The sequence below is a fragment of the Streptomyces racemochromogenes genome (genome assembly GCF_044129415.1).
Taxonomy (GTDB): domain Bacteria; phylum Actinomycetota; class Actinomycetes; order Streptomycetales; family Streptomycetaceae; genus Streptomyces; species Streptomyces racemochromogenes_A.
In genome coordinates this window covers 57,672-114,347 of the sequence record NZ_JBBDHD010000003.1, presented here as the reverse complement: position 1 = coordinate 114,347, position 56,676 = coordinate 57,672, and the positions used below count along the sequence as shown (strand labels likewise).

Annotated in this window: 50 protein-coding genes (2 of these 50 running past the window's edge); 28 read left to right on the top strand and 22 right to left on the bottom strand. The window is 71.1% G+C overall.

What is annotated here, in order from left to right; all coding sequences use genetic code 11:
* The 3 genes in view from cydD to WDV06_RS02225 are tightly spaced (at most 45 nt apart) and all read right to left on the bottom strand, a layout consistent with a single transcriptional unit that may run on beyond the window.
* Positions 1-2,683, bottom strand: the 5' portion of a protein-coding gene (gene cydD, locus WDV06_RS02235) for a thiol reductant ABC exporter subunit CydD (protein ID WP_395507861.1). Its footprint begins 857 nt before the window's first position; 2,683 of the gene's 3,540 nt are visible here — the first part of the coding sequence; the start codon lies at positions 2,681-2,683; the stop codon falls past the left edge of the window.
* A gap of 45 nt (positions 2,684-2,728) precedes the next feature.
* Positions 2,729-3,730, bottom strand: coding sequence for a cytochrome d ubiquinol oxidase subunit II (gene cydB / locus WDV06_RS02230; RefSeq protein WP_395507860.1), 1,002 nt, complete (start codon positions 3,728-3,730; stop codon positions 2,729-2,731).
* Positions 3,731-3,748: 18 nt separating this feature from the next.
* Positions 3,749-5,254 carry a cytochrome ubiquinol oxidase subunit I gene (locus WDV06_RS02225; RefSeq protein WP_395507859.1) on the bottom strand — a complete coding sequence of 502 codons (1,506 nt, stop codon included), beginning with the start codon at positions 5,252-5,254 and terminating at the stop codon, positions 3,749-3,751.
* Positions 5,255-5,469: 215 nt separating this feature from the next.
* Between WDV06_RS02225 and WDV06_RS02220 the strand changes: the two genes are divergently transcribed.
* On the top strand, positions 5,470-5,838 hold the full coding sequence (locus tag WDV06_RS02220; RefSeq protein WP_365144929.1) for a cyclophilin-like fold protein: 369 nt from the start codon (positions 5,470-5,472) through the stop codon (positions 5,836-5,838).
* Between the two features lie 21 nt (positions 5,839-5,859).
* Here the strand turns inward: WDV06_RS02220 and hisC are convergent, their stop codons facing one another.
* On the bottom strand, positions 5,860-6,939 hold the full coding sequence (gene hisC, locus WDV06_RS02215; RefSeq protein WP_395507858.1) for a histidinol-phosphate transaminase: 1,080 nt from the start codon (positions 6,937-6,939) through the stop codon (positions 5,860-5,862).
* A 362-nt stretch (positions 6,940-7,301) separates the two neighbouring features.
* Between hisC and WDV06_RS02210 the strand changes: the two genes are divergently transcribed.
* From WDV06_RS02210 to WDV06_RS02200, 3 genes are all read left to right on the top strand, one after another.
* Positions 7,302-8,417 carry a LacI family DNA-binding transcriptional regulator gene (locus tag WDV06_RS02210; protein WP_395507857.1) on the top strand — a complete coding sequence of 372 codons (1,116 nt, stop codon included), beginning with the start codon at positions 7,302-7,304 and terminating at the stop codon, positions 8,415-8,417.
* Between the two features lie 216 nt (positions 8,418-8,633).
* The gene (locus WDV06_RS02205) at positions 8,634-9,830 is read left to right on the top strand and encodes a metallophosphoesterase (RefSeq protein WP_395507907.1); all 1,197 of its coding nucleotides are present in this window, start codon (positions 8,634-8,636) and stop codon (positions 9,828-9,830) included.
* Positions 9,831-9,979: 149 nt separating this feature from the next.
* The gene (locus tag WDV06_RS02200; protein WP_395507856.1) at positions 9,980-10,813 is read left to right on the top strand and encodes a hypothetical protein; all 834 of its coding nucleotides are present in this window, start codon (positions 9,980-9,982) and stop codon (positions 10,811-10,813) included.
* 39 nt (positions 10,814-10,852) lie between these two features.
* Here the strand turns inward: WDV06_RS02200 and WDV06_RS02195 are convergent, their stop codons facing one another.
* Positions 10,853-11,800, bottom strand: coding sequence for a hypothetical protein (locus tag WDV06_RS02195; protein WP_395507855.1), 948 nt, complete (start codon positions 11,798-11,800; stop codon positions 10,853-10,855).
* A 274-nt stretch (positions 11,801-12,074) separates the two neighbouring features.
* Here WDV06_RS02195 and WDV06_RS02190 point away from each other — a divergent pair, with 274 nt between their 5' ends.
* Entirely contained in the window at positions 12,075-13,229 is a 1,155-nt protein-coding gene (locus WDV06_RS02190) for a glycosyltransferase (protein ID WP_395507854.1), read from the top strand.
* On the opposite strand, the gene WDV06_RS02185 is transcribed toward WDV06_RS02190, so the two are convergent.
* A complete protein-coding gene (locus tag WDV06_RS02185; RefSeq protein ID WP_395507906.1) occupies positions 13,226-14,275 on the bottom strand; it encodes an aldo/keto reductase in 1,050 nt (349 codons plus the stop codon). The two genes, WDV06_RS02190 and WDV06_RS02185, sit on opposite strands and share 4 nt — an antisense overlap.
* A 113-nt stretch (positions 14,276-14,388) precedes the next feature.
* Positions 14,389-16,176: a phosphomethylpyrimidine synthase ThiC gene (thiC, locus tag WDV06_RS02180; protein ID WP_395507853.1), complete on the bottom strand. Its 1,788-nt coding sequence runs from the start codon at positions 16,174-16,176 to the stop codon at positions 14,389-14,391.
* A gap of 178 nt (positions 16,177-16,354) precedes the next feature.
* Here thiC and WDV06_RS02175 point away from each other — a divergent pair, with 178 nt between their 5' ends.
* Positions 16,355-17,797, top strand: a complete 1,443-nt coding sequence (locus tag WDV06_RS02175; protein WP_395507852.1) for a YibE/F family protein — start codon at positions 16,355-16,357, stop codon at positions 17,795-17,797.
* Positions 17,798-17,834: 37 nt separating this feature from the next.
* Here the strand turns inward: WDV06_RS02175 and WDV06_RS02170 are convergent, their stop codons facing one another.
* The 4 genes from WDV06_RS02170 to WDV06_RS02155 all read right to left on the bottom strand — a co-directional run bounded on the left by WDV06_RS02170 (position 17,835) and on the right by WDV06_RS02155 (position 20,036).
* On the bottom strand, positions 17,835-18,287 hold the full coding sequence (locus tag WDV06_RS02170; RefSeq protein ID WP_395507851.1) for an SsgA family sporulation/cell division regulator: 453 nt from the start codon (positions 18,285-18,287) through the stop codon (positions 17,835-17,837).
* A 97-nt stretch (positions 18,288-18,384) separates the two neighbouring features.
* On the bottom strand, positions 18,385-19,155 hold the full coding sequence (locus WDV06_RS02165) for an IclR family transcriptional regulator (protein ID WP_395507850.1): 771 nt from the start codon (positions 19,153-19,155) through the stop codon (positions 18,385-18,387).
* A gap of 177 nt (positions 19,156-19,332) precedes the next feature.
* The gene (locus WDV06_RS02160; RefSeq protein ID WP_395507849.1) at positions 19,333-19,560 is read right to left on the bottom strand and encodes a DUF5326 family protein; all 228 of its coding nucleotides are present in this window, start codon (positions 19,558-19,560) and stop codon (positions 19,333-19,335) included.
* A gap of 158 nt (positions 19,561-19,718) precedes the next feature.
* Positions 19,719-20,036 (bottom strand): cupin domain-containing protein, encoded by a 318-nt coding sequence (locus tag WDV06_RS02155; protein ID WP_042810190.1) that lies wholly within the window; start codon positions 20,034-20,036, stop codon positions 19,719-19,721.
* A gap of 91 nt (positions 20,037-20,127) precedes the next feature.
* On the opposite strand from WDV06_RS02155, the gene WDV06_RS02150 reads away from it, so the two are divergent.
* The 5 genes from WDV06_RS02150 (at position 20,128) to WDV06_RS02130 (ending at position 23,841) form a co-directional block, all read left to right on the top strand.
* Positions 20,128-20,508, top strand: coding sequence for a phage holin family protein (locus tag WDV06_RS02150; RefSeq protein WP_395507848.1), 381 nt, complete (start codon positions 20,128-20,130; stop codon positions 20,506-20,508).
* Positions 20,509-20,517: 9 nt separating this feature from the next.
* Entirely contained in the window at positions 20,518-21,039 is a 522-nt protein-coding gene (locus WDV06_RS02145; RefSeq protein ID WP_395507847.1) for a low molecular weight protein-tyrosine-phosphatase, read from the top strand.
* The gene (locus tag WDV06_RS02140; RefSeq protein ID WP_395507846.1) at positions 21,036-22,214 is read left to right on the top strand and encodes a cystathionine gamma-lyase; all 1,179 of its coding nucleotides are present in this window, start codon (positions 21,036-21,038) and stop codon (positions 22,212-22,214) included. The genes WDV06_RS02145 and WDV06_RS02140 overlap by 4 nt, the downstream gene beginning before the upstream one ends.
* A 177-nt stretch (positions 22,215-22,391) precedes the next feature.
* Entirely contained in the window at positions 22,392-23,300 is a 909-nt protein-coding gene (locus WDV06_RS02135) for a LysR family transcriptional regulator (RefSeq protein WP_395507845.1), read from the top strand.
* A gap of 61 nt (positions 23,301-23,361) precedes the next feature.
* On the top strand, positions 23,362-23,841 hold the full coding sequence (locus tag WDV06_RS02130) for an NUDIX domain-containing protein (RefSeq protein WP_079428669.1): 480 nt from the start codon (positions 23,362-23,364) through the stop codon (positions 23,839-23,841).
* A 33-nt stretch (positions 23,842-23,874) separates the two neighbouring features.
* On the opposite strand, the gene WDV06_RS02125 is transcribed toward WDV06_RS02130, so the two are convergent.
* Entirely contained in the window at positions 23,875-24,927 is a 1,053-nt protein-coding gene (locus WDV06_RS02125; RefSeq protein WP_463668204.1) for a globin domain-containing protein, read from the bottom strand.
* Positions 24,928-25,200: 273 nt separating this feature from the next.
* Positions 25,201-25,851: an HAD family hydrolase gene (locus tag WDV06_RS02120; RefSeq protein WP_395507843.1), complete on the bottom strand. Its 651-nt coding sequence runs from the start codon at positions 25,849-25,851 to the stop codon at positions 25,201-25,203.
* Between the two features lie 181 nt (positions 25,852-26,032).
* On the opposite strand from WDV06_RS02120, the gene WDV06_RS02115 reads away from it, so the two are divergent.
* Genes WDV06_RS02115 through WDV06_RS02105 form a run of 3 tightly spaced genes read left to right on the top strand, consistent with a single transcriptional unit; the run spans position 26,033 to position 28,626 of the window.
* The gene (locus WDV06_RS02115; RefSeq protein ID WP_395507842.1) at positions 26,033-26,917 is read left to right on the top strand and encodes a GNAT family N-acetyltransferase; all 885 of its coding nucleotides are present in this window, start codon (positions 26,033-26,035) and stop codon (positions 26,915-26,917) included.
* A 17-nt stretch (positions 26,918-26,934) separates the two neighbouring features.
* The gene (locus WDV06_RS02110) at positions 26,935-27,396 is read left to right on the top strand and encodes a GNAT family N-acetyltransferase (RefSeq protein ID WP_395507841.1); all 462 of its coding nucleotides are present in this window, start codon (positions 26,935-26,937) and stop codon (positions 27,394-27,396) included.
* Between the two features lie 54 nt (positions 27,397-27,450).
* A complete protein-coding gene (locus WDV06_RS02105; protein ID WP_395507840.1) occupies positions 27,451-28,626 on the top strand; it encodes a winged helix DNA-binding domain-containing protein in 1,176 nt (391 codons plus the stop codon).
* Between the two features lie 15 nt (positions 28,627-28,641).
* On the opposite strand, the gene WDV06_RS02100 is transcribed toward WDV06_RS02105, so the two are convergent.
* Together WDV06_RS02100 and dnaB are read right to left on the bottom strand one after the other, a co-directional pair.
* Positions 28,642-30,027, bottom strand: coding sequence for a serine hydrolase domain-containing protein (locus tag WDV06_RS02100; protein ID WP_395507839.1), 1,386 nt, complete (start codon positions 30,025-30,027; stop codon positions 28,642-28,644).
* A gap of 9 nt (positions 30,028-30,036) precedes the next feature.
* Entirely contained in the window at positions 30,037-31,500 is a 1,464-nt protein-coding gene (gene dnaB, locus WDV06_RS02095; RefSeq protein ID WP_395507905.1) for a replicative DNA helicase, read from the bottom strand.
* 452 nt (positions 31,501-31,952) lie between these two features.
* On the opposite strand from dnaB, the gene WDV06_RS02090 reads away from it, so the two are divergent.
* Complete coding sequence (locus WDV06_RS02090; protein ID WP_395507838.1) at positions 31,953-33,290, top strand: MATE family efflux transporter; 1,338 nt, start codon at positions 31,953-31,955, stop codon at positions 33,288-33,290.
* A 133-nt stretch (positions 33,291-33,423) separates the two neighbouring features.
* On the opposite strand, the gene rplI is transcribed toward WDV06_RS02090, so the two are convergent.
* From rplI to rpsF, 4 genes are all read right to left on the bottom strand, one after another.
* Positions 33,424-33,870 (bottom strand): 50S ribosomal protein L9, encoded by a 447-nt coding sequence (gene rplI, locus WDV06_RS02085; RefSeq protein WP_042810204.1) that lies wholly within the window; start codon positions 33,868-33,870, stop codon positions 33,424-33,426.
* Positions 33,871-33,888: 18 nt separating this feature from the next.
* On the bottom strand, positions 33,889-34,125 hold the full coding sequence (gene rpsR / locus WDV06_RS02080) for a 30S ribosomal protein S18 (protein WP_005315025.1): 237 nt from the start codon (positions 34,123-34,125) through the stop codon (positions 33,889-33,891).
* 43 nt (positions 34,126-34,168) lie between these two features.
* Positions 34,169-34,747: a single-stranded DNA-binding protein gene (locus WDV06_RS02075; protein WP_395507837.1), complete on the bottom strand. Its 579-nt coding sequence runs from the start codon at positions 34,745-34,747 to the stop codon at positions 34,169-34,171.
* Positions 34,748-34,819: 72 nt separating this feature from the next.
* Positions 34,820-35,110 carry a 30S ribosomal protein S6 gene (rpsF, locus tag WDV06_RS02070; protein ID WP_004950685.1) on the bottom strand — a complete coding sequence of 97 codons (291 nt, stop codon included), beginning with the start codon at positions 35,108-35,110 and terminating at the stop codon, positions 34,820-34,822.
* A 252-nt stretch (positions 35,111-35,362) separates the two neighbouring features.
* Between rpsF and WDV06_RS02065 the strand changes: the two genes are divergently transcribed.
* From WDV06_RS02065 to WDV06_RS02055, 3 genes are all read left to right on the top strand, one after another.
* The gene (locus WDV06_RS02065) at positions 35,363-35,674 is read left to right on the top strand and encodes a hypothetical protein (protein WP_395507836.1); all 312 of its coding nucleotides are present in this window, start codon (positions 35,363-35,365) and stop codon (positions 35,672-35,674) included.
* 131 nt (positions 35,675-35,805) lie between these two features.
* Entirely contained in the window at positions 35,806-36,924 is a 1,119-nt protein-coding gene (locus tag WDV06_RS02060) for a lipid II:glycine glycyltransferase FemX (RefSeq protein WP_079428650.1), read from the top strand.
* Positions 36,925-36,997: 73 nt separating this feature from the next.
* Positions 36,998-38,029 (top strand): alanine racemase, encoded by a 1,032-nt coding sequence (locus WDV06_RS02055; RefSeq protein ID WP_395507835.1) that lies wholly within the window; start codon positions 36,998-37,000, stop codon positions 38,027-38,029.
* 5 nt (positions 38,030-38,034) lie between these two features.
* Here the strand turns inward: WDV06_RS02055 and WDV06_RS02050 are convergent, their stop codons facing one another.
* The gene (locus WDV06_RS02050; protein WP_395507834.1) at positions 38,035-39,522 is read right to left on the bottom strand and encodes a glycosyltransferase family 87 protein; all 1,488 of its coding nucleotides are present in this window, start codon (positions 39,520-39,522) and stop codon (positions 38,035-38,037) included.
* 81 nt (positions 39,523-39,603) lie between these two features.
* Positions 39,604-42,162 carry a transglycosylase domain-containing protein gene (locus WDV06_RS02045; protein WP_395507833.1) on the bottom strand — a complete coding sequence of 853 codons (2,559 nt, stop codon included), beginning with the start codon at positions 42,160-42,162 and terminating at the stop codon, positions 39,604-39,606.
* A gap of 273 nt (positions 42,163-42,435) precedes the next feature.
* On the opposite strand from WDV06_RS02045, the gene WDV06_RS02040 reads away from it, so the two are divergent.
* The 3 genes from WDV06_RS02040 (at position 42,436) to WDV06_RS02030 (ending at position 45,569) form a co-directional block, all read left to right on the top strand.
* On the top strand, positions 42,436-43,035 hold the full coding sequence (locus WDV06_RS02040) for a PadR family transcriptional regulator (protein WP_395507832.1): 600 nt from the start codon (positions 42,436-42,438) through the stop codon (positions 43,033-43,035).
* 50 nt (positions 43,036-43,085) lie between these two features.
* Positions 43,086-44,168 carry an inositol-3-phosphate synthase gene (locus tag WDV06_RS02035; protein ID WP_395507831.1) on the top strand — a complete coding sequence of 361 codons (1,083 nt, stop codon included), beginning with the start codon at positions 43,086-43,088 and terminating at the stop codon, positions 44,166-44,168.
* A 117-nt stretch (positions 44,169-44,285) separates the two neighbouring features.
* A complete protein-coding gene (locus WDV06_RS02030; RefSeq protein ID WP_395507830.1) occupies positions 44,286-45,569 on the top strand; it encodes an MFS transporter in 1,284 nt (427 codons plus the stop codon).
* Positions 45,570-45,617: 48 nt separating this feature from the next.
* Here WDV06_RS02030 and WDV06_RS02025 read toward each other — a convergent pair whose 3' ends face one another.
* Entirely contained in the window at positions 45,618-47,069 is a 1,452-nt protein-coding gene (locus WDV06_RS02025; protein ID WP_395507829.1) for a CCA tRNA nucleotidyltransferase, read from the bottom strand.
* Between the two features lie 208 nt (positions 47,070-47,277).
* Between WDV06_RS02025 and WDV06_RS02020 the strand changes: the two genes are divergently transcribed.
* The 7 genes from WDV06_RS02020 to trxA all read left to right on the top strand — a co-directional run.
* Positions 47,278-49,536, top strand: coding sequence for a DUF6049 family protein (locus WDV06_RS02020; RefSeq protein WP_395507828.1), 2,259 nt, complete (start codon positions 47,278-47,280; stop codon positions 49,534-49,536).
* 46 nt (positions 49,537-49,582) lie between these two features.
* Positions 49,583-51,757 (top strand): murein biosynthesis integral membrane protein MurJ, encoded by a 2,175-nt coding sequence (gene murJ, locus WDV06_RS02015; protein WP_395507827.1) that lies wholly within the window; start codon positions 49,583-49,585, stop codon positions 51,755-51,757.
* Between the two features lie 117 nt (positions 51,758-51,874).
* On the top strand, positions 51,875-53,590 hold the full coding sequence (locus WDV06_RS02010) for a protein kinase family protein (RefSeq protein WP_395507826.1): 1,716 nt from the start codon (positions 51,875-51,877) through the stop codon (positions 53,588-53,590).
* A 27-nt stretch (positions 53,591-53,617) separates the two neighbouring features.
* On the top strand, positions 53,618-54,319 hold the full coding sequence (sigM, locus tag WDV06_RS02005) for an RNA polymerase sigma factor SigM (RefSeq protein WP_395507825.1): 702 nt from the start codon (positions 53,618-53,620) through the stop codon (positions 54,317-54,319).
* Positions 54,316-55,275 (top strand): anti-sigma factor family protein, encoded by a 960-nt coding sequence (locus tag WDV06_RS02000; RefSeq protein WP_395507824.1) that lies wholly within the window; start codon positions 54,316-54,318, stop codon positions 55,273-55,275. Before sigM ends, WDV06_RS02000 begins: the two co-directional genes overlap by 4 nt.
* Positions 55,276-55,422: 147 nt before the next feature.
* The gene (gene trxB, locus WDV06_RS01995; protein ID WP_395507823.1) at positions 55,423-56,382 is read left to right on the top strand and encodes a thioredoxin-disulfide reductase; all 960 of its coding nucleotides are present in this window, start codon (positions 55,423-55,425) and stop codon (positions 56,380-56,382) included.
* A 49-nt stretch (positions 56,383-56,431) separates the two neighbouring features.
* On the top strand, positions 56,432-56,676 hold the 5' portion of the coding sequence (gene trxA / locus WDV06_RS01990) for a thioredoxin (protein WP_395507822.1). The gene runs 97 nt beyond the window's last position; 245 of the gene's 342 nt are visible here — the first part of the coding sequence; the start codon lies at positions 56,432-56,434; its stop codon lies beyond the right edge, outside the window.

The following is a 56,676-nucleotide window of genomic DNA, read 5'->3' as shown; positions in this document are numbered from 1 at the left end:
GGTACTGGACCGCCAACGGAAGGCCGGCGACCGCCTCGAACGCGGCGAGCGGGGTCAGCACCACCACCGCCACGGCCACTCCCGACAGCCGCCCGTCGCCGACGGCGCCCACCGCGGCGAACGCGGCGCACACCACGGTGAGCCCGCACACCAGGGCGGACAGCCCACCGCCCAGTCCGGCGGCCGCGGCCCCGCGGGAGGCGATCCGGGTGAGCGCCCCGTCGGCGCCGCGCACCCCGGCCTTCCGGTCGGCGAGGGCGCCCGCGACGGTGAGCTCGGCGGTACCCGTCAGCAGGTCGGCCACCTGTGTGGCGAGCTCACCCCGGGCGGGCGCGAGCCGCCGCTCCGCACTCCGCGCGCAGGCCCCGCTGACCAGGGGAACCCCCACCCCGGCGACGAGCAGCCCCACCGCGAGCGCCGCACCCGCCGCGGGCAGCAGCCAGGCCGTGAACGTCACCGCCCCCGTACCGACGAGCACCGCGGTGCCCACCGGCAGCAGCCAGCGCAGCCAGTAGTCCTGAAGGGCGTCGGCGTCGGCCACCAGCCGGGACAGCAGGTCCCCGCGCCGCTGCGCGCGCAGTCCGGCGGGCGCGATCCGCTCAAGCCTCCGGTACACGGCGACCCGCAGGTCGGCGAGCATCCGCAGCACGGCGTCGTGCGACACCAGGCGCTCGGCGTAGCGGAAGACGGCCCGCCCGAGGCCGAAGGCCCGCGTCGCGGTGACGGCCACCATCAGGTACAGCACCGGTGGCTGCTCGGACGCCCGGGAGATCAGCCATCCGGACACGGCCATCAGTCCCACGCTGCATCCGACGGCCAGTGCCCCGAGCAGCAGCCCGAGCCGGAACCGGCCCCGCCAGGCCGCGGCCACGGCCCGCACCCGGCGCAGCGGGTCTCCACCGCCCGAGTCCGCGCCCCCGCCGCCGGTCCGTTCCCGCGAGGTCCCGAGGATCCACTCCCCGGGGTCGGACATCCCGGGGGCCGTGCGCGGGGAGGCGCCCGCGGCCGCGACCGGTGCCGCCTCCCGCACGGCCGCGTCGTGCTCGCCCTCGCCCACCGCCACCACCCGGTCCGCGACCGCCAGCAGCGCCGGGCGGTGCACCACGAGGAGGACGGTCCGGCCGGCCGCGAGACGCCGCACGGCGTCCACGATCGCCGCCTCGGTCTCCCCGTCCAGTGCGGCCGTCGGCTCGTCCAGCAGCAGCACCGGCCGGTCCGCGAGGAACGCCCGGGCCAGGGCCAGCCGCTGGCGCTGGCCGGCGGACAGGCCCGTGCCGCCCTCGCCGAGCAGGGTCCGCGTGCCGAGCGGCAGGCCGGAGACGAACTCCCATGCCCCCGCGTCGCGCAGCGCCGCCTCCACCGCTTCGTCGCCGGCACCGGGCCGGGCCAGGCGGACGTTCTCGGCGATGGTTCCGGCGAACAGGTGCGGCCGCTGGGGCACCCAGGCGATCCGCTCCCGCCACTGTTCGAGGGAGAGCCCGGTGAGGTTCGTCCCGCCGATGCGGACCTCGCCGGCCGTGGGCGTGACGAACCCGAGCAGCACGTTCAGCAGAGTGGACTTTCCGGCCCCGCTCGGTCCGGTGAGCGCCACGCACTCGCCCGGACCGACCGCGAACGACACCGGCCCGGGGGAGGACACGGCACGCCCTTCGTGGCGGACCTCGACCGCGTCGAACTCGATGACCGGACCGCCGGGCGGCACGGGGGCACCGGCGCCCGGCACGGGGGCCGGGGCCTCCAGGACCGCGAAGATCTCCTCCGCGGCGGCCAGGCCCTCGGCGGCCGCGTGGTACTGGGCACCGACCTGGCGCAGCGGCAGATAGGCCTCCGGCGCGAGGATCAGGATGACGAGGCCCGTGTACAGGTCCAGCTCCCCGTGGACGAGCCGCATGCCGATGGTCACCGCGACGAGCGCCACCGAGAGAGTGGCGAGCAGTTCGAGCGCGAAGGAGGAAAGGAAGGCGATGCGCAGCGTGCGCATGGTGGCCTGGCGGTAGTCGTCGGTGATCTTCCGGATCGACTCGGCCTGCGCCTTGGCCCGCCCGAAGACCTTCAGGGTCGGGAGCCCCGCCACCACGTCCAGGAAGTGCCCCGACAACCGGGACAGCAGCCGCCACTGGCGGTCCATCCGGCTCTGGGTGGCCACGCCGATGAGGATCATGAACAGCGGGATCAGCGGCAGGGTGACGACGATGATGGCCGCCGAGACCCAGTCCTCGGTGACGATCCGGGCGAGGACCGCCACCGGCACCACCACCGCGAGCCCGAGCTGGGGCAGGTAGCGGGAGAAGTAGTCGTCGAGCGCGTCCACGCCGCGGGTGGCCAGCGAGACCAGCGAGCCGGTGCGCTGTCCGGCGAGCCAGCCGGGCCCCAGGTCTGCGGCCCGGTCCAGCAGCCGGCCGCGGAGCTCCGACTTGACCGCCGCGCCGGCACGGTGCGCGGCCAGCTCGGTGAGCCAGGCGACCAGGCCGCGCCCGAGCGCCACCGCCGCGAGCAGCAGCAGTGGCGTCCGGAGCGCCCCCGTGCCGAGTCCCCGCTCGAAGGCTCCGACCACGATCTCGGCGATCAGCATCGCCTGGCCGACGACCAGCCCCGCCCCGGCCAGCCCGAGGGCCACCACCGCCCCCAGGAAGAGGCGGGTGGAACGGGCGTACCGGAGCAGGCGCGGGTCGATCGGTTTCACGTGAAACATCCCCTCGGCAGGGTCGGGCGGGGTGACGCGCGCGGATCAGTGCGCGTCGGCGAGGTGCTGCGTACCGATCCGCTTGCGGAACACCCAGTACGTCCAGCCCTGGTAGAGCATCACGAGCGGAGCGGCCACACCGGCGCACCAGGTCATGATCTTCAGGGTGTACGGGGTGGACGAGGCGTTGGTGACCGTGAGGCTCCACGCCTCGTTCAGCGAGGACGGCATGACGTTCGGGAAGAGCGTCAGGAAGAGCATCGCGACCGCTGCCGCGATGGTGATCCCGGACAGGGCGAACGACCAGCCCTCCCTGCCCGCCAGGTTGCATCCGATGGCGGCGACCAGCGCGGCCACGGCGACGGCGAGGGCGATCAGGCTCCGGCCGTCACCGCGTGAGGCCTGGGTCCAGAGGAGGAAGGCCAGGGCCAGGACGGCCGTCAGCACGCCCAGCCGGGTGGCCAGCGCCCGCGAGCGCTCCCGGATGTCGCCGACGGTCTTGAGCGCGGCGAACACCGCACCGTGGAAGGTGAACAGGGTGAGGGTCACCAGCCCGCCCAGCAGCGAGTACACGTTGAGCAGGTCGAAGAGGCTTCCGACGTACTCCATGTGCTGGTCGATCTTCACTCCGCGCACGATGTTGGCGAAGGCCACGCCCCACAGGAAGGCGGGGATCAGCGAGGTCCAGAAGATGGCGTGTTCCCAGTTGGTCTGCCATCTGTCCTCGGACCGCTTGTGCCGGTACTCGAAGGCGACCCCGCGGACGATCAGGCAGAGCAGGATGAGAAGCAGCGGCAGGTAGAAACCGGAGAAGAGGGTGGCGTACCACTCCGGGAAGGCGGCGAAGGTGGCGCCGCCGGCCGTGAGCAGCCAGACCTCGTTGCCGTCCCAGACGGGACCGATCGTGTTGATCAGCACCCGCTTCTCGGCGCGGTCGCGCGCGAGGAGCTTGGTGAGTACGCCGATGCCGAAGTCGAAGCCCTCCAGGAAGAAGTAGCCGATCCACAGGACGGCGATGAGTACGAACCAGACGTCGTGAAGCTGCATGGTGTGCTCCTTCCTGCCTCAGTACGAGAAGGCCATCGGCCGGTCGGCGTTCGCGTCGTCCCCGCCGACCTTGGTGGGCGGGGTCAGGTCGGCCTCCGTCAGCTCGGGCGGGCCGGCCTTGACGTACTTCACGAGCAGCCTGACCTCGATCACGGCGAGGACGGCGTAGAGCAGCGTGAAGCCGATCATGGAGGTGAGCACCTCGCCCTGCGAGACGTTCGGCGAGACGGCGTCCCGGGTGCGCAGCACTCCGTAGACCACCCAGGGCTGGCGGCCCATCTCGGTGAAGATCCAGCCCCAGGAGTTGGCCAGCAGCGGGAAGCACATGGTCCAGAGCGCGACGAGCCAGTAGAGCTGCGCGAACCGCGGGCTGAGCGCCTTCTTGAAGAGGACGAGATGGGGGACCTCGTCCTCTGCGGTGCGCAGCCCGGGCGGCAGCAGGAAGCGCTTGCGGGTCAGCCACAGCCCCAGCACGCCGATGCCGAGGGAGGCCATGCCGAAGCCGATCATCCAGCGGAAGCCCCAGTAGGCGACGGGGATGTTGGGCCGGTAGTCGCCGGGGCCGAACTTCTCCTGCTCGGCCCTGTTGACGTCGTTGATGCCCGGGACGAAGGAGTCGAAGTCGTTGTTCGCGAGGAACGACAGCACGCCCGGGACCTCTATGGCCACCTTGTTGTGGCCCTTGTCGACGTCGCCGTAGGCGAAGACGGAGAAGGGCGCGGGGGCCTCGCCGTCCCAGAGGGCCTCGGCCGCGGCCATCTTCATCGGCTGCTGCTTGAACATCACCTTGCCGAGCATGTCGCCGCTGAGGGCGGTGCCCATACCGGCGATGATCATGACGACCAGGCCGAGCCGCAGCGAGCTGCGCATCACGGGGACGTGCTTCTTGCGGGCGAGGTGGAAGGCGGAGATGCCGACCATGAAGGCGCCGCCGACCAGGAAGGCCGCGGTGATGGTGTGGAAGAACTGGGTCAGCGCGGTGTCCTGGGTGAGGACGCGCCAGAAGTCGGTGAGCTCGGCCCGGCCCCGCTCCTCGTTCATCCGGTAGCCGACCGGGTGCTGCATCCAGGAGTTCGCCGCGAGGATGAAGTACGCGGACAGGACGGTGCCCAGCGAGACCATCCAGATGCAGGCCAGGTGGATCTTCTTCGGCAGCTTGTCCCAGCCGAAGATCCACAGGCCGATGAAGGTGGACTCGAAGAAGAAGGCGATCAGCGCCTCGAAGGCCAGCGGCGCTCCGAAGATGTCGCCCACGAACCGCGAGTAGTCGGACCAGTTCATACCGAACTGGAACTCCTGGACGATGCCGGTGACGACACCCATCGCGATATTGATCAAGAAAAGCTTGCCCCAGAACTTCGTGGCCCTGAGGTATTTCTCCTTCTCGGTGCGCACCCAGGCGGTCTGCAGGCCGGCGGTCAGCGCGGCGAGCGAGATCGTGAGCGGCACGAAGAGGAAGTGGTAGACGGTGGTGATGCCGAACTGCCAGCGCGCCAATGTCTCAGGCGCCAAAGCTAGGTCCACGTCGTCTGCTCCTTGTCGTCGCCGTGGTCACAGCGGGCAGTCTGCCTGGCGGGTTCCCCCCATAACGGGAGGAAGCAGGACACGCTTGTGAACGCGTTCACATTCACAAGCATTATGTCCTACACCCTCTGGCCGGAAACAGGCGGGGTACCCCTGAGCACGGCTCCCGGCCCGGACCCCTAGCCAAGGAATTCAACAGATTGTTGAATATGGCCATGCAGATTCGAATCTCATGGCCTGCGGGCCTGCTCACCGCGACTCTCGACGACACCCCGACCAGCAAGGCGCTGGCCGCGGCCCTCCCGATCTCCGCCTCCGCGAACACCTGGGGCGAGGAGGTCTACTTCGACACGGGCGTTTCCGTGGACCTGGAACACGACGCCCGGCAGGTCGTGGAGCCCGGCACGGTCGCCTTCTGGACCGAGGGCGACGCGCTCGCGCTGCCCTACGGCCCCACGCCCATCTCGCGCGGAGGCGAGAGCCGCCTGGCGAGCCCCTGCAACGTGCTCGGCTCCTTCGACGGCGACCCCCGCCTCCTGGCCACCGTCCGCGACGGCGACCCCATCCGCGTGGAACTGGTCTGACGACCACCGCTCCCTACGGTTCTACAGCTCCTTGAAGAAGGCCTCCGCCGTGTGCAGGAAGAGGTCGTTCGCCTCGGTCTCACCGATCGTGACCCGCAGGCCCTCGCCCGCGAAGGGCCGGACCACCACACCGGCCTTCTCGCAGGCCGCCGCGAACTCGGCGGTCCGCTCCCCCAGACGCATCCACACGAAGTTGGCCTGCGTGTCCGGGACCGTCCAGCCCTGGGCGAGCAGCGTCTCGTGCACCCGGTTGCGCTCGCACACCAGCGCCCCGACCCGGCCCATCAGCTCGTCCTCGGCACGCAGCGAGGCGACCGCCGCGTCCTGCGCCAGCTGGCTGACACCGAAGGGAACCGCCGTCTTGCGCAGCGCCGCGGCGACGGGCTCGTGCGCCACCGCGAAGCCGACGCGCAGGCCGGCCAGGCCGTAGGCCTTGGAGAAGGTGCGCAGCACGGCGACGTTGGGACGGTCGCGGTAGAGCTCGATGCCGTCCGGCACGTCGGTGTCGCGGACGAACTCCCGGTAGGCCTCGTCCAGCACCACCAGGACGTCCGAGGGCACCCGGTCCAGGAACCGCACCAGCTCCTCGCGGCGGACGGCGGTACCGGTCGGGTTGTTCGGATTGCAAACGAAGATCAGCCGCGTCCGCTCGGTGATCGCGGCGGCCATCGCGTCCAGGTCGTGGACGTCGCCGTCGGTCAGCGGGACCTGCACCGACGTCGCGCCCGAGATCTGCGTGATGATCGGGTAGGCCTCGAAGGAGCGCCAGGCGTAGATGACCTCGTCACCCGGGCCGGCCGTCGACTGGATCAGCGACTGGGCCACGCCCACCGAACCGGTGCCGGTGGCGATGTGCTCGGCCGGGACGCCGAAGCGTTCCGCCAGCTCGTTCACCAGGCCGGTGCAGGCCATGTCCGGGTAGCGGTTGAACCGGCCCGCGGCGGCGACCGCCGTCTCCAGGACGCCCGGCAGCGGCGGATACGGGTTCTCGTTCGAGGACAGCTTGAAAGCGACGGCCCCGCCCTCGGCGGCGGGCTTGCCGGGCTTGTAGGTGGGGATGCCGTCCAGCTCGGCGCGCAGCTTCGGGCTCTTCTCGCTCACCGCAGGTCCTCCTCGACCGTCCCGTCGACGTCCCCGTCGACTCAATACTGCTCACCTTATGAGGATTCCGCCGATCCGAGAATGGCGGGCGCCAGGAACACAGGGGGAGCGCGCGCATATATGCGCGCGCCGGTGGCCCGCGCCGTGGCGCGCGTCCCTCGTGCAGGTGAGTTGCGACCGGCCCAAGGCCGCAGCGTTTTGGCATGCTCGTACCCGCCGACAGGCGCCACCTTTGGCTCGGATTGCCAAACACCTTCAATTCCAAGGTCATTGGGGGTGGCGAACCAAGCAGAATCGTGCCTGTCAACCCGTGCATATGCACCTGAACCACCCACCCCTCCGAGCCCTACTATCGGCTCGCCATGACAGCAGCAGGGAAGCATCACGTGAGCCGGGCCGAGACCACCCGGCGGGTCGGCGGCCGACAGGGGCGCGCCGGCATCAGGGACGTGGCCGCCGCGGCGGGCGTGTCCATCACCACCGTCTCCGACGCGCTCAATGGCAAGGGGCGGCTGCCGGACGCCACCCGCCGCCACGTCCGCGAGGTGGCCGACCGGCTGGGCTACCGCCCCTCCGCCGCCGCCCGCACCCTCCGTACGGGAAAGTCGGGCCTCATCGGCCTGACCGTGACGACGTACGGGGATGAACCTTTCACCTTCACCGAATTCGCCTACTTCGCCGAGATGGCACGGGCCGCCACCTCCGCCGCGCTCGCCCGCGGCTACGCCCTCGTCATCCTCCCGGCCACCTCACGGCACGACGTCTGGTCCAACGTGGCCCTCGACGGCACCGTCGTCATCGATCCCTCCGACCACGACCCCGTCGTCACCGAGCTCGTCCGCCAGGGCCTGCCCGTGGTCTCCGACGGCCGCCCCGCGGGCACCCTCCCGGTCACCGCCTGGGTCGACAACGACCACGAAGCCGCCGTGCTGGGCCTGCTCGACCATCTCGCCGCCGCCGGTGCCCGCCGTATCGGGCTGCTGACCGGCACCACCACCGACACCTACACCCGGCTCTCCACGACCGCCTACCTCCGCTGGTGCGAGCGCGTCGGCCAGGACCCCGTCTACGAGTCCTACCCCGCCCACGACCCCTGCGCGGGGGCCGTCGCCGCCGACCGCCTCCTCGCCCGGCCCGACCGCCCCGACGCCGTCTACGGGCTCTTCGACCCGAACGGCACCGACCTCCTCGCCGCCGCCCGGCGTTACGGACTGCGGGTCCCCGAGGACCTGCTCCTCGTGTGCTGCAGCGAGTCCACCGTCTACGCGAACACCGAACCGCCGATCACCACGCTCTCCCTCAAGCCGCGGCGCATCGGAACGGCCGTCGTACAGCTGCTGATCGACGCGATCGAGGGGGTGGACACCGGCCGACCGGTCGAACAGGTGGTCCCGACCGAGCTGATCATCCGTACGTCCTCGCAGCGCAGAACCCCCCGGACCACCGTCAGCCCACCGCGCTCGCCGTCCCAGGACTGACCTCCGGAACGCCGTATCGGCGGGGCCGAGGGCCCCGCCGAGGATTTCAACATCCCCCATATCGGGGCAAAACGGCAGGAAGGTTTGGTTCCGCCCCGGATTCACCACCCCTGGTGCGTCACAGAGCGCGAGCCGCATTCCTATGATGGGCGCACGACATCACGGACCCTCCCCCCCCGAGGTGAGCAGGGTCCGCAGGTGTACGGCAGCGCGAGGGTGGTGGAGGGGTCGATGACTCAGGGGGCCGGTCAGGGACCCGCGATGCGGACGGACACGCTGCGGGACTTCCGGGTCCCGGCGGACGAACCCGCGCCGTACGCCGCGTCCGCCGGTGTGCCCGGCGAGGCGCCCGTCTACGGCGAGTACCCCGCGTACTACGCACCGGAGACCGTCCCGCAGCAGCGCACGGCCGCCGACCGGGCGGAGTTCCCGGCCGCCGCGGACTTCCCCGCCGCCGGAGCCGAGGACGACCTCGACGGCTACACCCCCACCCAGCGCGACCTCCCCGTCATCGGGCGCGGCGCGACGGGCGGGCCCGGAGACACCGTCCAGGTCCACTACGTCCCCCAGGAGGCCCCGGCCGCCGGCCCCGGCCCGCTCTACGTGGTGGGCGACGTGCACGGATACCTCGACGAGCTCGTCCGCGAGCTCCAGGCGCAGAACCTCATCGACGCCGACTGCCACTGGTCCGCCGGCAACGCGCGCATCTGGTTCCTCGGCGACTTCACCGACCGCGGCCCCGACGGCATCGGCGTCATCGACCTCGTCATGCGCCTGTCCGCCGAGGCCGCCGCCGCCGGCGGCTACTGCAAGGCCCTGATGGGCAATCACGAGCTGCTGCTCATCGGCGCGAAGCGGTTCGGGGACACCCCCGTCAACTCCGGGGCCGGCACGGCCACCTTCCAGGCCGCCTGGCTGCTCAACGGCGGCCAGCGCACGGACATGGAGCGCCTCGAAGACGTCCACCTCCAGTGGATGTCCCGGCTGGACGCGGCCACCCTCGCCGACGGGCACCTGCTGCTGCACTCCGACACCACGGCGTACCTGGACTACGGCGACTCCATCGAGGACGTCAACGACACGATCCACGAGCTGCTCAACCGCAATGACGCGGACACCACCTGGGACCTGTTCCGCAAGTTCACCAAGCGGTTCGCCTTCCGCGACGAGGAGACGGGCCCGCAGGCGGTCCGGCAGCTGCTGACCACGTACGGCGGCAGCCGCATCGTCCACGGCCACAGCCCCATCCCGTACCTGCTCGGCGAGGTGGGCACCGAGGACGGCGACGAGGCGCACGGGCCGGAGGCCGTCGACGGACCGCACGTGTACGCGGACGGGCTGGCCATCGCGATGGACGGCGGCGTGACGATGGCGGGCAAACTGCTGGTCCAACAACTGCCGCTGAGCGACTGAGCGTTCACCGAGCGGGGTATTTCCCGAAAGTCCCTGTCACCCCATGGCCGGGGCGCTCTACCATCGCCCTGTCCGTAGCAGGCTCTCCTCCGTTTTCGGCCGGCGCCCGGTTCTACGCGGGCAAACCGGCTCGTACGGAGCATCGGGGGATGCACATGACCAGCGGTCCGCACCTGCTCACCGAAGACCGACCCGAGTTCGACCGCCTCCTGGACGAGGCGCTGCGCACGGCGGACGAACGGCCGGAGCTCGCCGCCCTCGGCGAACGGCTGAACGCCGAACAACTGCGCACCATGGCACTGGGCGCCGCGGCGCTGCTGACCGCCGCGGCGTCCGCGGAGTACGCCCACTACGTGAAGGTCCGGGAGGACCTGCGCGACGCGGCCCTGTCGGGCCGCAGGAGCGCCGACGACGACTCGGCCGAGGACGGCGGGGACGGCAGCGACGACGGGGGCGGCGCGGGCGTGAGCGCCGTGGTGGCCGTTCTGGCGCCCGTGCTGGCGGGCACCGCCATGCTGATCTTCCTGCTGGTGGGCTACTGCCTGAAGGCCATCGACCCCGAACCGGCCTTCGCCCGGACGATGTTGACGGCCGGCTGGCTCTTCGGCGGGCTCACCGTGGTGGCGCTGGTCTTCGCGGTGGTCTCGCTGCTGGTGGCGGCGCTGCGCAACAGCTCCACCGAGGTGGCCGCGGAGGAGAGCGTGCCGGTGCCCGACGAGCTCGCGCGGGCCCGGGAGGCCTGGCGCAACGCGCTGCTGGAGCGGGGCATCATGCCGTTCCTGCGCGACGCGCTGGCCGATCCGACCGCCGGGACGGGCTACCCGGTGCCCCGGACGCCGGGGGCCGGGCGCATCCCCAGTCTGGGATACACCCGGCCCGATTTCAGCAGCCCGTCCGAGGGCACGCCCGGCCCGCGGCCCGGCTACTCCAGCCCGGACTTCACGAGCCCGGACTTCGGCGGCCCGGAACACAGGCCGGACTGACGTCCGGCGGCGCGGGCCGTCTCGGCCCGGGTCGTGACCCTACGGGTTGACCAGGTGACCCGGCTCGGCCCGGAGGATCGGCTTGTCCTCGAACTGCCGTTGGACCAGCGTCGGGGGGAACGGGGTGATCTGCGTCCACGTGGTGCCGCAGGTCAGGCTGCGGTTGCCCGCGGTGTTGACCCGGCTGCACAGGATTTCCCACAGCTGGTTGCCGGTCGTCAGGACCTCGACCGAGACGGAGTTCGCCGAGTTCGAGTGGTCCGCGACGGAGATGGCACAGGCGCCGGCGGGGAAGTTGGTGGTGGTGCTGGTCAGGTTCACCCAGAAGAAACTGCTCACGGTGGGGGTGAGCCGGCGGATGCCCACGTACGCGGAGCCGCCGGTCAAGACCGCCTTCACCTCTTCGGCGCTGCTCGGGTTGTAGGCGTCGACGTCACTGCACGGACCGGTGGCGCCCGTCGCACCGGTCGGGCCCGTCGGGCCGGTCGGGCCCGTCGGACCCGTGGGGCCGGTCGCGCCCGTCGCACCCGTCGGACCCGTCGGACCCGTGGGGCCGCTCGCGCCCGTCGCACCCGTCGGACCCGTGGGGCCGGTCGCGCCCGTCGCACCCGTCGCACCCGTGGGGCCGGTCGGGCCGGTGTCGCCCTTCGGGCCCTTCGGGCCGCGGGGGCCGCGGGGGCCGCGGGGGCCACGGCAGTCGTCGTCGTCCCGGTCACCGCCGCCGAGGGACCGGACGGACGCCCGCGCCTCCGGCCGGTCGTCGTCATCGTCCCCGTGGTGGTGCGATTTCTGCTTGCAGTGGTCCCCGCCGACCGGGCCGACCGCGGCCGGCACCGGCACCGGCGCGGCCTGCTGCGCCGCCGCGACGGGACTGACGACACCCGCCAGCACGAGGGAGAGCGAGGCCAGGCTGCTTCCCATCAGCCAGACCCGGCCCCGTGGAAGGGGGCCGAGGGGGGCGGCCTTGGCCCGGTGCTCACGACTCATAGAGCGCTCCTTCAGCGAAGTGACTCGAACCGGAGGCAGCGGCCTCCGGTCGCGCGTCGAGCGTCTCCCTCCCGAGGGCGGATGGCCGCACGACGCCCCTGAAGTCACTCCTGCTATCAGCACCTCGGCTGACTATATGCCGCCAATCGGGCCAACTCCTGCCTTACCGGCGTGCCACCTCCCGGCGCCCCCCGCCCGCTCCCTAAAGTCCCCGACGATCCATCCGACCCGGCCGGCTACCGGAACGCACGGCCCACACCAGCGGACGGGACCCGTGAGACCACACGTCTGTCTGAACATGATCGTCAAGGACGAGGCCCCGACCATCCGGAGGTGCCTCGACTCCGTACGGCCCCTGATCGACACATGGGTGATCGTGGACACCGGCTCGACGGACGGCACCCAGGACGTCATCCGGGACTGCTTCGGGGACCTCCCCGGCACCCTCCACGAACGTCCCTGGAAAGGGTTCGACGGCAGTCGGACGGAGGCGATCGAGCTCGCCCGCTCCGAGGCCGACTACCTGCTGTTCATCGACGCGGACGACGCGATGGAGGTGGAGCCCGGTTTCCGGATGCCGGAGCTCACCCTCGACGCCTACCAAATCGCCCTGCACGACGGGCCGATCGTCCACTACCGGGCGGCGCTCGTCTCCACCCGGCTGCCCTGGCGGTACGTCGGCGTGCTCCACGAGTACATCGACTGCGGCGGGGACTACAGCCTGGGGACGCTCGAAGGCGCCCATATCCTCAGCATCGGCGGAGGCGCACGCCTGCGAGAGGGCGGCCAGCGGCAGAAATACCTGCGCGACGCGGCGATCCTCGAACAGGGCCTGGCCAAGGAACCGGAGAACGCCCGCTACATGTTCTACCTCGGGCAGAGCTGGCGCGACGCGGGCGAGCAGGAGAAATCCCTCGCCGCCTACGACCACCGGGCGGTCATGGCCGGCTTCCACGAGGAGACGTACCTGGCCCGGGTCTACGCCGCACGGGCCGCCGCGAGCCTGGGCCGCCCGACGGCCGAGGTGGTGGACCGCTACCTCCGCGCCTTCGAGAGCCGGCCCTCCCGCGCCGAAGCGATCGGGGACCTCGCGGGCCTCTGCCGCGTGGAGGAGCGCTGGCCGCTGGCCTACATGTTCGCCAAGGAGGCGGTCCGCATCCCCTACCCGAAGGACATCCTGTTCGTGGAATACGCCTGGCACGAGTGGCGCGCGCTCGACGAACTCTCCATCGCCGCCTACTGGGTGGGCGAGTACCGCGAGTCGCTGGAATGCTGCGAACGGCTGCTGAGCGAGGGCAAGCTGCCCGGCGAGCACCGTGACCGCGTCTCCGCCAATCTGGACTTCGCGCGGAGCAAGCTGGGCACCGGGATGTTTCACGTGAAACGGCCGCCCGTTTCACGTGAAACATCCCGCCCGGCAGCGGTCTAGCCCGCGGCCCTGTCGCCCGGCGGACGCCGCCGCTGCGCGGCGTCGGTGAGCGCCGGCGGGAGCCAGACGCCGTCCGGATGGTAGAGGTTCGTGCCCGGCGGGACGATCTCGTCGATCCGGTCGAGCACCTCGTCGTCGAGGACCAGCCCGGCCCCCTTCACCAGGGATTCGAACTGCTCCATCGTGCGCGGACCGATGATCACCGAGGTGACCGCCGGATGCGCGACCGGGAAGGCCACGGCCAGTTCCGGCAGCGTGCAGCCCAGGTCGTCGGCGATCCCGATGAGCTTCTCGACGGCCTCCAGCTTGGCGACGTTGCCCGGGATGGCCGGGTCGAAGCGGGCCGGGTGCAGCTTCGCCCGCCCCGTGGTCAGGTCGACGGGGCTGCCGAGCCGGTGCTTCCCGCTCAGGAAGCCCGAGGCGAGGGGGCTCCAGGTCAGCACGCCCATCCCGTACCGCCGGGCGACCGGCAGCACATCGGCCTCGATGCCGCGCGCGAGGATCGAGTAGGGCGGCTGCTCGGTCCGGAACCGGGGGAGAGCCCGGCGTTCGGCGACGTGGTGCGCCTCGACCAGCTCCTCGGCGGGGAAGGTCGAGCAGCCGAAGGTCCGGATCTTCCCGGCCCTGACGAGGTCGCCGAGGACGGACAGCGTCTCCTCGACATCGGTCGAGTGGTCGGGCCGGTGGACCTGGTAGAGGTCGATCCAGTCCGTGTCCAGCCGGCGCAGGCTGTCCTCGACGGCCCGCACGATCCAGCGGCGCGAGTTGCCGCTGCGGTTGCGTCCCTCTCCCATCTGGAAGTGGACCTTCGTGGCGAGCACGACGTCGTCACGCCGCCCCTTGAGCGCCTTGCCGACGATCACCTCGGACTCGCCCGCCGAGTACATGTCGGCGGTGTCCACGAAGTTGATGCCCTGATCGAGGGCCGCGTGGACGATCCGCGCGCAGTCCTCGTGGTCGGTGTTGCCGATCGCCCCGAACATCATCGTGCCGAGGCAGTGGGCACTCACCTCTATGCCGGTCCCGCCCAGATTCCGGTATCGCATGGTCATGCGGCCGCACTCTAGGAGCTGGAGCGCACTCCAGCGCAAGACCTTCCGGGAGCCCGTCAGAACCGGCCCGCGACCCCTACGATCGCGGGCCGGCCCCTCCGGTCGGTTCAGTCCGCCAGCGGCAGGTAGACGCGGTTGCCCGAGGCGGCGAACTCGGCGGACTTCTCCGCCATGCCGGCCTCGATCTCCTCTGCCTTCAGATCGCCGCCGTGCTCACGGCGGATGTCCTGGGAGATCTTCATCGAACAGAACTTCGGACCGCACATGGAGCAGAAGTGCGCGGTCTTGGCCGGCTCGGCCGGGAGCGTCTCGTCGTGGAACTCGCGGGCCGTGTCCGGGTCGAGGGCCAGGTTGAACTGGTCCTCCCAGCGGAATTCGAAGCGCGCGTCCGACAGGGCGTCGTCCCATTCCTGGGCGCCCGGGTGCCCCTTGGCCAGGTCCGCCGCGTGCGCCGCGATCTTGTACGTGATGACGCCGGTCTTGACGTCGTCGCGGTTGGGCAGGCCCAGGTGCTCCTTGGGCGTCACGTAGCAGAGCATCGCGGTGCCCCACCAGGCGATCATGGCGGCGCCGATGCCGGACGTGATGTGGTCGTACGCGGGAGCGACGTCCGTGGTCAGGGGGCCGAGCGTGTAGAACGGCGCCTCCTCGCAGATCTCCTGCTGGAGGTCGATGTTCTCCTTGATCTTGTGCATCGGGACATGGCCCGGGCCCTCGATCATGGTCTGCACGTTGTGCCGCTTGGCGATCGTGTTGAGCTCGCCCAGGGTCTTGAGCTCGGCGAACTGCGCGGCGTCGTTGGCGTCCGCGATGGAGCCGGGACGCAGGCCGTCACCCAGCGAGTACGTGACGTCGTAGGCCGCCAGGATCTCGCAGAGCTCCTCGAAGTTCGTGTAGAGGAAGTTCTCCTTGTGGTGCGCCAGGCACCACGCGGCCATGATCGAGCCGCCGCGGGAGACGATGCCGGTCTTGCGGCGGGCCGTCAGCGGCACGTACGGCAGCAGCACGCCGGCGTGGACCGTCATGTAGTCGACGCCCTGCTCGGCCTGCTCGATGACCGTGTCCTTGTAGATCTCCCAGGTCAGCTCCTCGGCGCGGCCGTCGACCTTCTCCAGCGCCTGGTAGAGCGGCACGGTGCCGATCGGGACGGGGGAGTTGCGCAGGACCCACTCGCGCGTGGTGTGGATGTTGCGGCCGGTCGAGAGGTCCATGACCGTGTCCGCGCCCCACTTGGTGGCCCAGGTCATCTTGTCGACCTCCTCCTCGATGGAGGAGGTGACGGCGGAGTTGCCGATGTTGGCGTTGACCTTCACCAGGAACCGCTTGCCGATGATCATCGGCTCGATCTCGGGGTGGTTCACATTGGCGGGGAGCACGGCGCGACCTGCGGCGATCTCCTCACGGACGACCTCGGGGGAGACGTTCTCCCGAATCGCGACGTACTCCATCTCCGGGGTGATCTCGCCCCGGCGGGCGTACGCGAGCTGCGTGACGGCCTGGCCGTCACGGCCCCGGCGCGGCAGGCGCGGGCGGCCGGGGAAGACCGCGTCGAGGTTCTTGAGACCGCCTCGGGGCGACGTGTGCTTGATGCCGTCGTCCTCGGGGCGCACGGGGCGGCCCGCGTACTCCTCGGTGTCACCCCGGCCGATGATCCAGTTCTCGCGCAGCGGCGGCAGGCCGCGGCGGACGTCGGTCTCGATCTGCGGGTCGGTGTACGGACCGGACGTGTCGTAGAGCGTGACGTCCTTGCCGTTGGTGAGGTGGACCTGGCGGACCGGCACCCGGATGTCCGGGCGGGAACCCGCCAGGTATCCCTTGTGCCAGCCGGGCTGGCGCTCGGTCTGGCCGTCGGACTTCCGATCGGCGGCAGGCGTGCGTGCGTCCTGAATGGTCATGAGACCTGATCTCCCTACGCCGGCATTACCCGGTAACAGGTTCGGCGGTCGACGCAGCCTCCTCCCGTACGCAATCTCCTGCGCGTACGGTGATCAGCGCCCTCTCAGCCCGGTGCTCCGAGCTCCCGCGTTGTGCAAAGTAGCCCCCACGCTAGCGTCATCTGTGGCGTGCTGAACAGTGGGCCCCCTCAACTCTTGCGATGATCTGCCAGTGACGACCTCGCCGCAGCCCCCCACCGAGCCCTTGGCCCCCCGGGGCCACACCGGCCACGAGCACGCCCCCCACGGGCCTGTGGCCGGGAGCCCATCGGGGCACTCCCACGGCCACGGGCACTCCCACGGGCATTCTCATGGCCACGGCCCGGCGGCCCCGGTGTCCAAGCACCTGCGCAGGGTGATCTCGGCCGTACTGATCCCCTTCGCCGTCGCCGTCTTCGTCGGCCTGGTGGTGCTGTGGCCCGGCGGTGCCCCGGCCCACGAGCGCACAGGAGTCGGCTTCGACCGCCAGACGCAGCAGGGCAAGGTGGTCGCCGTTGCCGAAGTGGGCTGCAAGTCCGTGAACGCCTCGCAGATGCCGCCCGCCGGTGGCACCACCGGCCCCGAGGCGCGGACCGCCGGCGGCGGCGCGTGCAAGCGGGCCACCGTCGAGGTCGGCACCGGGCCGGACAAGGGGCGTGTCTTCTTCGAGATCGTCCAGCCGGGTGCGCCGCGGCAGCTGGAGAAGGGCCAGGAGGTGGTGGTCGCCTATGCTCCGGACGCACCGCGCGACCTCCAATACTCCGTGATCGACCTGAACCGGAAGTTCCCGATGGCCCTGCTCGCGGGCATCTTCGCGGTCGCGGTGGTGGTCGTCGGCCGGATGCGCGGGCTGTTCGCGCTCATCGCGCTGGTGGTCAGCTTCGGCGTGCTGACCCTCTTCATCCTCCCGGCGATCCTGCAGGGCTCGAACCCCCTGGTCGTCGCGGTGGTCGGGGCCAGCGCGATCATGCTGATCGCGCTCTACATGTGCCACGGGCTGACCGCCCGCACGTCGGTCGCCGTCCTCGGCACCCTGGTCTCGCTGCTGCTGATCGGGCTGCTGGGCTCGCTGTTCATCGACTGGGCGTTCCTGAGCGGGAACACGGACGACAACACCGGTCTGATCCACGGCCTCTACCCGAACATCGACATGAGCGGTTTGCTGCTCGCAGGCGTGATCATCGGATCGCTCGGCGTCCTCGACGACGTGACCGTCACCCAGACCTCGGCCGTCTGGGAACTCCACCAGGCGGACCCGCAGATGGGCCCGCGCGGCCTGTACAGGGCCGCCATCCGGATCGGCCGCGACCACATCGCGTCCGTGGTCAACACCCTCGTGCTGGCCTATGCGGGTGCGGCGCTGCCGCTGCTCCTGCTGTTCTCCATCGCGAACAGCAGCATGGGCACCGTGGCCAACAGCGAGCTGGTGGCGGAGGAGATCGTACGGACCCTCGTCGGCTCGATCGGGCTCGTGGCCTCGGTCCCCGTGACCACGGCGCTGGCCGCGCTGGTGGTGTCCGCGGACCGGACCGGCCCCACCGCGACCGTTCCCGCTCCCGCGTCACCGGCCCGCGGCGGCCGGGGCCGGCGGCGCAAGCGCTGAGGGGCCGCGCGGGCACGGCCCCCGGCCGCAGGGCTCCTCAGCCCGCGCTCTGCTCGTTCTGCCGCCGCGCCTCGGCGAGGATCCTGCCGAGCTCCTCGTCGAGGGTCTCCTCGAAGTCGCCGAGGCTGCGCTCCTGACCGAGCGGAACGATCCGGTCGGTCCGGTCGAGGAAGGCGACGAGCGGGGCCGCGCCCGCCCGGAACAGGGCCCGGTCGCCGCCCACCTGCAGGCGGATGTGGACGTCGGAGAGCTCGCCCGGTTCGGTGGGGGCGATGTGCACGTCACCGTCACCGCACGGTCCGTTGATGCCGTCGAGGAGCAGCTCCCGGCCGAACGCCCAGGTCACGGGGGCGTCTCCGGGAAGGTGGAAGGTCAGGCGCACGGCGTAGGGGTCTCGGGCGTCGTACCGGAGTTCCACCGGGATCCGGAACGCGAGCTCCTCGGAAACGAGGAAGCTCATCATGACCTCTGCCTGTACCGACTCGCGCATTGCCTACCCCGCTGTAGTGGAAGTGGCCAGGAATGATCCCCCAGGGCCGTCTTGACAAGGGTGGTGGAAGCGCAAGCAGATCACAAGGAGTGAGTTTTCAGATACTGATAGAGAAGGAGAGGGTGCTCAGCAGCGCGCCTACTTCACTCCGTAGTCGATCGACTACAGCGAGCAATCGAGATTCCTGGTGCACAGGGAGAGAAATGGCCATGGTCGCCGCGGCGTCGCCGGCGGTGATCGGGATGGCCGCGCAGACCGTGCCCAGGGCGTACTCCTGACGTTCGGTCACCGGCTGCATCCGCTCCAGGGAGCCGATCCGCTCCTCCAGCGCGCGCATGTCCCGGACGGTGTACGGGGTGATGCCCTCCACCGGATGACGGTCGTAGTGGTCCCTGCGCGCCTTCTCGTCCAACTGCCCCAGCAGGCACTGGCCGATGGCGTGCGCGTGCCCGGTGGCGCGGAAGTCGGCCCACTCCTCGCAGGCCGGATTGGCCGGGGTGTCCGAGACGCCCACGACCTCGATCTCACCCTCGCGGTAGACCGCGAAATAGACGGGGGCCCCGACCACGTCGCGGAAGTGCGCGAGCGAATCGAGGATCATGCTGCGACGTTTCTGCTGAAGTCCCCCGTGCCCCAGCCGGGCGGCCGCCTCGCCGAGGACGAACACCCCGCCCTCCCGGCGCAGATAACCCTCGTGCGTCAGGGTGCGCAGCAGGTGGTACGCGGTGGGGAGCGGGAGCCCGGCCTCGCGCGCCAGCTGTTTCGCCGGGGCTCCCCCGCCGTGGGAGGCCGCGGCCTCCAGCAGCCGGAGCGCCCTCTGCACCGAACCGATCAGCGTCGGCACACCGGCATTGTGAACCGGAGACAAAGCGCACCCCCAGGCGTGGCGGCGGGCCCTGGGCCCGCCGGCGCCCAGGGAACGGCACGGATTGCCAGCCTATCCACCGATTGCCACAGGATGGGGGGTTTGGCAGGTCACGTTCGCCCGCCTGGCGCAACGCCCGTCCCCCTCGGCACGACGGCCTGCCAGCCGCCGCACGACGGCCTACCAGCCGTCGGAGGAGCTCTTCGCCCCGCTGCCCGTGAACTTCCTGACCACGAAGATCAGGCCGCCGACCAGGGCCGCGAACAGCAGCAGCTTGAAGGCGAAGCCGATCAGCGTGCCGATGATCGAGGTGATGATGCCGCCGAAGACGAAGAGCGCCAGCAGCGGAACGGCGACCCACTTGACCCACCACGGCGTCCCCGCGAACATCGCTCGGATCCCGTCCATGTCCTTACCTCTTCCTCGTCCTCGCCGGTGTCCCTGGCTTCTTCCTTGGTCACGAGCTTAGGAGCCGCGAGCACGGAGCGGGGGCCCGTGAGCCCCCGGAACCCCCTGACCCGCCCCCTAGGGGGACCAGGGGGACGACCCTGGGTCCGCCGGGGTGCTCAGGCCTCCGGCGGCGAGAAGACCACCATCACCTTCAACGGCTCGGTGATGTGGTGGAACTTGTGCGGCACCCCCGCCGGGACATAGACGACGCTGCCGTTGGCCACCGTCGTCGTCTCCTCCCCGACCGTGATCGAGGCACGGCCGCTCACCACGAAGTACACCTCGTCCTGACGGTGCGGCTGCTGCGGATCGCTCTGCCCCGCGTCGAGCGAGTAGAGCCCGACCGACATGTTCCGCTCACGCAGGAACTGCAGGTAGGCGCCGTCGTTGGCGGCTCGTTCCGCTTCGAGCTCGTCCAGCCGGAAGGCCTTCATGTTCGCTGTGCCCCTTGCCCTTGCCCGGTGGTGCCGGGATCCGCTGATCTGCCGATGCCCGGCCCGTATCTTCTCTGCCACGATCAGACACATGACGAATTTCGTAGTCAAGACGCTCGCCAACGCGGGGGCCCTGGCCGTCGCCATCGCACTGCTCGACGGCATCACCCTCGACGACGGCAGCAGCCTGGGCCGCCGCGTGGTGACGCTGATCCTGGTCGCACTCGTCTTCGGCCTGGTGAACCTGATCGTCAAGCCGGTGGTGAAGCTGCTCTCGATCCCGCTCTTCATCCTCACCCTGGGCCTGTTCACCCTCGTCGTGAACGCCCTGATGCTCCTGCTGACCTCCTGGCTGGCCGAGCAGTTCCACCTCAGCTTCCACGTCGACGGCTTCTGGACCGCCGTCCTCGGCGGACTGATCATCTCCGTCGTCTCCTGGGCCCTGAACGTGGCCCTGCCCGACAAGGACTGAACGAGCCCCATGTACCGCGTGTGCTTCGTCTGCACCGGCAACATATGCCGGTCCCCCATGGCCGAGTCCGTCTTCCGCTCCCACCTGGCGGCGGCCGGGCTCGACGGCCTGGTCGAGGTCGACAGCGCCGGCACCGGCGGCTGGCACGAGGGCGACGGCGCCGACCCGCGCACCGTGGCCGTGCTGGAAGCCGCCGGATACGGACAGGACCACCGCGCCCGGCAGTTCCACGCCTCCTGGTTCGACCGGCTCGACCTCGTCATCGCCCTCGACTCCGGCCACCTGCGCGACCTGCGCGCCCTCGCCCCCACCCCCGAGGCGGCCGCCAAGGTCCGGCTGCTGCGCTCGTACGGGCCGGCGGGCGCGACCGGCCGCGGCCCGGGCGCCGACACGAGTGGCGGTTCCCTGGACGTACCCGACCCGTACTACGGCCCCTTCGAAGGGTTCGAGGAGTGCCTGGCGCTGGTCGAGGCCGCGAGCACCGGACTCCTGGAGGCCGTACGCGCCGCAGTGAAGGAGCACACCCCGTGAACGCAGACCCCGTGACCGGCCGGCCCGCCGGGGCGGCCGCCCCGGCCCCGTACGGCGACGGGACCCGGGCCGTGCGCGCCGGGCTGCCCGAACCCGTCACGAACCAACCGCCGCTGCCCGGACCGGTCTTCGCCGCCCACTTCCACCTGCCCGGCGAGGTGGCGGGACCGTACACCTACGGCCGCGACACCAATCCCACCTGGACCCTGCTGGAGCGTGCGATCGGCGAACTGGAGGCACCCGGCCGCGAGGACGTGGACACGGTCGTGTTCGCGTCCGGCATGGCCGCGGTCTCCGCCGTCCTCCTCTCGCAGGCCCGCGCCGGGGACACCGTGGTCCTGCCCGACGACGGTTACCAGGCACTGCCCCTGGTCCGGGAGCAACTGGAGGCGTACGGGGTCCGCGTCCGCACCGCCGCGACCGGCGGGGACGCGCAGCTCGCGGTCCTCGACGGGGCCCGGCTGCTGTGGATCGAGACCCCTTCCAACCCCGGGCTCGACGTGTGCGACGTACGCCGCCTCGTGGACGCCGCCCACGCGGCGGGCACCCTGGTCGCCGTGGACAACACCCTGGCCACCCCCCTCGGGCAGCGGCCGCTGGAGCTGGGTGCCGACTTCTCCGTGGCCAGCGGTACCAAGGGACTCACCGGCCACGGCGACCTGCTGCTCGGGTACGTCTCCTGCCGCGACCCGGAACTCGCCGCCGCCGTCCGGCGCTGGCGCAAGATCGTCGGTGCGATTCCCGGGCCCATGGAGGCCTGGCTCGCCCACCGCTCCCTGGCCACCATCCAGTTGCGCGCCGCACGCCAGTGGGCCAACGCGCTGGCGGTCGCCGAGGCTCTGGCCGACCGCACCGAGGTGAGCGGGCTGCGCTATCCGGGACTCCCCTCGGACCCCTCCCACGCGACGGCGGCACGGCAGATGAGCGGCTTCGGGTCGGTGGTCTCCTTCACCCTGCCCGACCGGGCGCACGCCGAACGCTTCATGTCCGCCCTCCTCCTGGTCGAGGACGCCACGAGCTTCGGCGGAGTGCGCTCCACCGCGGAGCGGCGCGGACGCTGGGGCGGCGATGCCGTGCCGGAGGGCTTCATCCGCTTCTCCGCCGGCGCCGAGGACACCCGGGACCTGGTCGCGGACGTGCTCCGCGCCCTGGACCAGGCGGGTTCGCAGGCCTGAACACGCGTGGGAAAGCGGTCCGAGCCTCCCCCCTGGTGGCTCGGACCGCGACGGGTTCCCTGCCCACAAGAACCACGTCGACAAGGCTAGTTGACTCTGCGTCAGAGTCCAATCACGGTGAAGACAGGAACCTATCGGCATATTTATAGTTGAAGGCCCCCACCGAGAGGGGCCGCCATGGACCTGGCCCTGCTGCGCACCTTCGTCGCCGTGCACCGGGCCGGCTCGTTCACCCGGGCCGCCACGCTTCTCGGGCTGTCCCAGCCCGCGGTCACCTCCCAGATCCGCACCCTGGAGCGCCAGCTCGGCCGCCCCCTGTTCCACCGCCGCGCCCGCGGCGTCACCCCCACCGCCGTCGGCGACGAGCTGGCCCACAAGGCGGCCCCCCACCTGGACGCGCTGCTGCGGATCACCGAAACCGAGCGGCAGACCGCCGGGACCCTGCGCACCCTGCACCTCGCCGGACCGCCCGAGTTCCTGAGCCTGCGGGTGCTCCCCGCCCTCGCCCCCCTCGTCGGCCACGGCCAGACCCTGCGCACGGTCTTCGCGGCCGACGCGGAGGAGAACCTCGCCGGGCTCGCGGCGGGCCAGCACGACCTGGTCGTCACCACCGCCCGGCCGCGCGGCGGGCCCTTCACGGCCGGCGTCCTGTGCGACGAGGAGCAGGTACTGGTCGCCGCGCCCTACTGGGCTGCTCTCGCCGACCCGGAGGAACTGCTCGCCAAGGGCCCGGGGGCCCTCGACGGGATCCCGGTCGTCGAGGTCCACGAGAGCCTCCCGCTCGTCACCCGCTACTGGGCCGCCGTGTTCGACTCCGCCCCCGGCCCCGCGTCCGACACCGCCGCCACCGTCGTCGCCCCCGACCTGCGGGCCGTCCTGGAGTGCGTCCGGGCCGGCGCCGGACTCGCCGTCCTGCCCCGCTACCTGTGCCAGGACGCCCTCGACCACGGTCAGGTCGTCGCCCTGCTGGAGCCCGCCGTGCCCCCGCTGCGCACCTGGTTCCTCGTCGTCCGGACCGGCAGCCTGGCCCTCGCCCACCTGGCCCGCGCCCACGACCGCCTGCTGCGCGCCGCCGCACACTGGTGAGCCCCTCGTGTTTCGGACGACGGCGCGTTTCAGAAGCGCGGCCGTGGGCCACTCTTCTCCCATGACCGAACGTCCCGTGGTCAAACGCACCGCCCGAGCGATCCTGCTCGACGGTGACGACCTGATCCTCATCAAGCGCACCAAGCCCGGCGTCGACCCGTACTGGCTCACCCCGGGCGGCGGTGTGGAACCCTCCGACGCCACCGTCGTGGACGCCCTCCACAGAGAACTCGACGAGGAGCTCGGCGCCAAGATCACCGATGTGGTGCCCTGTTTCGTCGACACCGTCGAACACATCGCCTCGGGCGGGGTGACCGGGGTGAAGGTGCAGCACTTCTTCGTCTGTCACCTGGAGTCGATGGACCCGGGCCGACGGCACGGACCCGAAGTCGACGAGCCGCAGGGGGAGTACGAGATCGTCCGCGTGCCCTTCAGCCGCGTCGGCATCGCCGCCGTCCACCTCGTCCCGCTCTCACTGCGCCACTACCTCGACGGCAACATCGAGGGGGTGCGCGCCATGCACGCCCCCGACCTGGGCTGAGCACGCGGGGAAGCGGGCGGGTCCTCGCCGGTGTCAGCCGGCCACGCCCGCCAGCTCCTCCAGCGCGTCGAAGCGGATCCGCTCCCCGGGGATCCCGATCCGCTTGAGCGCGTCCACACCGCTGCGGATCATCGCGGGCGGCCCGGAGATGAACGCGTCGTACGAGCGCCAGGGCCCGTGCACACCCACCGCGTGCGGCAGCTGCCCCGCCATCCCCTCCCCGATCACCGGGCGTACCGACAGCCACGGGTGGGAGCGCTGCAGGCCCAGCAGCGTGTCCTTGTCGTAGAGGTCGTCGTCGCTGCGCGCCCCGAAGAACACCTCCACCGGACGGCGCTCGCCGTGCCCGGCCACGTCCTCGATCAGCGCCTTGATCGGGGCGATGCCGGTCCCCCCGCCCAGGCACAGCATCCCGTTGTCGGTGCTGTGGTCCACCACCATCGAGCCGGCCGGCGGACCCAGCCGCAGGACGTCGCCGGGGCGGGCGTGCCGTACCAGGGCGTTGGACACCCAGCCGGCCGGCACGGCCTTCACGTGGAAGGACAGCAGCCCGTCGGCGCGCGGCGCGGAGGCGAAGGAGTAGTGCCGCCACACCCGCGGCCACCACGGGGTCTCCAGACTCGTGTACTGGCCCGCCAGGAAGGGGTACGGCTGGTCGGGGCGGAGGGTCAGAACGGCGATGTCCGGGGTCCGCAGGTCGTGGGAGACCACCTCGGCGTGCCACCACGCGGGGGACCGCGCCTCGTCCTCCGCCGCCGCGTCGATCATCGTCTGCGAGATCGCGGTGTACGCGCGTACCCAGGCGGCCTCCGCCTCCGGGCCCCAGGTGCGCTCCGCGTACCGGGCCAGCGCCCCGATGAGTGCCTCCCCGACCGCCGGATAGTGGGCGGCCACCGTGCCGTACTTGCGGTGCCCCGTGCCGAGGCGACGCAGGTAGGGGGTGAGCACCGCGGGGTCGTCGATGTGCTCCGCGGCTGTCAGCAGGGCCTTCAGCAACCGGTCGCGCTGGACGTCCATGGCCACGGGGAACAGCTCCCGCACCTCGGGATGGCCCATGAAGACCAAGGCGTAGAAGTACGAGGTCACCCTGTCCGCGACGGGTGCGATCTCGGCAAGGGTCCGTCGGATGAGAACGGCGTCCGGGGAGGGTTCGGCCGCACCGTCCCCGGAAGGTATCCAACCCGTCGGTCTCGCCGATCTGGTGGGCGGAAGGTCCATGCGGTGCCTCGCTTCGAGCATCTCGGTCGGGTCTCACACGCCACGGCCTCGCGACCGTGGTTCCGGGTTCCACAGCGTGCCAGTCGACCGGGAGCGCTGTGGGGAAATGGGGAAAAACCGGGTTTCGAACCCACGATCCCCTTAAGATGCTGCGACTCCCGGGCGCGTCCGCCCCAGGAGCTGGTATGCCTCCCGCAGGTCACGCCCCTCGTAGACGTGGGTGGCCCGCTCGGCCAGATGCGGCCGTGCGTTCACCGCCACCGACCGCGGGAGAGCCCCGAAGAGGACCGCGTCGGTCATCGAGTCCCCGTAGGCGACGCAGTCGGCCCGGGTCACACCGAAGCGCGCGCACAGCCGGTCGGCGACCGTCAGCTTGCCCTCCGGCGTCAGGATCCCCGCCACGTCGACGGGGCGGGTGAAGGGCACCTCGGGGAAGACCGAACCGTGAGCGGCGTGCGCACCCCACTCCAGCAGCAGCTCGACGAAGAACGAGGGGGACAGGGAGATCACCGCGCAGTAGTCGCCGCGCTCACGGATCTCCTGCCAGACGTCACGGATTCCGGCCAGCCACGGAGCCCCGTCGAACGCCGCCCGGACGTGTGCGGGCGTCAGGTCGGCCCACATGTCGCGCGCCGCCCGCGAGAAGTCCTGCGGGCCGATCTCCCGGGCACCGAAAGCCCGCTCCAGCTCTGCGATCTCGGCCTCCAGGCCAAGCTGCCTGGAGATCTCGACCGGGGCGGCCGATCCGTACATCAAGGTCCCGTCGAGATCGAACAGGTGCAGCAGCGTCATGGTCGTCGAGGCTAGCCCCTGCGTTCGGCGTGAGTGACCGGGTTTCACGCCGACGTCGGCTCGTTTCACGTGAAACATCGACCGACTCGCGTGAAGCGTCGACGGTTTCACGTGAAACATCGTCCGGCCGGATCCCGGAATCCCCTGGACGCCCCGCGAGCCGGTGATCCACTCTGGGCCGGTGACACCACCACTGCTCACCGATCTGCCGATCCGCGCACTGACCCCGGAGGACCTCCGCCACTGCGCCGACCTGTCCGAAGACCGCGGATGGCCGCGCGAGGACCACAAGTGGGGGCTGCTCCTCACCGCCGGGACCGGGTACGGGATCGACGCGCCCGACGGTCGGGGCCTCGCCGCCGCCTGTGTCGTGACCGCCTACGGGGACAGCCGGGCCAAACCGGACCTCGCCGCCATCGGAATGGTCCTCGTCGCCGACCGCTTCGCCCGCCAGGGACTGGGCCGCCGCCTCATGCGGTACGTGTGCGACGAGCTCCTCACCGGCGTACCGCTCACCCTGCACGCCACCCCGTACGGCCGCCCGCTCTACGAAGAGCTGGGTTTCGACACCACGGGCCGTGCGGAAATGCTCCGCGGCACCTTCCTCCCCGACCCGGGGCCCGGCGGCACCGGCGTCCCGGTCCGGCCGGCCACCGCCGAGGACCTCCCCAGGATCATCCGGCTGGACACGGAGGTGTTCGGCACCGACAGGACGCACATGGTCACGCGACTGCCGGCCTTCACCGACAGGCTCCTGGTCGCCGAGGACCGCTCCGGTGCCCTCCTCGGCTACGCGGCCATCTGGCCCAACATGGAGACCCATGTCGTCGGCCCCCTCATCGCCCGCGACACCGCCACCGCTCAGGCCCTGGTGACCGCCCTGGCCGCGAGCACCGGACGCCCCCTGCGCACCGACGTCGACGTACGCCACGAGGAGTTCGTCTCCTGGCTCAAGGAGCGCGGCCTGGAATCCGTCACCTTCAACGCCGTCATGACGCGGGACCTCCCGGGCCTGCCCGGTGACTGGACCCGCCGCTGGGCCCCGCTCACCGTCGCCGCCGGCTGAGGGCGGGGAGTCAGACGATGACCGAGACCCCGGATCTGTCCATCCGTCCCGCCACCGAGGCCGACCTGCCCGCCATCGTGGCCCTGCTCGCCGACGACCCGCTCGGCGCCACCCGCGAGTCCCCGGACGACCTGGCCCCCTACGCCGCGGCCCTCAGGCGGCTGACCGACGATCCCCACCAGCACGTCGTGGTGGCGGTGCGCGGCGAGCGCGTCGTGGGCACCCTCCAGCTGACGATCGTGCCGGGCCTGTCCCGCAGGGGGGCCACCCGTTCGATCATCGAAGGGGTCCGCGTCCACACCGACGAACGCGGCAGCGGCCTGGGCACCCGCTTCATCGAATGGGCCGTCGACCGGTCCCGCGAGGAGGGCTGCCGACTGGTGCAGCTCACCTCCGATGTGACCCGCACCGACGCCCACCGCTTCTACGAGCGGCTCGGCTTCACCCCGTCCCACGTGGGGTTCAAGCTCCAGCTCTGAACGGGCCCGCAGGAGGCCGGGCCGCCGCCGGCGGCCCGGCCTACGATCGGGAGGATGAGCACAGGCCTCCCCCTCGTCAGCACCGCCGACCGCCGCCACCGACTCGGCCGCCGGCACTGCCTGGCCCCCTCGGCCCGCGCCGCCGACACCCGCGCGGTCGCGGACGCGGTCGTCGCCCTGCACGCCACGGACGCGGCGACCCTCTACCTCTCCGCACGCGCCCGCCTGGCCGAAGGCGGCCCGGCGGAGGTCGAACGCGCCCTGTACGAGGACATGAGCGTCGTCCGGCTGCTCAGCATGCGCAACACGCTCTTCGCCGTGTCCGCCGAACTCGCGCCCTGGGTGGACTCCTCCACCGCCCGTGCGATCGCCGCGAAGGAGCGCCGGACCCTCCTCAAGCACCTCGACGAGGACGGCCAGGGTCTCGACGCCGCCTGGCTGGCGCACGCCGAGGCCGCCGCGCTCGACGCCCTCGATGCCCGTGGCCCCTCGACCGGGTCCCAGCTGTCCGCGGCGGTGCCCGCGCTCCGACAGAAGATCACCATCGGCCGGGGCAGGAAGTACGAGGCCGAGACGGGCGTCGCCACCCGTGTCATCCGCCTGCTCGCCGCGGACGGCCGCATCCGCCGGGACCGGCCGCGCGGCTCCTGGACCTCCAGCCAGTTCCGGTGGGTCCACACCGAGCCCTGGCCCGCCGTTCCGGCGGACGAGGCCCGCGCAGAGGTGGCCCGCCGCTGGCTGCGCGCCTACGGACCGGCCACCGAGGCCGACCTCAAGTGGTGGACCGGCTGGACCCTCACCGACGTGCGCAAGGCCCTGGCCGCCGTCGGCCCCGAAGAGGTCCGCCTGGAGGACGGCGGCACCGCGCTCGTCTGTCCCGGCGACACCGCACCCGAACCCGCCCCCGAGCCCTGGGCCGCGCTGCTGCCGGGCCTGGACCCCAGCGGTATGGGCTGGGCCGACCGGAGCTTCCACCTCGACCCGGCCCACCGTCCCGCCCTCTTCGACTACGCGGGCAACATCGGCCCGACCGTGTGGTGGAACGGCGAGGTCGTCGGCGGCTGGGCCCAGCGCCCGGACGGCGAGATCGTCTGGCGGCTGCTGGCCGATCCCGGCCGCGCCGCAGAGGAGGCGATCGGGGCCGAGGCCGCACGGCTAGCCGCCTGGGTGGGGGACGCCCGGATCACCCCCCGCTTCCGCACCCCGCTGGAGCGCGAACTCGTGGCCTGACCGGGCCCGGGAGCGTCAGCCGATGCCGCGCCAGCCCTGCGGGTCCACCCCGCCGGGCACCGGGGCCTGCGGGTCGTAGGGCTCGCGCGTGAAGACGAACGAGGCCAGGTCGAGGTGGCTGAGGGAGCCGTCCTCCCGCCGTACGGCCCGCAGGGTCTCGCCCGCGTAGTAGCCCGTCAGGCCCGTCCACGTGCCGTCGGGCTCCGCGCGGAACCGGGCCGCACGTCCCGTCACGCCCACCGGCCCCAGTTCCAGCGACCCGTCCGCCTTCAGCCGCAGGGCGTGCGGCGCGGTGCCCCAGTACCAGACTCCGGCCAGCTCCAGCGGAACCCGGTCGGTTTCCGCGAACGGCCGCCACGGCGTGGGGAAACGGGGCTCCGCGTCCGCCACGATGCCGAGGAGATCGGCGGCCACCGTCGAAGGCGGCAGGCCCGAGGTGCAGTTCGCCAGCACCACCGCCGCCACGTCGTCCGCCTCGCTCAGCCAGAGCCCCGCGACGAACCCGGGGAGCGAGCCGCCGTGCCCGACGAGCCGCCGTCCCCTCTGGTCCGCCAGTTGCAGGCCCAGCCCGTATCCGAGGTCGGCGAGCCCGGGCTCCGGGGGCGTCGCGGAGGTGCGCATCTCCTGTGCGCTGCGCGCGCTCAGCACCCTCTCGTCACCGCGGGCCAGCAGGACCGCGAACCGCGCCAGATCACGGGTCGTCGACCAGAGCTGGCCGGCCGGGGCCATCAGGCCCAGGTCCTCCGCCGGCTCGGGCATCATCAGGTCCGCCCACGGATGCACCGCCCAGCCGCCCGCGTGCGGTGCCTGCGGCCGCGCGCTCGTACGGTGCAGCCCCAGCGGCTCCAGCACCTCGGCCCGCAGCACGTCCTCCCAGGGCTTGCCGCGCAGCGCCTCGACGAGCGACCCCAGCAGGGTGTAGCCCGTGTTGGAGTAGTGGTGCCGGGTACCGGGGGCGTGCTTGAACGGCTCCTCGCCCAGGACGTCGGCGAGCTCGGGCCGCTGTGCGCCGGGGGTGCGCTCCCACCACTCGCCGGGAGTCTCGGCCGCCAGTCCCGCGCTGTGCGCCAGCAGCTGGCCGATGGTCACCTCGTCGGCCCCGGTCCCGGGGAGGTGCTTGCCCAGCGGGTCCGACAGCGCCAGCAGCCCCTCGTCCCGCAGGCGCATCACCAGGACCGCCGTGAACGTCTTGGTGATCGACCCGATCCGGTACTGCACGTCCCCGTCGGGCCCGTGGCCCTCGACGCTGGTACGCGATCCCTCCCAGACCACCTCTCCGCCCCGTACGACGGCCGCCACCACGGACGGGGCCCGGCCCTCGCTCTGCGCGACGGCGATCCGGTGGTTCAGCGCGCGCCGGGTGGAGGGCAGGAGTTCAAGGTCTTCAGAGAGCGCATCCATGAGCGGATGCTATGTGTTGGCCATGTCCACGAACCGCGAATAATGGCCCTGGAAGGCCACGGTGATGGTGGCCGTCGGACCGTTTCGGTGCTTGGCGACGATCAGGTCCGCCTCACCCGCACGAGGGGACTCCTTCTCGTACGCGTCCTCGCGGTGCAGCAGGATCACCATGTCGGCGTCCTGCTCGATGGAGCCGGACTCACGCAGGTCGGAGACCATCGGCTTCTTGTCGGTGCGCTGCTCGGGTCCACGGTTCAGCTGGGAGAGCGCGATCACCGGTACTTCGAGCTCCTTGGCCAGCAGCTTGAGGTTTCGGGACATGTCCGAGACCTCCTGCTGACGGCTCTCGGGGCGGCGCGAGCCGCCCGACTGCATCAGCTGGAGGTAGTCGATGACCACGAGCGACAGGTCGTTGCGCTGCTTGAGCCGGCGGCACTTGGCGCGGATCTCCATCATCGACAGGTTCGGGGAGTCGTCGATGTAGAGCGGGGCGGCCGAGACGTCGGGCATCCGGCGGGCGAGCCGGGTCCAGTCGTCGTCGGTCATGGTGCCGGAGCGCATGTGGTGCAGCGCCACGCGGGCCTCCGCCGAGAGCAGGCGCATCGCGATCTCGTTGCGGCCCATTTCGAGGGAGAAGATGACGCTCGGCAGGTTGCTCTTGATGGAGCAGGCGCGGGCGAAGTCCAGTGCGAGGGTCGACTTGCCCATGGCGGGACGGGCCGCGATGACGATCATCTGACCGGGGTGCAGGCCGTTGGTCAGGGAGTCCAGGTCGGTGAATCCGGTCGGCACGCCCGACATCTGGCCGGAGCGCGAACCGATGGCCTCGATCTCGTCGAGGGCGCCCTCCATGATGTCGCCGAGGGGGAGGTAGTCCTCGGAGGTCCGCTGTTCGGTGACGGCGTAGATCTCGGCCTGGGCGCTGTTGACGATCTCGTCGACGTCGCCGTCCGCCGCGTATCCCATCTGCGTGATCTTCGTGCCGGCCGCCACGAGGCGGCGCAGGACGGCCCGCTCGTGGACGATCTCCGCGTAGTACTCGGCGTTCGCCGCGGTCGGCACGGACTGCACCAGGGTGTGCAGGTACGAGGCACCGCCGACCTTGCTGATCTCCCCGCGCCGGGTCAGCTCCGCGCCGACGGTGATGGGGTCGGCCGGCTCGCCCTTGGCGTACAGGTCGAGGATGGCCTGGTAGATCGTCTCGTGCGACGGGCGGTAGAAGTCGTGGCCCTTGAGCACCTCGACCACGTCGGCGATGGCGTCCTTGGACAGCAGCATGCCGCCCAGGACGGACTGCTCGGCGTCGAGGTCCTGGGGCGGGACGCGCTCGAAGCCGCCGCCCCCTCCGTCCCAGGAGCCGCCCTCGCGACCCCGGTCGCGCTCCTCGTCCCCACGGCTTCGGCCCTCGCCGCCGCGGCGCGGACGGGCGGGCAGACGGTCGCTGGGGCCACTGTCGGCCCAGGGGTCGTCCATGGGCTCCGGGATGCTCACCGGGCCGCCTCCTCCCGTCCGCAACGCGGACCTCGCCGTGTCACTCTTTCTACGACACGGCTCTGACATTTGGGACACCCGGATCGGCTCTCGGCGCGTCGGGCAACGCCCAACGGTAGGGCCGCGGGCGACGTCAGCCAATCTTGTTATCCACAGGCTGTGTGGATGACATGTGGACGACGGACCCAATGCTGTGGGTAAGTCGCCCCAAGCTGTGCACAGACCGGGGGACGACGCTGTGGACAAAATCACCCGACCCACCCCCACACCCATCTTGACCTGGGATTTCCTCGTCCACGGGCAGCGCCGGAGAAAATTCTTCGCCACACTCCCAAGATCGCCCGCAACGGTCCGCGACGAACGCCCAAGTCAGCGCGTCGGTAAGGATCTACAGTCGATTGCATCTATTACCTGTGGAAGATTAGATTGAGCGCATGACACAGGCCCCCACAGCTGAGAAGGCCGCCCCGAGACGGCACGACCGCGAGATACTCGCCCTCGCCCTCCCCGCCTTCGGCGCCCTCGTCGCCGAGCCCCTCTTCGTGATGGCCGACAGCGCCATCGTGGGACACCTCGGCACCCCCCAGCTGGCCGGCCTCGGCGTCGCCGCCGCCCTGCTCACCACCGCCGTGAGCGTCTTCGTCTTCCTCGCCTACGCGACCACCGCGGCCGTGGCCCGCCGGGTGGGGGCCGGCGACCTGCGGGCCGCCCTGCGCCAGGGCGTGGACGGCATGTGGCTCGCCCTGCTGCTCGGCGCGGCGGTCGTCGCCGTCGTCCTGCCCACCGCCCCTTCGCTGATCTCCCTCTTCGGGGCCTCGGACGCCGTCGCCCCCTACGCCGTCACCTACCTGCGGGTCTCCGCGCTGGGCATCCCGGCCATGCTCGTGGTGCTGGCGGCCACCGGTGTCATACGCGGCCTCCAGGACACCCGGACACCTCTGTACGTGGCCGTCGGCGGCTTCGCCCTCAACGGCATCCTGAACGTGGCCCTCGTCTACGGAACCGGTCTCGGCATCGCCGGATCGGCCTGGGGTACCGTCGTCGCCCAGTGCGCCATGGCCGCCGCCTACCTCTGCGTGGTGGTCCGGGGAGCGCGCCGGCACGGCGCCGCCCTGAGGCCCGACGCGGCCGGCATCCGCGCCTGCGCCCGGGCGGGCGTGCCGCTGCTGGTCCGCACCCTGTCGCTGCGCGCCATCCTGATGATCGCGACCGCGGTCGCGGCCCGGCTGGGGGACGCCGACATCGCCGCCCACCAGATCGCGCTGTCCCTCTGGAGCCTGCTCGCCTTCGCCCTGGACGCCATCGCCATCGCCGGCCAGGCCATCATCGGCCGCTACCTGGGCGCCGGAGACACCGAGGGCGCCCGGGCCGTCTGCCGCCGCATGGTGCGGTGGGGCATCGGATCCGGAGTCGTGCTGGGCCTGCTGGTCGTCCTGGCCCGACCCGTGTTCATCCCGCTCTTCACCGGCGACCCCGTGGTCGAGGACGCTCTGCTCCCCGCGCTGCTGGTCGTGGCCCTCGCCCAGCCGGTCTGCGGGGTCGTGTTCGTCCTCGACGGGGTGCTGATGGGCGCCGGGGACGGGCCCTACCTGGCCCGGGCCATGCTCCTGACCCTCGCGGTGTTCGCCCCGGCCGCGCTGCTCGTCCCCGTCCTGGGCGGCGGTCTCACGGCGCTGTGGTGGGCCATGACGCTGATGATGCTGGTCCGCATGGTCACCCTCCAGCTGCGTGCCCGCTCGGGCCGGTGGCTGGTGGCAGGCGCCACGCGCTGACCGGGCGGCACCGGGCCGGCCTGTGTTTCACGTGAAACATCCCCCACCGGTACGACCGCCGATACGACCGAGCCCCCTGGGACACGACGAAGGGCCGCACCCCCGGAGGGGTGCGGCCCTTCATGTGCTGCCCTTAGGCGGCGACGACCTCGATGCCCACGTTCGCGGCGACCTCGGCGTGCAGACGCACGGAGACCTGGTACGAACCGAGGGTCTTGATCGGGGAGCCCAGCTCCACGCGGCGCTTGTCGACCTTCGGGCCACCGGAAGCCTCGATCGCCGTGGCGATGTCGGCCGGGGTGACGGAACCGAAGAGACGACCGGCGTCACCCGCGCGGGTGGCCAGACGGACCTTCACGCCCTCAAGCTGGGCCTTGACCTCGTTGGCCTGCTCGATGGTCGCGATCTCGTGGATCTTGCGGGCGCGGCGGATCTGCGCCACGTCCTTCTCGCCACCCTTGGTCCAGCGGATCGCGAAACCACGCGGGACCAGGTAGTTGCGAGCGTAACCGTCCTTGACGTCGACGACATCGCCGGCGGCACCGAGGCCAGAGACCTCGTGGGTCAGGATGATCTTCATTAGTCGGTCACCCTTTCCTTAGCGCGCGGTGGACGTGTAGGGCAGCAGCGCCATCTCACGGCTGTTCTTCACGGCCGTGGCGACGTCACGCTGGTGCTGCGTGCAGTTGCCGGTAACGCGGCGGGCACGGATCTTGCCGCGGTCGGAAATGAACTTCCGCAGCATGTTCGTGTCCTTGTAGTCCACGTACGCGGTCTTGTCCTTGCAGAACGCGCAGACCTTCTTCTTAGGCTTGCGCACAGGCGGCTTCGCCATTGTGTCTCTCCTGTGTGATCAAGAAGTGGGGTTACGAGATGCCCTAGAAGGGCGGCTCGTCCGAGTAGCCACCGCCGGAGCCGCCGGAGCTTCCGCCCCAGCCGCCCCCGCCCTGCTGCTGGCCGCCGGCCGGCGCGCTGGACGCCCACGGGTCGTCGGAGGGAGCTCCGCCGCCCTGGGGACCGCCGCTGGGGGCACCCCAGCCGCCGCCACCCTGCTGCTGGCCGCCGCCGCCGTAACCGCCCTGGCCGCCTCGGCCCGTGGTCTTGGTGACCTTGGCCGTGGCGTTCTTCAGGCTGGGGCCGACTTCCTCGACGTCCAGCTCGTAGACCGTGCGCTTGACACCCTCACGGTCCTCGTACGACCGCTGCCTCAGCCGGCCCTGCACGATGACGCGCATGCCCCGCTGGAGGGACTCGGCGACGTTCTCCGCCGCCTGCCGCCACACCGAGCAGGTCAGGAACAGGCTCTCGCCGTCCTTCCACTCATTGGTCTGGCGGTCGAAGGTGCGGGGGGTGGACGCGACACGGAACTTCGCGACCGCCGCACCCGAGGGGGTGAAGCGCAGCTCGGGGTCGTCGACGAGATTGCCGACGACCGTGATGACGGTCTCGCCTGCCATGGATGAACCTCTCGGCGGGGATTGCTGCTGGGCTGCTGTGCTACTCGATCCCGATTACCGCTGAACCGGAGTTCAGTGGGTCTCGGGGCGAAGGACCTTGGTCCGGAGAACCGACTCGTTCAGGTTCATCTGGCGGTCGAGCTCCTTGACGACCGCAGGCTCGGCCTGAAGGTCGATGACCGAGTAGATGCCCTCGGGCTTCTTCTTGATCTCGTAAGCGAGACGACGACGGCCCCAGGTGTCGACCTTCTCGACCTTTCCGTTGCCCTCACGGACGACGGAGAGGAAGTTCTCGATCAGCGGGGAGACAGCGCGCTCCTCAAGATCGGGGTCGAGGATGACCATCACTTCGTAGTGACGCATGTGGAACCCACCTCCTTTGGACTCAGCGGCCACGGTCGATCCGTGGCAGGAGGGTCGTGATGCGTGCCGCACGGTGCCTGAGAGCAGACACCGCGCAGACCGTACAGACTACCTGCTCGACTCCTTCCGGTTGAAATCCGGCAGGAGGGGGCCACAATCTGTAGGCAACGGGTGTGCTCGGTGCTATGCCCCCGGCCCCGGCCGGAGGCCGCACCGCCGCACCGCTCTGCGTCAGCCAGGAGGTGCCTTTCGATGGCACAGGCAATGGATCGCCCGCCCATCTCCCTGCTCTCGACCGACGGCAAGCCCCATCCCCTCCAGGACACCCTGGTGGCCGTCACCCTGGTTCTCGGCGCCGTGGCGTTCGTCACTGCGTTCTTCCACAATCTGCACCTGCTCAGCTCCTGGACGGGACTGATCGGGATCGTGACCGGCGCCTACGGGCAGTTCGTCTCCGCGACGACACGCGAGCGCTTCGCGCTGATCATCGGCCTTGGCGCGTCTGGCATCGGCTTCTACCTCGGAATGGCGCACGGCGGCCTCTTCGGCGGCTGGGTGGGCTGACCGGGGGATCTCCGCGACGGGGCGCCGGCCGAACAGCGGCCCGGGCTACGGCCTGTCCCCCAGATGGGTGGCGCCCCCGTCGCAGTAGGCTTCGCGCCATAGCAGCGAAGCCGCCCGAGGAGACACCCCGCATGAGCCTGTCCCTGAGCACCATCAGCCGAGAGCAGCATCTGGCGTACCTCCAGAGCCTGCCCTCGGCTAGCCACTGCCAGGTCCCGGCATGGGCCGACGTCAAGAACGAGTGGCGCTCGGAGAACCTCGGATGGTTCGACAAGTCCGGCCAGCTCGTCGGCGCCGCGCTCGTCCTGTACCGCCAGCTGCCCAAGGTGAAGCGGTACCTCGCCTACCTCCCCGAGGGCCCGGTCATCAACTGGTACGCCCCCAACCTTGAGGAATGGCTCCAGCCGATGCTGGCGCACCTCAAGCAGCAGGGCGCCTTCACCGTGAAGATGGGCCCGCCCGTCGTCATCCGCCGCTGGAACTCCGCCGCCATCAAGGCCGGCATCCAGGACCCCGAGGTCAAGCGCCTGCGGGACGTGGAGGCTTCGTACATCGAGCCCCGCGCCTTCGAGGTGTCCGACAAGCTGCGCCGCATGGGCTGGCAGCAGGGCGAGGACGGCGGAGCCGGCTTCGGCGACGTCCAGCCCCGCTACGTCTTCCAGGTGCCGCTGGCGAACCGTTCGCTGGACGACGTCCTCAAGGGCTTCAACCAGCTGTGGCGCCGCAACATCAAGAAGGCCGAGAAGGCCGGCGTCGAGGTCGTCCAGGGCGGCTACGAGGACCTGCCGACCTGGCAGTACCTCTACGAGATCACGGCCGAGCGCGACAAGTTCCGCCCGCGCCCGCTCAGCTACTTCCAGCGCCAGTGGACGGCCCTCAACTCCGAGGACCCCAACCGCATGCGGCTGTACATCGCCAAGCACGAGGGCGAACCGCTCGCGGCCGCCACGATGCTGACCGTCGGCCAGCACGTCTGGTACTCGTACGGTGCCTCCGCCAACCACAAGCGCGAGGTCCGTCCCTCGAACGCCATGCAGTGGCGCATGCTGCGCGACTCGTACGCGCTCGGCGCCAGCGTCTACGACCTGCGCGGCATCAGTGACACCCTGGACGAGAACGACCACCTGTTCGGCCTGATCCAGTTCAAGGTCGGTACGGGCGGCGAGGCCGTCGAGTACGTCGGCGAGTGGGACTTCCCGCTCAACAAGGTGCTGCACAAGGCGCTCGACATCTACATGTCGCGCCGCTGACCCCCACCCCGCCCCTTCCACACACACCGCACCGCTGCACCACGCAGCTATCCGAGAGAGGCTCCGGACGGGCATGGCGCTCACGCTCTACGTCGACACCGCGCGCTGGCGTGCGCACCAGAAGACGATCATCGACCAGTTCCCCGGTCTGATCCCCGTCTGCAAGGGCAACGGCTACGGCTTCGGCCACGAGCGGCTGTGCGAGGAGGCGACCCGGATGGGCGCCGACATCCTGGCCGTCGGGACCACGTACGAGGCCGCGAGCATCAAGGACCGGTTCGGCGGCGACCTGCTCGTCCTCACCCCGTTCCGGCGGGGTGAGGAGCCGGTGCCGCTGCCGGACCGGGTGATCCGTTCGGTGTCCTCCGTGGACGGGGTCCGGGGCCTGGTCGGAGCCCGCGTGGTCATCGAGTGCATGAGCTCGATGCGCCGCCACGGCATCTCGGAGCAGGACCTGGGCCTGCTCCAGTCGGCGATCGAGGACGTCCGGCTGGAGGGCTTCGCCCTGCACCTGCCGCTCGACCGGCCCGACGGCTCCGACGCCGTGGAGGAGGTCATCGGCTGGATGGACCGGCTGCGCGCGGCCCGGCTGCCGCTGCACACCATGTTCGTCAGCCACCTGCGGGCCGAGGAGCTGGCCCGGCTCCAGCAGCAGTTCCCGCAGACCCGCTTCCGCGCCCGCATCGGCACCCGGCTGTGGCTGGGTGACCACGACGCCACCCAGTACCGCGGTTCGGTCCTGGACGTCACCCGCGTGGTCAAGGGCGACCGGTTCGGCTACCGCCAGCAGAAGGCCGCGTCGGACGGCTGGCTGGTCGTGGTCGCCGGCGGCACCTCGCACGGGGTGGGCCTGGAGGCTCCCAAGGCCCTGCACGGGGTCATGCCGCGCGCCAAGGGTGTCGCCCGGGCCGGCCTGGCCACCGTCAACCGCAACCTCTCGCCCTTCGTCTGGGCGGGCAAGCAGCGCTGGTTCGCCGAGCCCCCGCACATGCAGGTGTCGATCCTGTTCGTGCCCTCGGACGCGACCGAGCCGAAGGTGGGCGACGAGCTGGTGGCCCACCTGCGCCACACCACGACCCAGTTCGACCGGGTGCTCGACGCCTGACCCGGTCAGTCCCGGGGGTCCACGCCCCAGGCCACCCGCTGTCCCTCCGAAGGCGCCGCGTACCGCGGCGCCTTCGCCCTGTGCCCGAGCACGAAGACGTCCTGGGCCCCGTCCAGGACGCCGCCGGACGGGTCGTCCGAGCCGTCGCGCCGCACGACGTCGCGCTCGGGCAGCAGGATGTCCCGCACGACGACCGCGCACAGGTAGAGCGTGGCCAGGAGGTGGACGGCGATGGCCAGCTGGTAGCCCTCCAGCGGCAGCCCCTGGTGCTTGTCCCCGCTGGTCGTGTAGGCGAGGTAGAACCAGATGCCCAGGAAGTAGACGACCTCGCCGGCCTGCCAGATCAGGAAGTCGCGCCAGCGCGGCCGGGCCAGCGCGGCGAGCGGGACGAGCCACAGCACGTACTGCGGCGAGTAGACCTTGTTGGCCAGGATGAAGGCGGCGACGACGAGGAAGGCCAGCTGGGCGAAGCGCGGGCGCCGGGGGGCCGTCAGCGTGAGCAGGCCGATGCCGAGGCACAGCAGCAGGGTCAGACCGGTCGCGTATGTGTTGGCGTCGTCCAGCGGGTTGCCGGTGCGCTGCGAAATCAGCAGCCAGACGGAGCCGAAGTCGATCGGCCGGTCCTGGCTGAACACGTAGAACCGCTTCCAGCCGTCCCAGGCGTAGAGCATGACCGGCAGGTTCACCACGAGCCACGCTCCGGCCGCGCCCGCCGCGGCGGCGCCGAACGCCCGCCACTTCCCGGCCCGCCAGCACAGCACGAACAGCACGCCGAGCAGCAGCACGGGGTAGAGCTTGGCCGCGGTGGCCAGGCCGATCAGGACGCCGGCGAGCAGCGGGCGGCCGCGTGACCACATCAGCATCGCGGCGGCGGCGAGGGCGACGGCCGGCAGGTCCCAGTTGATGGTCGCGTTGAGCGCGAAGGCGGGGGCCAGCGCCAGCAGCAGGGCGTCCCAGGGGCGGCGGCGGTGGGTGCGGGCGACGCAGACGGCGATGACGGCGGCGCAGGCCATGAGCATGCCGGCGTTGACCATCCAGTACATCTGCTCGCGGTGCTGGAGGGCCCCGGACGAGGGGGTCAGCCAGGCGGCGACCTGCATGAAGGCCCCGGTGAGCACCGGGTACTCCAGGTACTGCATGCCTCCGTACTTCGGGTCGACCGCCAGGTCGGGGAACCGGTCGCGGTAGGGCACGAGGCCGTCGGCGAAGCCGCGGGCGGAGTACAGGTGCGGGATGTCGGAGTAGCAGGCGTGGGTGTACTGGGAGCCGGCTCCCTGGAACCAGGCCCAGTCGTAGCAGGGCAGCTTCTGCACCATGCCGAGCGCGAACATGCCGAGGGCCACGAGGACCACGACGCGGACGGGGGCGAGCCACTGGGCGCCCGGGCGGAGGTGGCGGCCGGCCGGCCCGCCGATGAGCTGGCTGCCGGCGGCGGCGACCTCGTCCTGCTGCGTGGGCAGTACGGGCGGCCGGTCCTCGTGCACCTTGGTCATGGGCTCATCCTGCCGTACCGGCCCGGAGACGGGGGAGGGCCGCCGCACGGTGTGCGACGGCCCTCGTGGTGCTGGGGGGGGTCAGCCCTGGGTGCCCATGATGCTGCCCCAGTTGGTTCCGCCGCCCGGGCGGTTCGGGCGGGTCGTGGCGGGCGCGGTCGGCACGTCGGTCGTCCCGCCGGTCGTCCCTCCGGTGCCCGTGCCGCCGGTGGTCTGCGGGTCGCACAGGTTCCAGGGCTTGGGCTTGCACGGCTTGCCCTGGGAGGGGGAGGGCGACACGGACGTGGACGGCGAGGGGGACACGGACGTGGACGGCGAGGCGGAGGGGGACACGGACACCGACGGGCTGGGCGAGGGTGCGCCGGCGGCGTCGGCGACGACGCCGATGTCCTCGGCCTCCGGGAAGTCCTTGACCGGGGTGCCCTTGAGGGCCTCGCGCATGTACTCGGTCCAGATCGCCGCGGGGATGTCGCCACCGTGGATGGAGTCGACACCGCCCACGTGGTTCATGGACATGAGCTTCTTGTCCTTGGAGTTCGGGTCGTTGCGGAAGAGCGTGACCGAGGTGGAGAGCTCCGGGGTGTAGCCGACGAACCAGGCCGACTTGTTCTGGTCGGTGGTGCCGGTCTTGCCCGCGGCGGGCCGGCCCAGCTTCTTGGCCTTGGTGCCGGTGCCGTTCTCCACCACGTTGCGCAGGACCTTGGTGATGTTGTCCGCGACGGAGTTGTCCATGGCCCGGGACTCCTTCGGGGTCTGGAACCCGGGGAGGTCCTTGCCGTCCTTGGTGACCTTCAGCACGGAGAAGGGCTCGTGGTGCGTCCCGGAGGCGGCGAAGGTGGCGTAGGAGTCGGCCATGCGGATCGCGCTGGGCGTCGAGGTGCCGAGGGCGAACGAGGCGTTGTTGTTCCCGTCCATCGACTCTTCGAGGATGCCGGTGGCCTTGGCGACCTGGCGGACCTTGCTGTGGCCGACGTCGAAGACGAGCTGGGCGAACGGGACGTTGATGGACTTCTCCATCGCCTCGTTCAGGGTCACGTAGCCGTACGGGTACTCGCTCTCGTTCTTCTGCTTGAACGGCTGGCCGTCGGGGCCGAGCAGCGGCTTGCCGGAGCGGTCGTTGATCACCGTCAGGTCGTTGGCGTTGTACTTGCTGTTGGGCGAGATGCCCGTGCCCTTGGAGTTCTGCGTGCCGTACTCCATGGCCGCCGCCAGCACGTACGGCTTCCAGGTGGAGCCGACGGGGACGCCGGAGGTGTTGGCGTTGTTGGCGAAGTACTTGTGGTCCCAGCCGGGCCCGCCGTACAGGGCGACGATCGCCCCGGTCTTCACGTCGACGGACGCGGCCCCGAACTGCACGAAGGTGTCGTACTCGGGCCGCTTCTTCTCGTCGAGGAAGTCGTTGCGGGTGTCCTCGACCGCCTTGGACAGGGCGTCCACCTTGGGCTTCTGGAAGGTGGTGCGGATGGTGTAGCCGCCGAGGGCCATCTTCTCGGCGCTGATGTCGGCCGTCTTCATGACGTACGACTTGGCCACCTCGACCAGGTAGCCGGTCTGGCCGGACATCCCGCTCGCCTGGGCGAGGTCGACCCGGGCGGGGAACTCCCGGTACTTGTCCCGCTCGGACTGCTCCATGCGGTGGACGGCGACCTCGCGGTCGAGCACCCACTCCCAGCGGGCCCGGGCGCGCTTCTCGTTGGCCTCGGGGGTGGCCGCGGAGCCGATGCCGCCGTCCGGGTTGTAGAGGTTGGGGCCCTTGAGGAGCGAGGCGAGGAAGGCGCTCTCGGAGGGGTTGAGGTCCTTGGCGTCCTTGCCGAAGTAGGCGCGGGCGGCGGCCTGGATGCCGTACGCGTCGCGTCCGAAGTAGGCGGTGTTCAGGTAGCCGGCGAGGACGACGTCCTTGCTCTCGGTGGTACCCAGCTTGATCGCGATGAAGAGCTCGGTGACCTTGCGCTTGAGCGTCTGCTCGGAGTCGAGGTAGGTGTTCTTGACGTACTGCTGGGTGATGGTGGAGCCACCCTGGGTGGATCCGCCCGAGGCCATGTTCACCACGGCACGGGCAATACCCATGGGATCGACACCTTTGTCCGTTTCGAACGACTCGTTCTCCGCGGCGATCACGGCATTCCGCATGGAGACCGGAATCTGGTCGATCGGGACGATCTGGCGGTTCGTGGACCCGCCGGTGGCCACCATCTGGGAGCCGTCGGCCCACTGGAAGACGTTGTTCTGCGCCTTGGCCGCCTTGTTCACGTCCGGGGTGCCGACCATGGCGATGCCGACGCCGGCCCCGGCGACGATGAAGGCGAAGAGTCCCAGGACGCTGCCGCCGACCAGCTTCCAGGACGGCACGAAGCGCTTCCAGCCGACCTTCCCGGCACGGGGGTAGTCGATGAACCGCTTGCGGCCGCCTCCCCCCTTCCCACCTGGGCGTCCTCGGCCGGCGGGCGGTTGCTGGGCGGCCCGGCGGGTGTCGGCGCGACTGCCCTGGGCACCCGGGTTTCCGTAGGGGCCGCCGGGCGGTGCGCCGGGAGCCTCCCGTCCGGGACCGGCGCCCCGCCCGGGGCGCTGCTGGGCAGCCCGGCGGGACGCGGCGCGGCCGCCGCCTTCGGGCTGCGGCGGTTTGCGGCGGTGCTCGCTCATCGAACGACTACTCCTCGGGCAGGCGAGTGGCCTGGAAGCGGCAGGTGATTCCGGTTCCCCCCGGTGGTCCTGCCGCACAGCCTACGCACGGTCAAAACCCAATCAGTGCCGAAGTTCACCCCAAATCAGGCAACTTGCATCGTACGAATTGGTGATGTGACGCCGGTCACCATGTCTTGGCTTGTCGCCGGAAGCGCCCCGATCTATGGTCTGGATGTATCGAGCCGATACATCAGCTCGGCATAAAACTCAGAGGCAGAGAGGGGCAGGCGGATGAGCAGGCGCTCCGGCATCCTGGAGTTCGCCGTCCTCGGCCTGCTTCGCGAATCCCCCATGCACGGCTATGAGCTCCGCAAGAGGCTCAACACCTCACTGGGGGTATTCAGGGCGTTCAGCTACGGGACTCTCTATCCCTGCCTCAAGACGCTGGTCGCCAACGGCTGGTTGATCGAAGAACCGGGAAACGCCCCGGAGGACGCTCTCGCCGCTTCACTCGCAGGGCGCCGCGCCAAGATCGTCTATCGGTTGACGGCCGCGGGTAAGGAGCACTTCGAAGAGCTCCTCTCCCACACCGGCCCGGACACCTGGGAGGACGAGTCCTTCGCCGCCCGCTTCGCCTTCTTCGGCCAGACCGAACGTGAAGTGCGGATGCGCGTGCTGGAGGGCCGCCGCAGCCGGCTGGAGGAGCGCCTGGAGAAGATGCGCGCCTCGCTCGCCCGCACACGGGAGCGCCTGGACGACTACACGCTCGAACTGCAGCGGCACGGTATGGAATCCGTCGAGCGTGAAGTGCGCTGGCTGAACGAGCTCATCGAGAGCGAGAGGGCGGGACGGGACAAGAGACGACCCGGTCCGTCCGACGAAACACAGTGAGACCTGCATCTCGCAGGCCTCGTTCCGAGAACAAACAGGGAGCAACCGGAATGGGTTCGGTTCGCGTAGCCATCGTCGGCGTGGGCAACTGCGCCGCCTCGCTGGTGCAGGGCGTCGAGTACTACAAGGACGCCGACCCGGCCACCAAGGTCCCGGGTCTGATGCACGTCCAGTTCGGCGACTACCACGTCGGTGACGTCGAATTCGTCGCCGCGTTCGACGTCGACGCGAAGAAGGTCGGCCTGGACCTCTCGGACGCCATCGGCGCCAGCGAGAACAACACCATCAAGATCTGCGACGTCCCGAACAAGGGCGTCACGGTCCAGCGCGGCCACACCCTCGACGGTCTCGGCAAGTACTACCGCATGACGATCGAGGAGTCCTCCGAGGCCCCGGTCGACGTCGTCCAGATCCTCAAGGACCGCCAGGTCGACGTCCTGGTCTGCTACCTCCCGGTCGGTTCCGAGGAAGCGGCGAAGTTCTACGCCCAGTGCGCCATCGACGCCAAGGTCGCGTTCGTCAACGCCCTCCCGGTCTTCATCGCCGGCACCAAGGAGTGGGCCGACAAGTTCACCGAGGCCGGTGTCCCGATCGTCGGCGACGACATCAAGTCCCAGGTCGGCGCGACCATCACGCACCGCGTGATGGCGAAGCTCTTCGAAGACCGCGGCGTCCGCCTTGAGCGCACCATGCAGCTCAACGTCGGCGGCAACATGGACTTCAAGAACATGCTTGAGCGCGACCGCCTGGAGTCGAAGAAGATCTCCAAGACGCAGGCCGTCACCTCGCAGATCCCCGACCGCGAGCTCGGCGAGAAGAACGTCCACATCGGCCCGTCCGACTACGTCGCGTGGCTCGACGACCGCAAGTGGGCCTACGTCCGCCTTGAGGGCCGCGCCTTCGGTGACGTCCCGCTGAACCTTGAGTACAAGCTTGAGGTGTGGGACTCCCCGAACTCCGCCGGTGTCATCATCGACGCCCTGCGCGCCGCGAAGATCGCCAAGGACCGCGGTATCGGCGGCCCGATCCTGTCGGCGTCCAGCTACTTCATGAAGTCCCCGCCGGTCCAGTACTTCGACGACGAGGCCCTGGCCAACGTCGAGAAGTTCATCAAGGGCGAGGTCGAGCGCTAGTCACCGCGCCCGGTCGGGTCCAGGGTCCCCAGGGACGCCTGCTCTTCGACGGTTCTTCCACCGAGGGTCTCCGGACTGTGTGTCCGGAGACCCTCGGTGTATGTGACGCTTGCTCTCATGCCCGTCGTACGTGATCTGCGCGTACTCCTGCGCCGGAGGGACTTCCGCAACCTGCTCGCCGTACGGCTGCTGTGCCAGGCGGCCGACGGGACGTACCAGGTCGCGCTGGCCACCTATGTGGTCTTCTCGCCGGAGAAACAGGCCTCACCCGCGGCCATCGCCTCGGCGATGGCCGTGCTCCTGCTGCCCTACTCCGCCATCGGCCCCTTCGCCGGAGTTCTGCTGGACCGCTGGCGCCGCCGCCAGGTCTTCCTCTACGGCAACCTGCTCCGGGCCCTCCTCGCCTGCGTCACGGCGGCGCTGATCCTCGCGCAGGTCCCCGACTGGCTCTTCTACGCCTCGGCCCTGTCCGTGACCGCGGTGAACCGCTTCGTCCTCGCCGGACTCGCGGCCGCCCTGCCCCATGTCGTCGAAGCCGACGAACTGGTCACCGCCAACGCCCTCTCGCCCACCGCCGGAACACTCGCGGCCGTCGCCGGCGGCGGCCTGGCCTTCCTCGTCCGACTGCTCGCCTCGGGGTCCAACGTCCTCGTGGTCCTGGTCGGCGCCGCGCTGTACCTGTGCGCGGGGCTGATGGCCCTGCGACTGGCCGTGGGCCTCCTGGGACCGGACCACCCTCCCGGGCGGACCCGCCCCTCGGTCGCCGAAGGGGTCGCGCTCACCGTCCGGGGCATGGCCGAGGGGCTGCGCCACCTGGCCGGCCGGCGGGAGGCGGCCCGGGCCCTGACCGCGATGACGCTGATGCGCTTCGCCTACGGCGCCCTGACCGTGATGCTGCTGATGCTCTGCCGCTACGCGTGGTCGGACAACGAGGCCGAGGGCCTGGCTCTGCTGGGCATCGCCGTCGGGGTTTCCGGCGCCGGGTTCTTCGCGGCCGCCGTGGTGACCCCCTGGCTCGTGGGCCGGCTCGGACCGTTGGGCTGGATCACCGCCTGCGCGGCAGGAGCGGCCCTCCTCGTACCGGCCCTCGGCCTCTTCTTCGCCCCCGGGCCGATGCTCGTCGCCGCCTTCGCCCTGGGCATCGCCACACAGGGAGCCAAGATCTCCACCGACACGGTGGTGCAGTCCCGGGTGGACGACGACTACCGAGGGCGGGTCTTCTCCGTCTACGACGTGCTGTTCAACGTGGCCTTCGTCGGAGCGGCAGCGGTCTCCTCGCTGATGCTCCCCGCCGACGGCCGGTCCGTGGCCCTGCTCCTGACCACGTCCCTGATCTACGCCGCGACGGCGGCGTTCCTCCGCCACGGGCGCGACCGGGCCGATGTTTCACGTGAAACGTAGGACCGTTTCACGTGAAACATCGGCCTCCCGCAGGTGCCGCCGCCCCCGTCAGCCCTGGGGCGCCTGCTCGGCCCACCACTGCTTGAGGGCCGCCACGGCCGCGTCGTGCCCCATCGGGCCGTTCTCCAGCCGCTGGTCCAGCAGGAAGGCGTAGGCCTTGCCCACCGCCGGCCCCGGACCGATCTCCAGGATCTGCTGGATCTCGTTGCCGTTGAGATCGGGGCGGATCGCGTCCAGCTCCTCCTGCTCCTGGAGCTGTGCGATCCGCTCCTCAAGCCCGTCATAGGTACGGGACAGGGCGTTGGCCTTGCGCTTGTTGCGGGTGGTGCAGTCGGACCGGGTCAGCTTGTGCAGCCGGTCCAGCAGCGGGCCGGCGTCGCGGACATAGCGCCGCACCGCCGAGTCCGTCCACTCACCGTCCCCGTAGCCGTGGAAGCGCAGGTGCAGCTCCACCAGCCGGGACACGTCCTTGACCATGTCGTTCGAGTACTTCAGGGCCGTCATGCGCTTCTTGGTCATCTTCGCGCCCACCACCTCGTGGTGGTGGAAGGAGACCCGGCCGTCACTCTCGAAGCGGCGCGTGCGGGGCTTGCCGATGTCGTGCAGCAGGGCCGCGAGCCGCAGCACCAGGTCCGGGCCGTCCTCCTCCAGGGCCATCGCCTGCTCCAGGACGATCAGCGAGTGGTCGTAGACGTCCTTGTGACGGTGGTGTTCGTCACTCTCCAGCCGCAGCGCGGGCAGCTCGGGCAGGATCCGGTCGGCGAGACCGGTGTCCACCAGGAGCGCCAGGCCCTTGCGCGGGTGCGCGGAGAGCAGCAGCTTGTTCAGCTCGGCCTGCACCCGCTCCGCCGAGACGATCTCGATCCGGTCGGCCATCGCCTTCATGGCCGCCACCACCCCCGGGTCGACCTCGAAGTCCAGCTGCGCTGCGAACCGGGCCGCGCGCAGCATGCGCAGCGGGTCGTCGGAGAAGGAGTCCTCGGGGGTGCCCGGTGTCCGCAGCACCCCGGCGGCCAGGTCCTCCAGGCCGCCGTGCGGGTCGACGAACTCCTGCTCCGGCAGGGCCAGGGCCATGGCGTTGACCGTGAAGTCCCGGCGGACCAGGTCCTCCTCGATCGAGTCCCCGTAGGACACCTCGGGCTTGCGGGAGGTACGGTCGTAGGCCTCGGAACGGTACGTCGTCACCTCGATCTGGAAGCCGCCGCGCTGCGCTCCCACGGTGCCGAAGGCGATGCCGACGTCCCAGACCGAGTCGGCCCACGGCCGCATGATCTTCAGCACGTCCTGGGGGCGTGCGTCGGTGGTGAAGTCGAGGTCGTTGCCGAGACGCCCGAGCAGCGCGTCGCGTACGGACCCGCCGACCAGGGCGAGGCGGAAGCCCGCCTCCTGGAACCGGCGGCCGAGCTCGTCGGCGACAGGGGCGACCCGCAGCAGTTCGCTGACCGCGCGGCGCTGCACCTGACTCAGGGCACTGGGGTTGTCTTCATTGGCGTTCGGCACAACAGAAAAGGGTACGTGGCCCGCCCGGCGGAGGCCGCCCGGTTTCGCCCGGCGGGACACCGTGCGCGCCGGGCCGCGGTCCGGGAACCGGAACGGATCCGGAACGGATCTTGTGGAGCAAGGCGCGGCACTCGCGCACAGCGCGTCTCGTTACCATGCGTGGACGCAGAACCGACGACCACTGACACTTCGAGGGACTGGTGAGCGCGTGGCCGAGGCGGCAGAAATCCAGGGGGCGGCCTCCGCCCCTGCCCGGCGCCGATGGCTGCGGCGGGCGGTCGTCCTGCTGAGCGGGACGCCGGTGCTGGCCGCCCTGATCTACGCCCCCGCCCCCGCGGCCCAGGCCGCCGAGACCCCCTCCGTCGACGTCCAGCTGACCGAGGTGTCGCCCAGCGCTCCGGTCAAGAGCGACACGCTGACCATCCAGGGGACCGTGGTCAACAACGGCCGCGAGACGATCAAGGGAGCCCACGTCGGACTGCGGGTCGGGCCCCTGGTGGGCGACCGGTCGGCCATCGACGAGATCGCGGACCGCAAGGGCTTCCGGCCGGGCACGGACCCCGCGGAGATCGACCCGGCCTTCGCCGTGAAGATCGACTCCCTGCCCTCGAACGTCGGCCAGCCCTTCACGATCAAGGTGCCGGTCAACAAGCTGGACCTGGGCGCCGACGGCGTCTACCAGCTGGGCGTCTCCCTGTCCGGGTCGACCGACAGCCGCCCGTCCGAGCAGGTGCTCGGCATCCGGCGGACCTTCCTGCCCTGGCAGCCGGACCCCGCCGCCAAGCGCTCCTCCCTCACCTACGTGTGGCCGTTGATCGCCACGACCCGCGTCACCGCGGAGACCGGCTCGGACGAGGTCCAGACCCCGGTCTTCACGGACGACTCACTCGCCGAGGAGCTGCGGCCGGGCGGCCGCCTGGAGCGGATGGTCTCCCTCGGCAAGGACCTGCCCGTCACCTGGGTCATCGACCCCGACCTCCTCGCCACCGTCGACGCCATGACCAAGGGCTACCGGGTGCGCGGCCCGAACGGCGGGAAGCCCGTCCAGGGCCGGAGCAAGGCCGTCGCCGAGCAGTGGCTGAGCGCCCTGGAGAACGCCGTACAGGGCAAAAAGGTGGTCGCCCTGCCGTTCGCCGACCCCGACATCGCCTCCCTCGCCCACCACGGCAAGGACGTCTCGGGCACCCTGGGCCAGCTGCGGCCCGCCACCGACAAGGCCAAGCAGGCCGTCGAGACGGTGCTGCACGTCACGCCCTCCACCGACTTCTCCTGGCCGGTGGACGGCGCGATCGACCCGGCGATCGTGAACGTCGCCACCTCGGCCGGCGCCCACAACGTCCTCACCCGCAGCGACAGCCTCCAGGAGACCGGCGCCCTCGGCCACACCCCGAGCGCCGCCCGTCCCATCGGCGCGGGTACCACCGCCGTGGTCGCCGACGCCGAGCTGTCCACCGCCTTCGAGGGCGACATGGCCGGCGCCGGGAACTCCACGCTCGCCGTGCAGAAGTTCCTCGCCCACAGCCTGGCGCTCAATCTCCAGGGCGGCGACGAGCCGCGGAGCTACGTGGTCGCACCCCAGCGCCGTCCCTCCGCCAGCCAGGCGGACTCGATGGCCATCGCCCTGCGGGGGCTCCAGGCCGCGCGCTGGAGCCAGCCCTCCGACCTGGAGGCGGCGGCCGCGGCCAAGCCCGACCCCGGCGCCGCGACCCAGGTCCCCGGCGCCGGCCAGTACCCGGAGGCCCTGAGCAGGCAGGAGCTGCCCGTAGCGGCCTTCGAGAAGATCCGCACCACCCAGAACACCCTCGACCACTTCAAGGTCATCCTCACGGCCCCGGACCGGGTGGAGATCCCCTTCGGCAACACCACCAACCGGGAGATGTCCACCTCCTGGCGCGGCCGCCCCGAGGAGGGCGACCGCTACCGCGACGAGGTCCAGGCCTACCTGGTCGGGCTGACCGACAAGGTCAAGGTCGTCCCCAAGTCGGACGCCACCTTGTCCGGACATAGCGCGACGATCCCGGTCAGCGTGCAGAACAGCCTCGTCCAGGACGTGCACAACCTGGTGCTGCGGGTGAAGTCCGCCAACCCGACCCGCCTGATGTTCAGCGAAACGGAACAGGAAGTCACCGTTCAGGGCGGCCACAGCCAGACGGTAAAGTTCACCGCCAACGCCACCGCGAGTGGTCCGGTCGAGGTCACCGCACGCCTGTTCACCAAGGACGGCGTGCCGTACGGCAAGGAACGCAGGTTCACCGTCGAGGCCACCGAGATCACCCCCACCGTCATGCTCGTCATCGCCGGCGGCGTGCTCCTCCTCGTCCTTGCGGGCATCAAGATGTACGCCAGCCGCAAGCGCGTCGCCGCCAGGGCGGCCGCCGAGGAGAGCACGCAGCCGAGTGACGAGACCACGGACACCGGACCGCAAAGCACAGAGGGGTCCGGAACGGGTGAGACAGTGGACCGTTGAGCGATGCCGTGGCCGGTCGGCCTGGGGACGATGAGGTGGGGTTGCGATGAACGCGCCGTACGACGGTGACCGCGCGCAGGGCGCCGGCGGGCCTGGGCCCTCCCGGGGCACTGCCCCCGGCACTCCGGTGCCGGGGCAGGTTCCGCCGCCCGCGCCGGCGCCGGACCACGACCCGTACGTCCAGGACGCCTACGACCACGACCCCTACCGGTCGCAGGACCTGTCGGCCCAGGACCCCGTGACCGAGGCCCTCTACGACCGTGCCTCGCACCCCCCGCCGCCGCCGGGCACCTACCAGGAGCCCGGTCCGCTCTACGCGGCCCCGCAGGCGCCCTCGCACGGGCCCGACCCCCGCGTCTGGGCCCAGACCCCGCCGCCCGAGCCGGACGGCCCGTCCCGCCACCTGCCCTACGGCGACCGCGCGGCGACGACGCAGTTCGTCGGGGTGGACTCGCTCGTGACCGGCGCCTCGGACGAGGAGCCCGAGCCCGACGCCTTCACCCACCTCTACCGCGACCAGCAGGCGGCCCCCGGCGCCCCCGCCGAGGAGCCCCCGGTCGCGGCCCCGGCCCCGAGCAAGCCCGCCGGCAAGGCGTCCAGCCTGCTCAAGTCCAGCGCGCTGATGGCGGCCGGCACGATCGTCTCCCGCATCACCGGCTTCGCCCGCACCCTGGTCATCGCGGGCGCCATCGGCGTCGCCACCCTCAACGACTCCTACCAGGTCGCCAACACCCTGCCGACGATGATCTACGTCCTCGTCGGCGGCGGCGCCCTCAACGCCGTGTTCATCCCGCAGCTCGTCCGCGCCATGAAGAACGACGACGACGGCGGCGAGGCCTACGCCAACCGCCTGCTCACCCTCGTCATCACGCTGCTCGGCGCGGTCACCACCATCTGCGTCCTCGCGGCCCCGCTCTTCATCCGCCTGATGTCGCCGACGATCGCCGGCGATCCCAAGCGCCTCGACGTCGCCGTGGCCTTCGCCCACTACTGCCTGCCCACCATGTTCTTCATGGGCGTGCACGTGGTGCTCGGTCAGATCCTCAACGCCCGCGGCCGGTTCGGCGCGATGATGTGGACCCCCGTCCTCAACAACATCGTCGTCATCGCCACCTTCGGCGCCTTCATCTGGGCCTTCGGCGGGTTCACCTCCTCCGGGGTGTCCGAGGCGACCATCACCCCCGAGGGCGTCCGGCTCCTGGGCATCGGCACCCTGCTCGGCCTCGCCGTCCAGTCCCTCGCGATGCTGCCCTACCTGCGCGACGCCGGCTTCAGGATGCGCCTGCGCTTCGACTGGAAGGGCCACGGCCTCGGCAAGGCGGCCGGCCTGGCCAAGTGGACGTTCTTCTTCGTCCTCGCCAACCAGATCGGCCTCGTCGTCGTCACCCAGCTCGCCACCGCGGCCGGCACGGCCGCCGAGAAGCTGGGCCACGGCGGTACCGGCATCACCGCCTACAACTACGCCCTGCTGCTCTGGCAGATGCCGCAGGCGATCATCACCGTCTCCGTCATGACGGCCGTCCTGCCCCGCATCTCCCGCTCCGCCCACGACGGCGACGCCGCCGCCGTCCGCGACGACATCTCCTACGGCCTGCGCACCTCGGCCGTCGCCATCGTGCCCTGCGCCTTCGCGTTCCTCGCGCTGGGCGTCCCGATGGCCACCCTGCTCTACGCCAGCGCCGGCAAGGACGCCGTGAACATCGGCTACGTCCTGATGGCCTTCGGCCTCGGCCTGATCCCGTACTCCGTCCAGTACGTGGTGCTGCGCGGGTTCTACGCCTACGAGGACACCCGGACCCCCTTCTACAACACCGTCATCGTCGCGGCGGTCAACGCCGGCGTCTCCGCGCTCGCCTACTTCCTCCTGCCCGCGCGCTGGGCGGTCGTGGGCATGGCCGCCGCGTACGGCCTCGGCTACGTGGTCGGCGTCGGCGTCGCCTGGCGGCGCCTCAAGGCCCGCCTCGGCGGCGACCTCGACGGCGCCCACGTCATGCGCACCTACACCCGCCTGATCGGCGCGTGCGTCCCGGCCGCCGCGGTGGCGGGCGCCGCCGCCTACGGGGTCACGCAGGTCCTGGGCAGCGGGGCCCTCGGCTCCCTCGCCTCCCTGGTCGCCGGCGGCATCGCGCTGGGGGCCGTGTTCCTCCTCGCCGCCAAGCGCATGCGCATCGAAGAGCTCAACTCCATGGTCGGAATGGTCCGCGGCCGACTGGGTCGCTGATGCGCACAACCGTCGGGCCCCATCGTGTGTCGTGCATAGCGCCGGACTGTGGGCACAATTGGCATGGCTTCGCAGACTGGCCGACAGCGCGCAACGGATGGGGAGGCAGGGACGACGGTGGCGGAACGTAGCACAGCTGCCGTCGACGTGGCCGACAACAGCGGCGACCAGCCGCTGGCCGCAGATGCGGCCAAGGCCACGGCCGACGGGGTGGACACCCAGGACGGACGAGCCGCGGACGAGCCCATGCCCGAAAAGGACGGCGAACGCAGGAGCGCGGCACCCGCGGCCGCGCCGGAACTCCACAGCGGCCACAAGCTCGCCCGGCGCTACCGGCTGGAGGAGTGCGTCACCCGTCTGGACGGATTCAGCAGCTGGCGCGCGATGGACGAGAAGCTGCGCCGCGCCGTCGGGGTGCACCTGCTGCCCGCCGACCACCCCCGCGCCCGGACGGTCCTGGCCGCGGCCCGCTCCTCCGCCCTGCTCGGCGACCCCCGGTTCGTCCAGGTCCTCGACGCCGTCGAGGAGAACGACCTCGTCTACGTCGTCCACGAATGGCTGCCGGACGCCACCGAGCTCACCGCCGTCCTCGCCGCCGGCACGCTGGAGCCCCACGAGGCCTACCAGCTGGTCAGCCAGGTCTCCCAGGCCATGGCCGCCGCCCACCGCGAGGGCCTGGCCCACCTGCGCCTGACCCCCAGCGCGATACTGCGGACCTCCACGGGCCAATACCGCATCCGCGGCCTCGCCGTGAACGCCGCCCTGCGCGGCATCACCAGCGACACCCCGCAGCGGGCGGACACCGAGGCCATCGGGGCGCTGCTGTACGCGGCGCTCACCCAGCGCTGGCCGTACGAGAACGACGCCTACGGCCTGCGCGGCCTGCCCAAGGGCGTCGGCCTGCTCGCCCCCGACCAGGTCCGGGCCGGCGTCCACCGCGGCCTCGGCGAACTCGCCATGCGCGCCCTCGCCAACGACGGGGCCACCGCCTCCCGGCAGGAGCCCGCCTGCACCACCCCGGAGGAACTGGCCAAGGCCGTCGCGGCGATGCCCCGCATCAAGCCGCCCGAGCCGGCCTTCACGGCCCCGCCGGAGTACCAGCACACCACGTACCAGCAGGGCAGCTACGGCCGCCCGGCTCCCGTCGGCATGCCCACGGCCCCGATCAGCGTGCCGGTGCCCCCGCCTCCGCCGTTGCAGAGCCGTACGGGCCGCGCCCTGAAATGGGGCGTCGCCGCCCTCCTGATCGCCGCCCTGGGCCTGGGCAGCTGGCAGCTCGCCGACGCCCTCCTGGACCACGGCAAGCAGAACAACAGCGAGACCACCCAGCCCCAGCAGCAGGGCCCCGCCCCGGAGAAGAAGGAACCGGCGCCGCTCGCCATCAAGGACGCGAAGGAGTACGCCCCCGACGGCGTCCCGCAGAACGCGGGTGACGTCGACAAGACGTACGACGGGGACACCTCCACGTACTGGCGGACCAAGAGCTTCTCCGACGGACCGAAGATCGTGATCAAGCCCGGCGTCGGGATCGTCTACGACCTCGGCTCCGAGCAGGAGGTCAAGGAGGTCTCGATAGGGCTCAGGCACCCGGGCGACCACACCACCCTGACGCTCTACGCGGCCGACTCCCTGTCCCCGAGCAGCGCCGTCGACTCGAAGAAGAAGATCGCGGGCACCACCACGAAGGACGGCAGCGTCAAGCTGACCGTGCAGAAGCCGGTCAAGACCCGCTACGTGCTCCTGTGGATCACCGAGATGCCGTACGCCGGCTACGACAACTACAGCGGCGCCGGCTACAAGCAGGGCATCACGGACGTGAAGTTCAAGGGCTGACGTACGGCAGGGGAGGGGGGCTCACCGTTGGACGAAGCCGCGACCGGCGAGCGCAGCGACCAGGATCTCCTTTCCCTGCACGTCGCCGGGGACCCCGATGCCTTCGGGGAGCTGGTGCGGCGGCACCGGGACCGGCTGTGGGCCGTCGCGGTGCGGACCCTGGGGGACCGTGAGGAGGCGGCCGACGCCGTTCAGGACGCCCTGGTCTCCGCCTACCGGGCCGCCCACACCTTCCGCGGGGACTCCGCGGTGACCACCTGGCTGCACCGGATCACCGTCAACGCCTGCCTGGACCGTGCCCGCAAGGCCGCCTCGCGCCGGACCGCCCCCCTCGACGACACGGACCGCCTGGAGCGGCTCCTGGAGCCCCACGAGTCCGCCGAGGCCCCCGCGGAACGACAGGACCTCCACCGCCAGCTCCTGGCCGCGCTGGCCACCCTGCCCGCCGACCAGCGGGCCGCCCTCGTCCTCGTCGACATGCAGGGCTACCCCGTCGCCGAAGCCGCAGCCGTCCTCGACGTCCCCGTCGGGACCGTGAAGAGCCGGTGTGCGCGCGGCCGGGCGAAACTCCTCCCCCTCCTCACTCATCTGCGCACGAATGCCGGGGATAACACCGCCACCGGGCGGGGAAGGAACCGGACGCCGGGGGCACCCGTCCCATCTGCGGCAGAACCCAGGCATCCCGAACCAGACCCAGACCCTGTGAAGGGCGGAGGTGGACGACCGTGACCCCCACGACCGGCACTGCCGGCACGATCCGGCACCCGGAGGTCTCGGAGATCTCCGACCTGACCGAAGGGCTCCTCTCCCCCTCCCGCACCACCGAGGTCCGCCGCCACCTCGCGGCCTGCGCCCTGTGCGCCGACGTCCTGGCCTCCCTGGAGGAGATCCGCTCTCTGCTGGGCACCCTGCCCGGGCCGCCGCGCATGCCCTCCGACATCGCCGGGCGCATCGACGCGGCCCTCGCCGCCGAGGCCCTGCTCGACTCCACCGCCTCCCGGGCCGAAGCCGTGTCCGCTTCCCGGCAGCACCCCGTGGACGACGTTTCACGTGAAACACCGGCCCCCGACCCCGGCCGGACCGGGGCCCGCCGGCCTGCGGGTCACCCGTCCGGCGCAACGGGGCCCGGCCGCCGGCGCGCCCGCCGCCGGATCGCCGTCCTCGCGGGCCTGGCAGGGGCGGCCGCCTGCGTACTCGGCGTCGTCCTCTTCAACGGGCTGACGGGAACCGGTGGCCACGACACCGCCACGAGCAACAACACCGTGCGGGCCGCCGGCTCGGCCGCCCCCGGGGAGTACACCGCCCAGGGACTCCAGCAGAACGTCCATCGGCTCCTGGCCTCCGGTCCCGCCACGGACGCGCCCACCACCGCTCCCCGGGACTCGAACCGGACCATGGAGCTGGAGAACCCCTCCGCCGGTCTGGCCCCCGCCGAACGACCGGGCTCACCGGAGCCGGCCGCGAACGCGGTGCCCCCCTGTGTGCAGCGGGCCACCGGCCGCACCGAGACGCCGCTGGCCGCCGAGCCGGGCCGCTACCAGGGCACCCAGGTGTACCTCGTGGTCCTTCCCCATGCGCAGGACCCCGCCCTCGTGGACGTCTACCTCGTGCCCGCGGGCTGCGCCGAGACCCCCGCCGCGACCCCCGAAAGGCCTCTCTTGACCCGAACCTACCCCCGGAGCTGAAGGGTTCCGCGGGCGGCGCCCGGCGCATTCGGAGGCAGAGGGTGACGGGCCGGGAATGCGCGCGCCGTAGGATCCGTTGGGTGGGGTGAGAGTCCGCACCGGCCCCCGGTAGGCAGCGCGAAGTCCGCAGAGACGAGGAAAGAACCCGTGAGCGACGTACGAAACGTGATCATCATCGGCTCCGGGCCGGCCGGTTACACGGCCGCCCTGTACACCGCCCGCGCTTCGCTCAACCCGCTGGTCTTCGAGGGTGCCGTCACCGCCGGCGGCGCGCTGATGAACACCACCGAGGTCGAGAACTTCCCGGGCTTCCGGGACGGCATCATGGGTCCGGACCTCATGGACAACATGCGCGCGCAGGCCGAGCGCTTCGGCGCCGAGCTCGTCCCCGACGACGTCGTCTCCGTGGACCTCACCGGTGAGATCAAGACCGTCACCGACACCGCCGGCACGGTCCACCGCGCCAAGGCCGTGATCGTCACCACCGGCTCGCAGCACCGCAAGCTGGGCCTGCCCAACGAGGACGCGCTCTCCGGTCGCGGTGTCTCCTGGTGCGCGACCTGCGACGGGTTCTTCTTCAAGGACCAGGACATCGCCGTGGTCGGCGGCGGCGACACCGCGATGGAGGAGGCGACCTTCCTCTCCCGGTTCGCCAAGTCCGTCACGATCGTCCACCGCCGTGACACCCTGCGCGCCTCCAAGGCCATGCAGGACCGCGCCTTCGCCGACCCGAAGATCAGCTTCGCGTGGGACAGCGAGGTCGCCGGGATCCACGGCGAGCAGAAGCTCTCCGGCCTGACGCTGCGCAACACCAAGACCGGCGAGACCTCCGAGCTGCCCGTGACCGGCCTGTTCATCGCCGTCGGCCACGACCCGCGCACCGAGCTCTTCACCGGCCAGCTCGACCTGGACGACGAGGGCTACCTCAAGGTCGACGCGCCCTCGACGCGCACCAACCTCTCCGGTGTCTTCGGCGCCGGCGACGTCGTGGACCACACCTACCGTCAGGCGATCACCGCCGCCGGCACCGGCTGCTCCGCCGCCCTCGACGCGGAGCGCTTCCTCGCGGCCCTCTCGGACGCCGAGCCCGCCGCCGCGACCGTCTGATCCCGCTCCACCCCCCTACACCCCACCCCGCAGGAAGAAGGAGGCCGCTGTGGCCGGCACCCTCAAGAACGTGACCGACGCCGACTTCGACACCGAGGTCCTTCGCAGCGACAAGCCCGTGCTCGTGGACTTCTGGGCCGAGTGGTGCGGTCCGTGCCGCCAGATCGCCCCCTCCCTGGAGGCGATCGCGGCCGAGTACGGCGACCAGATCGAGATCGTCAAGCTCAACATCGACCAGAACCCCGCCACGGCCGCCAAGTACGGCGTCATGTCCATCCCGACGCTGAACGTCTA

What these genes read in the sequence shown, in the direction of transcription:
- cydB (WP_395507860.1), bottom strand. Translation starts at nt 3,730, where the DNA reads ATGCAGCTTCACGACGTCTGGTTCGTACTCATCGCCGTCCTGTGGATC.
- WDV06_RS02220 (WP_365144929.1), top strand. Translation starts at nt 5,470, where the DNA reads ATGCAGATTCGAATCTCATGGCCTGCGGGCCTGCTCACCGCGACTCTC.
- WDV06_RS02210 (WP_395507857.1), top strand. Translation starts at nt 7,302, where the DNA reads ATGACAGCAGCAGGGAAGCATCACGTGAGCCGGGCCGAGACCACCCGG.
- WDV06_RS02200 (WP_395507856.1), top strand. Translation starts at nt 9,980, where the DNA reads ATGCACATGACCAGCGGTCCGCACCTGCTCACCGAAGACCGACCCGAG.
- WDV06_RS02195 (WP_395507855.1), bottom strand. Translation starts at nt 11,800, where the DNA reads ATGAGTCGTGAGCACCGGGCCAAGGCCGCCCCCCTCGGCCCCCTTCCA.
- WDV06_RS02185 (WP_395507906.1), bottom strand. Translation starts at nt 14,275, where the DNA reads ATGCGATACCGGAATCTGGGCGGGACCGGCATAGAGGTGAGTGCCCAC.
- thiC (WP_395507853.1), bottom strand. Translation starts at nt 16,176, where the DNA reads ATGACCATTCAGGACGCACGCACGCCTGCCGCCGATCGGAAGTCCGAC.
- WDV06_RS02170 (WP_395507851.1), bottom strand. Translation starts at nt 18,287, where the DNA reads ATGCGCGAGTCGGTACAGGCAGAGGTCATGATGAGCTTCCTCGTTTCC.
- WDV06_RS02160 (WP_395507849.1), bottom strand. Translation starts at nt 19,560, where the DNA reads ATGGACGGGATCCGAGCGATGTTCGCGGGGACGCCGTGGTGGGTCAAG.
- WDV06_RS02155 (WP_042810190.1), bottom strand. Translation starts at nt 20,036, where the DNA reads ATGAAGGCCTTCCGGCTGGACGAGCTCGAAGCGGAACGAGCCGCCAAC.
- WDV06_RS02150 (WP_395507848.1), top strand. Translation starts at nt 20,128, where the DNA reads ATGACGAATTTCGTAGTCAAGACGCTCGCCAACGCGGGGGCCCTGGCC.
- WDV06_RS02145 (WP_395507847.1), top strand. Translation starts at nt 20,518, where the DNA reads ATGTACCGCGTGTGCTTCGTCTGCACCGGCAACATATGCCGGTCCCCC.
- WDV06_RS02135 (WP_395507845.1), top strand. Translation starts at nt 22,392, where the DNA reads ATGGACCTGGCCCTGCTGCGCACCTTCGTCGCCGTGCACCGGGCCGGC.
- WDV06_RS02130 (WP_079428669.1), top strand. Translation starts at nt 23,362, where the DNA reads ATGACCGAACGTCCCGTGGTCAAACGCACCGCCCGAGCGATCCTGCTC.
- WDV06_RS02120 (WP_395507843.1), bottom strand. Translation starts at nt 25,851, where the DNA reads ATGACGCTGCTGCACCTGTTCGATCTCGACGGGACCTTGATGTACGGA.
- WDV06_RS02110 (WP_395507841.1), top strand. Translation starts at nt 26,935, where the DNA reads ATGACCGAGACCCCGGATCTGTCCATCCGTCCCGCCACCGAGGCCGAC.
- WDV06_RS02105 (WP_395507840.1), top strand. Translation starts at nt 27,451, where the DNA reads ATGAGCACAGGCCTCCCCCTCGTCAGCACCGCCGACCGCCGCCACCGA.
- WDV06_RS02100 (WP_395507839.1), bottom strand. Translation starts at nt 30,027, where the DNA reads ATGGATGCGCTCTCTGAAGACCTTGAACTCCTGCCCTCCACCCGGCGC.
- dnaB (WP_395507905.1), bottom strand. Translation starts at nt 31,500, where the DNA reads ATGGACGACCCCTGGGCCGACAGTGGCCCCAGCGACCGTCTGCCCGCC.
- WDV06_RS02090 (WP_395507838.1), top strand. Translation starts at nt 31,953, where the DNA reads ATGACACAGGCCCCCACAGCTGAGAAGGCCGCCCCGAGACGGCACGAC.
- rplI (WP_042810204.1), bottom strand. Translation starts at nt 33,870, where the DNA reads ATGAAGATCATCCTGACCCACGAGGTCTCTGGCCTCGGTGCCGCCGGC.
- rpsR (WP_005315025.1), bottom strand. Translation starts at nt 34,125, where the DNA reads ATGGCGAAGCCGCCTGTGCGCAAGCCTAAGAAGAAGGTCTGCGCGTTC.
- WDV06_RS02075 (WP_395507837.1), bottom strand. Translation starts at nt 34,747, where the DNA reads ATGGCAGGCGAGACCGTCATCACGGTCGTCGGCAATCTCGTCGACGAC.
- rpsF (WP_004950685.1), bottom strand. Translation starts at nt 35,110, where the DNA reads ATGCGTCACTACGAAGTGATGGTCATCCTCGACCCCGATCTTGAGGAG.
- WDV06_RS02065 (WP_395507836.1), top strand. Translation starts at nt 35,363, where the DNA reads ATGGCACAGGCAATGGATCGCCCGCCCATCTCCCTGCTCTCGACCGAC.
- WDV06_RS02060 (WP_079428650.1), top strand. Translation starts at nt 35,806, where the DNA reads ATGAGCCTGTCCCTGAGCACCATCAGCCGAGAGCAGCATCTGGCGTAC.
- WDV06_RS02055 (WP_395507835.1), top strand. Translation starts at nt 36,998, where the DNA reads ATGGCGCTCACGCTCTACGTCGACACCGCGCGCTGGCGTGCGCACCAG.
- WDV06_RS02050 (WP_395507834.1), bottom strand. Translation starts at nt 39,522, where the DNA reads ATGACCAAGGTGCACGAGGACCGGCCGCCCGTACTGCCCACGCAGCAG.
- WDV06_RS02045 (WP_395507833.1), bottom strand. Translation starts at nt 42,162, where the DNA reads ATGAGCGAGCACCGCCGCAAACCGCCGCAGCCCGAAGGCGGCGGCCGC.
- WDV06_RS02040 (WP_395507832.1), top strand. Translation starts at nt 42,436, where the DNA reads ATGAGCAGGCGCTCCGGCATCCTGGAGTTCGCCGTCCTCGGCCTGCTT.
- WDV06_RS02035 (WP_395507831.1), top strand. Translation starts at nt 43,086, where the DNA reads ATGGGTTCGGTTCGCGTAGCCATCGTCGGCGTGGGCAACTGCGCCGCC.
- WDV06_RS02030 (WP_395507830.1), top strand. Translation starts at nt 44,286, where the DNA reads ATGCCCGTCGTACGTGATCTGCGCGTACTCCTGCGCCGGAGGGACTTC.
- murJ (WP_395507827.1), top strand. Translation starts at nt 49,583, where the DNA reads ATGAACGCGCCGTACGACGGTGACCGCGCGCAGGGCGCCGGCGGGCCT.